The sequence below is a fragment of the Rhodococcus sp. WWJCD1 genome, from assembly GCF_002258735.1.
In the GTDB taxonomy this organism is placed as follows: domain Bacteria; phylum Actinomycetota; class Actinomycetes; order Mycobacteriales; family Mycobacteriaceae; genus Rhodococcoides.
This window is the reverse complement of the sequence record NZ_NOXY01000031.1, coordinates 345,133-402,803: the sequence shown is the minus strand read 5'-3', so window position 1 is coordinate 402,803 and position 57,671 is coordinate 345,133. Positions and strand designations below refer to the sequence as shown.

General features: G+C 65.2%; 55 protein-coding genes (2 of these 55 only partly in view). 32 read left to right on the top strand and 23 right to left on the bottom strand.

The window, feature by feature from the left end:
* The 4 genes from CH286_RS24960 to CH286_RS24945 form a co-directional block, all read left to right on the top strand.
* On the top strand, positions 1-339 hold the 3' portion of the coding sequence (locus CH286_RS24960) for a DUF6912 family protein (RefSeq protein ID WP_032376904.1). Its footprint begins 186 nt before the window's first position; only the last 339 of its 525 coding nucleotides appear in the window; its start codon lies beyond the left edge, outside the window; it ends in the stop codon at positions 337-339.
* Positions 340-459: 120 nt separating this feature from the next.
* The gene (locus CH286_RS24955; protein ID WP_037156208.1) at positions 460-1,575 is read left to right on the top strand and encodes a ferredoxin reductase; all 1,116 of its coding nucleotides are present in this window, start codon (positions 460-462) and stop codon (positions 1,573-1,575) included.
* Positions 1,576-1,683: 108 nt separating this feature from the next.
* Positions 1,684-2,985 carry a fatty acid desaturase family protein gene (locus CH286_RS24950; RefSeq protein WP_094610671.1) on the top strand — a complete coding sequence of 434 codons (1,302 nt, stop codon included), beginning with the start codon at positions 1,684-1,686 and terminating at the stop codon, positions 2,983-2,985.
* A gap of 122 nt (positions 2,986-3,107) precedes the next feature.
* Positions 3,108-4,358 carry a fatty acid desaturase family protein gene (locus tag CH286_RS24945; protein ID WP_032403078.1) on the top strand — a complete coding sequence of 417 codons (1,251 nt, stop codon included), beginning with the start codon at positions 3,108-3,110 and terminating at the stop codon, positions 4,356-4,358.
* Between the two features lie 45 nt (positions 4,359-4,403).
* Here the strand turns inward: CH286_RS24945 and rsgA are convergent, their stop codons facing one another.
* Genes rsgA through ybaK form a run of 3 tightly spaced genes read right to left on the bottom strand, consistent with a single transcriptional unit; the run spans position 4,404 to position 7,204 of the window.
* On the bottom strand, positions 4,404-5,438 hold the full coding sequence (rsgA, locus tag CH286_RS24940; RefSeq protein ID WP_052077613.1) for a ribosome small subunit-dependent GTPase A: 1,035 nt from the start codon (positions 5,436-5,438) through the stop codon (positions 4,404-4,406).
* Complete coding sequence (gene aroA, locus CH286_RS24935) at positions 5,390-6,706, bottom strand: 3-phosphoshikimate 1-carboxyvinyltransferase (protein WP_094610607.1); 1,317 nt, start codon at positions 6,704-6,706, stop codon at positions 5,390-5,392. Before aroA ends, rsgA begins: the two co-directional genes overlap by 49 nt.
* Before the next feature lie 6 nt (positions 6,707-6,712).
* Complete coding sequence (ybaK, locus tag CH286_RS24930; protein ID WP_094610606.1) at positions 6,713-7,204, bottom strand: Cys-tRNA(Pro) deacylase; 492 nt, start codon at positions 7,202-7,204, stop codon at positions 6,713-6,715.
* A gap of 90 nt (positions 7,205-7,294) precedes the next feature.
* On the opposite strand from ybaK, the gene CH286_RS24925 reads away from it, so the two are divergent.
* Both CH286_RS24925 and rsrA read left to right on the top strand, forming a co-directional pair.
* Positions 7,295-8,077 (top strand): sigma-70 family RNA polymerase sigma factor, encoded by a 783-nt coding sequence (locus tag CH286_RS24925; RefSeq protein ID WP_094610605.1) that lies wholly within the window; start codon positions 7,295-7,297, stop codon positions 8,075-8,077.
* Entirely contained in the window at positions 8,074-8,370 is a 297-nt protein-coding gene (gene rsrA, locus CH286_RS24920; protein WP_032376909.1) for a mycothiol system anti-sigma-R factor, read from the top strand. The genes CH286_RS24925 and rsrA overlap by 4 nt, the downstream gene beginning before the upstream one ends.
* A gap of 87 nt (positions 8,371-8,457) precedes the next feature.
* Here rsrA and CH286_RS28475 read toward each other — a convergent pair whose 3' ends face one another.
* Positions 8,458-8,532 carry a 50S ribosomal protein bL37 gene (locus CH286_RS28475; protein WP_370878772.1) on the bottom strand — a complete coding sequence of 25 codons (75 nt, stop codon included), beginning with the start codon at positions 8,530-8,532 and terminating at the stop codon, positions 8,458-8,460.
* Positions 8,533-8,651: 119 nt separating this feature from the next.
* Here CH286_RS28475 and CH286_RS24915 point away from each other — a divergent pair, with 119 nt between their 5' ends.
* On the top strand, positions 8,652-8,867 hold the full coding sequence (locus CH286_RS24915; protein ID WP_008717734.1) for a biotin/lipoyl-binding carrier protein: 216 nt from the start codon (positions 8,652-8,654) through the stop codon (positions 8,865-8,867).
* Between the two features lie 21 nt (positions 8,868-8,888).
* Entirely contained in the window at positions 8,889-10,367 is a 1,479-nt protein-coding gene (locus tag CH286_RS24910) for a sensor histidine kinase (protein ID WP_032403081.1), read from the top strand.
* A 108-nt stretch (positions 10,368-10,475) separates the two neighbouring features.
* Here the strand turns inward: CH286_RS24910 and CH286_RS24905 are convergent, their stop codons facing one another.
* Both CH286_RS24905 and CH286_RS24900 read right to left on the bottom strand, forming a co-directional pair.
* On the bottom strand, positions 10,476-10,730 hold the full coding sequence (locus CH286_RS24905) for a WhiB family transcriptional regulator (RefSeq protein ID WP_032366305.1): 255 nt from the start codon (positions 10,728-10,730) through the stop codon (positions 10,476-10,478).
* Positions 10,731-10,996: 266 nt separating this feature from the next.
* Complete coding sequence (locus CH286_RS24900) at positions 10,997-11,950, bottom strand: diacylglycerol/lipid kinase family protein (RefSeq protein WP_094610670.1); 954 nt, start codon at positions 11,948-11,950, stop codon at positions 10,997-10,999.
* A gap of 162 nt (positions 11,951-12,112) precedes the next feature.
* On the opposite strand from CH286_RS24900, the gene CH286_RS24895 reads away from it, so the two are divergent.
* Entirely contained in the window at positions 12,113-12,544 is a 432-nt protein-coding gene (locus CH286_RS24895) for a hypothetical protein (RefSeq protein ID WP_094610604.1), read from the top strand.
* A gap of 9 nt (positions 12,545-12,553) precedes the next feature.
* Here the strand turns inward: CH286_RS24895 and CH286_RS24890 are convergent, their stop codons facing one another.
* Both CH286_RS24890 and CH286_RS24885 read right to left on the bottom strand, forming a co-directional pair.
* Positions 12,554-13,030 (bottom strand): GNAT family N-acetyltransferase, encoded by a 477-nt coding sequence (locus CH286_RS24890; RefSeq protein ID WP_032403083.1) that lies wholly within the window; start codon positions 13,028-13,030, stop codon positions 12,554-12,556.
* Entirely contained in the window at positions 13,027-13,668 is a 642-nt protein-coding gene (locus CH286_RS24885; RefSeq protein WP_094610669.1) for an acid phosphatase, read from the bottom strand. Before CH286_RS24885 ends, CH286_RS24890 begins: the two co-directional genes overlap by 4 nt.
* Positions 13,669-13,860: 192 nt before the next feature.
* Here CH286_RS24885 and CH286_RS24880 point away from each other — a divergent pair, with 192 nt between their 5' ends.
* Entirely contained in the window at positions 13,861-15,327 is a 1,467-nt protein-coding gene (locus CH286_RS24880) for a DHA2 family efflux MFS transporter permease subunit (RefSeq protein ID WP_052058842.1), read from the top strand.
* A gap of 59 nt (positions 15,328-15,386) precedes the next feature.
* On the top strand, positions 15,387-16,181 hold the full coding sequence (locus CH286_RS24875) for a ParA family protein (RefSeq protein WP_032376913.1): 795 nt from the start codon (positions 15,387-15,389) through the stop codon (positions 16,179-16,181).
* A 22-nt stretch (positions 16,182-16,203) separates the two neighbouring features.
* On the opposite strand, the gene CH286_RS24870 is transcribed toward CH286_RS24875, so the two are convergent.
* Together CH286_RS24870 and CH286_RS24865 are read right to left on the bottom strand one after the other, a co-directional pair.
* Complete coding sequence (locus CH286_RS24870; RefSeq protein ID WP_094610603.1) at positions 16,204-17,457, bottom strand: Rv3212 family protein; 1,254 nt, start codon at positions 17,455-17,457, stop codon at positions 16,204-16,206.
* Between the two features lie 9 nt (positions 17,458-17,466).
* The gene (locus tag CH286_RS24865) at positions 17,467-19,128 is read right to left on the bottom strand and encodes a DEAD/DEAH box helicase (RefSeq protein ID WP_094610602.1); all 1,662 of its coding nucleotides are present in this window, start codon (positions 19,126-19,128) and stop codon (positions 17,467-17,469) included.
* A 303-nt stretch (positions 19,129-19,431) separates the two neighbouring features.
* On the opposite strand from CH286_RS24865, the gene CH286_RS24860 reads away from it, so the two are divergent.
* Together CH286_RS24860 and CH286_RS24855 are read left to right on the top strand one after the other, a co-directional pair.
* A complete protein-coding gene (locus tag CH286_RS24860) occupies positions 19,432-20,151 on the top strand; it encodes a ferritin-like fold-containing protein (RefSeq protein ID WP_032376916.1) in 720 nt (239 codons plus the stop codon).
* 131 nt (positions 20,152-20,282) lie between these two features.
* A complete protein-coding gene (locus tag CH286_RS24855) occupies positions 20,283-20,510 on the top strand; it encodes a DUF3107 domain-containing protein (protein WP_170944847.1) in 228 nt (75 codons plus the stop codon).
* 75 nt (positions 20,511-20,585) lie between these two features.
* On the opposite strand, the gene CH286_RS24850 is transcribed toward CH286_RS24855, so the two are convergent.
* Positions 20,586-21,239: a TetR/AcrR family transcriptional regulator gene (locus CH286_RS24850; protein WP_032378141.1), complete on the bottom strand. Its 654-nt coding sequence runs from the start codon at positions 21,237-21,239 to the stop codon at positions 20,586-20,588.
* Between the two features lie 299 nt (positions 21,240-21,538).
* Between CH286_RS24850 and CH286_RS24840 the strand changes: the two genes are divergently transcribed.
* The 3 genes from CH286_RS24840 (at position 21,539) to CH286_RS24830 (ending at position 24,793) form a co-directional block, all read left to right on the top strand.
* Complete coding sequence (locus CH286_RS24840; protein WP_032403086.1) at positions 21,539-22,618, top strand: DUF3152 domain-containing protein; 1,080 nt, start codon at positions 21,539-21,541, stop codon at positions 22,616-22,618.
* Between the two features lie 93 nt (positions 22,619-22,711).
* Positions 22,712-23,878, top strand: a complete 1,167-nt coding sequence (moeZ, locus tag CH286_RS24835; protein ID WP_094610599.1) for an adenylyltransferase/sulfurtransferase MoeZ — start codon at positions 22,712-22,714, stop codon at positions 23,876-23,878.
* Positions 23,879-23,938: 60 nt separating this feature from the next.
* Positions 23,939-24,793, top strand: a complete 855-nt coding sequence (locus tag CH286_RS24830) for a TIGR02569 family protein (protein WP_032403554.1) — start codon at positions 23,939-23,941, stop codon at positions 24,791-24,793.
* Here the strand turns inward: CH286_RS24830 and CH286_RS24825 are convergent.
* The gene (locus CH286_RS24825) at positions 24,783-25,472 is read right to left on the bottom strand and encodes a FadR/GntR family transcriptional regulator (protein ID WP_032376920.1); all 690 of its coding nucleotides are present in this window, start codon (positions 25,470-25,472) and stop codon (positions 24,783-24,785) included. The genes CH286_RS24830 and CH286_RS24825 overlap by 11 nt on opposite strands.
* A gap of 81 nt (positions 25,473-25,553) precedes the next feature.
* On the opposite strand from CH286_RS24825, the gene CH286_RS24820 reads away from it, so the two are divergent.
* The 6 genes from CH286_RS24820 to CH286_RS24795 all read left to right on the top strand — a co-directional run bounded on the left by CH286_RS24820 (position 25,554) and on the right by CH286_RS24795 (position 33,414).
* On the top strand, positions 25,554-26,795 hold the full coding sequence (locus CH286_RS24820) for an MFS transporter (protein WP_052077656.1): 1,242 nt from the start codon (positions 25,554-25,556) through the stop codon (positions 26,793-26,795).
* Between the two features lie 214 nt (positions 26,796-27,009).
* The gene (locus tag CH286_RS24815; RefSeq protein WP_032403556.1) at positions 27,010-28,419 is read left to right on the top strand and encodes a nitrate/nitrite transporter; all 1,410 of its coding nucleotides are present in this window, start codon (positions 27,010-27,012) and stop codon (positions 28,417-28,419) included.
* Positions 28,420-28,480: 61 nt separating this feature from the next.
* A complete protein-coding gene (gene nirB, locus CH286_RS24810; protein ID WP_094610598.1) occupies positions 28,481-30,976 on the top strand; it encodes a nitrite reductase large subunit NirB in 2,496 nt (831 codons plus the stop codon).
* A 121-nt stretch (positions 30,977-31,097) separates the two neighbouring features.
* Positions 31,098-31,475 carry a nitrite reductase small subunit NirD gene (nirD, locus tag CH286_RS24805; protein ID WP_032376922.1) on the top strand — a complete coding sequence of 126 codons (378 nt, stop codon included), beginning with the start codon at positions 31,098-31,100 and terminating at the stop codon, positions 31,473-31,475.
* Entirely contained in the window at positions 31,472-32,683 is a 1,212-nt protein-coding gene (locus CH286_RS24800) for a uroporphyrinogen-III synthase (protein ID WP_032403089.1), read from the top strand. The genes nirD and CH286_RS24800 overlap by 4 nt, the downstream gene beginning before the upstream one ends.
* Complete coding sequence (locus tag CH286_RS24795; protein WP_094610597.1) at positions 32,683-33,414, top strand: sirohydrochlorin chelatase; 732 nt, start codon at positions 32,683-32,685, stop codon at positions 33,412-33,414. Before CH286_RS24800 ends, CH286_RS24795 begins: the two co-directional genes overlap by 1 nt.
* On the opposite strand, the gene CH286_RS24790 is transcribed toward CH286_RS24795, so the two are convergent.
* Genes CH286_RS24790 through CH286_RS24765 form a run of 6 tightly spaced genes read right to left on the bottom strand, consistent with a single transcriptional unit; the run spans position 33,371 to position 38,255 of the window.
* Positions 33,371-35,152 carry an NTP transferase domain-containing protein gene (locus CH286_RS24790; protein ID WP_255182760.1) on the bottom strand — a complete coding sequence of 594 codons (1,782 nt, stop codon included), beginning with the start codon at positions 35,150-35,152 and terminating at the stop codon, positions 33,371-33,373. The genes CH286_RS24795 and CH286_RS24790 overlap by 44 nt on opposite strands.
* A 13-nt stretch (positions 35,153-35,165) precedes the next feature.
* Positions 35,166-35,612, bottom strand: coding sequence for a PaaI family thioesterase (locus tag CH286_RS24785; RefSeq protein ID WP_230592471.1), 447 nt, complete (start codon positions 35,610-35,612; stop codon positions 35,166-35,168).
* Positions 35,609-35,950 carry an MGMT family protein gene (locus CH286_RS24780; protein ID WP_032403092.1) on the bottom strand — a complete coding sequence of 114 codons (342 nt, stop codon included), beginning with the start codon at positions 35,948-35,950 and terminating at the stop codon, positions 35,609-35,611. The genes CH286_RS24785 and CH286_RS24780 overlap by 4 nt, the downstream gene beginning before the upstream one ends.
* Positions 35,951-36,727, bottom strand: coding sequence for an alpha/beta hydrolase (locus CH286_RS24775; protein ID WP_094610666.1), 777 nt, complete (start codon positions 36,725-36,727; stop codon positions 35,951-35,953).
* 23 nt (positions 36,728-36,750) lie between these two features.
* Positions 36,751-37,527: an ABC transporter permease gene (locus CH286_RS24770; protein WP_037155741.1), complete on the bottom strand. Its 777-nt coding sequence runs from the start codon at positions 37,525-37,527 to the stop codon at positions 36,751-36,753.
* Positions 37,524-38,255, bottom strand: coding sequence for an ABC transporter ATP-binding protein (locus tag CH286_RS24765; RefSeq protein WP_037155739.1), 732 nt, complete (start codon positions 38,253-38,255; stop codon positions 37,524-37,526). Before CH286_RS24765 ends, CH286_RS24770 begins: the two co-directional genes overlap by 4 nt.
* Before the next feature lie 136 nt (positions 38,256-38,391).
* Here CH286_RS24765 and CH286_RS24760 point away from each other — a divergent pair, with 136 nt between their 5' ends.
* From CH286_RS24760 to CH286_RS24745, 4 genes are all read left to right on the top strand, one after another.
* On the top strand, positions 38,392-39,513 hold the full coding sequence (locus CH286_RS24760; protein WP_176458336.1) for a sensor histidine kinase: 1,122 nt from the start codon (positions 38,392-38,394) through the stop codon (positions 39,511-39,513).
* Positions 39,510-40,154: a response regulator gene (locus CH286_RS24755; RefSeq protein WP_037155735.1), complete on the top strand. Its 645-nt coding sequence runs from the start codon at positions 39,510-39,512 to the stop codon at positions 40,152-40,154. The genes CH286_RS24760 and CH286_RS24755 overlap by 4 nt, the downstream gene beginning before the upstream one ends.
* Before the next feature lie 65 nt (positions 40,155-40,219).
* Positions 40,220-43,531: an ATP-dependent helicase gene (locus CH286_RS24750; RefSeq protein ID WP_094610595.1), complete on the top strand. Its 3,312-nt coding sequence runs from the start codon at positions 40,220-40,222 to the stop codon at positions 43,529-43,531.
* The gene (locus CH286_RS24745; RefSeq protein WP_094610665.1) at positions 43,528-46,947 is read left to right on the top strand and encodes an ATP-dependent helicase; all 3,420 of its coding nucleotides are present in this window, start codon (positions 43,528-43,530) and stop codon (positions 46,945-46,947) included. Before CH286_RS24750 ends, CH286_RS24745 begins: the two co-directional genes overlap by 4 nt.
* Here CH286_RS24745 and CH286_RS24740 read toward each other — a convergent pair.
* Positions 46,910-47,296 carry a DoxX family protein gene (locus CH286_RS24740; protein WP_032403559.1) on the bottom strand — a complete coding sequence of 129 codons (387 nt, stop codon included), beginning with the start codon at positions 47,294-47,296 and terminating at the stop codon, positions 46,910-46,912. The genes CH286_RS24745 and CH286_RS24740 overlap by 38 nt on opposite strands.
* 105 nt (positions 47,297-47,401) lie before the next feature.
* Between CH286_RS24740 and CH286_RS24735 the strand changes: the two genes are divergently transcribed.
* Together CH286_RS24735 and nudC are read left to right on the top strand one after the other, a co-directional pair.
* Positions 47,402-48,469 (top strand): potassium channel family protein, encoded by a 1,068-nt coding sequence (locus tag CH286_RS24735; protein ID WP_032378149.1) that lies wholly within the window; start codon positions 47,402-47,404, stop codon positions 48,467-48,469.
* A gap of 24 nt (positions 48,470-48,493) precedes the next feature.
* Positions 48,494-49,396: an NAD(+) diphosphatase gene (gene nudC / locus CH286_RS24730; protein WP_037155730.1), complete on the top strand. Its 903-nt coding sequence runs from the start codon at positions 48,494-48,496 to the stop codon at positions 49,394-49,396.
* Between the two features lie 7 nt (positions 49,397-49,403).
* Here nudC and CH286_RS24725 read toward each other — a convergent pair whose 3' ends face one another.
* On the bottom strand, positions 49,404-49,703 hold the full coding sequence (locus CH286_RS24725; RefSeq protein WP_052058841.1) for a mycoredoxin: 300 nt from the start codon (positions 49,701-49,703) through the stop codon (positions 49,404-49,406).
* Between the two features lie 59 nt (positions 49,704-49,762).
* Between CH286_RS24725 and CH286_RS24720 the strand changes: the two genes are divergently transcribed.
* From CH286_RS24720 to CH286_RS24710, 3 genes are all read left to right on the top strand, one after another.
* Positions 49,763-51,877 (top strand): ATP-dependent DNA helicase UvrD2, encoded by a 2,115-nt coding sequence (locus CH286_RS24720; RefSeq protein WP_371828256.1) that lies wholly within the window; start codon positions 49,763-49,765, stop codon positions 51,875-51,877.
* A gap of 143 nt (positions 51,878-52,020) precedes the next feature.
* Positions 52,021-52,326 carry a hypothetical protein gene (locus tag CH286_RS24715; RefSeq protein WP_094610594.1) on the top strand — a complete coding sequence of 102 codons (306 nt, stop codon included), beginning with the start codon at positions 52,021-52,023 and terminating at the stop codon, positions 52,324-52,326.
* A 228-nt stretch (positions 52,327-52,554) separates the two neighbouring features.
* Complete coding sequence (locus CH286_RS24710; protein WP_170944861.1) at positions 52,555-52,815, top strand: WhiB family transcriptional regulator; 261 nt, start codon at positions 52,555-52,557, stop codon at positions 52,813-52,815.
* Between the two features lie 34 nt (positions 52,816-52,849).
* Here the strand turns inward: CH286_RS24710 and CH286_RS24705 are convergent, their stop codons facing one another.
* The 3 genes from CH286_RS24705 to CH286_RS24695 form a co-directional block, all read right to left on the bottom strand.
* Entirely contained in the window at positions 52,850-54,160 is a 1,311-nt protein-coding gene (locus CH286_RS24705; protein ID WP_032376930.1) for an ABC1 kinase family protein, read from the bottom strand.
* A 71-nt stretch (positions 54,161-54,231) separates the two neighbouring features.
* A complete protein-coding gene (locus CH286_RS24700; protein WP_032403097.1) occupies positions 54,232-55,116 on the bottom strand; it encodes a hypothetical protein in 885 nt (294 codons plus the stop codon).
* Positions 55,117-55,238: 122 nt separating this feature from the next.
* Entirely contained in the window at positions 55,239-56,654 is a 1,416-nt protein-coding gene (locus tag CH286_RS24695) for a zinc-dependent metalloprotease (RefSeq protein ID WP_032403098.1), read from the bottom strand.
* 167 nt (positions 56,655-56,821) lie between these two features.
* On the opposite strand from CH286_RS24695, the gene CH286_RS24690 reads away from it, so the two are divergent.
* On the top strand, positions 56,822-57,671 hold the 5' portion of the coding sequence (locus CH286_RS24690; protein WP_032403099.1) for a YlbL family protein. 176 nt of this gene lie beyond the right edge of the window; 850 of the gene's 1,026 nt are visible here — the first part of the coding sequence; it begins with the start codon at positions 56,822-56,824; the stop codon falls past the right edge of the window.

The window sequence follows — 57,671 nt, the reverse complement described above, 5'->3', positions numbered from 1 at the left end:
ATCGCAGCGGCCGTCGACGACGAAGCCGACTCCGGCACGGTCGCCGAGGGTGTGGTGTATCGACGAGCGGTGATCGCAGCCGATGTGGACGACCCCACCCTGCGACCCGATCTCGACGATGCCGTCGTTCGGTTGAAAGAGCCCCTGCGGATGGATCAGGTCGCGTCGGTGCACGTCGACCTCGAAGGGGCCGAATCGGCAGTCGCGAAGGCTGCGGCGGCCGTCGATGCTGCCGACATGGGTGACGCCGACGCGGAGTTCGTGCTCGGAGACGCCGAGGATCACACGTTGGCGTGGTACGCCCCGCAGGAGTTGTCGTTTCTCCTCGAACTGCTGTGAGTACGCTGTGATCGTCCCCGCACCGTCGTGGCAAAGGTGACCCTGACCGCGAACCTACGGTAGCGTAACCTCGATGGCCGGATGCGGCTCGGAGTCTCGATCGAGGGGATGGAACACCCGATGGATCTGAAGAAATGGCTGGAAGCTCCTGCGGCCGGCGTCTCGGCACCCAGGCGTCCCAGACTGAACATGGTGCGCGGTGCATTCACCCGCATCACCACTCCCTTGTTGCCGGACGACTACCTTCATCTGGCGAACCCACTGTGGTCGGCGCGTGAGTTGCGAGGCCGCATCGTGCGAGTGGAGCAGGAGACCGCGACCGCGGTGACGCTGGTGATCAGGCCTGGTTGGGGTTTCAATTTCGATTACCAGCCGGGTCAGTACATCGGAATCGGTTTGCACCTCGGCGGACGGTGGCACTGGCGGTCGTACTCGCTGACCTCGCCGCCGAACTGGGAAGACAAGCTGATTTCCATCACGGTCAAGGCGATGCCCGAGGGCTTCCTGTCCTCGCACCTCGTCGGCGGCGTGCCGCAGGGAACAATCGTTCGGCTGGCCGCGCCGAAGGGAAATTTCGCGCTGCCGGTTCCGCCGCCGAACAAGATCCTGTTCGTCACTGCGGGCAGTGGAATCACTCCGATCATCTCGATGCTGCGGGCACTCGATCGACACGGGGACATGCCCGACACGGTGCACATCCACTCGGCTCCCACCGAGGACGAGGTCATGTTCGCCGCCGAGCTCTCCGCGTTGGAGAAATCTCATCCCAACTTCACCTCCCACGTGCAGCTGACGCGGTCCGACGGCAAGTTCGCGCTGGCCTCGCTGGACGAGCTGTACCCCGATTGGCGGACGCGCGACACCTGGGCCTGTGGCCCCGCGGCTCTCCTCGAAGAGATCGAGAAGACCTGGAAGCGCGAGGGCATCGAGGACAGGCTTCACCTCGAGAGGTTCGAGATCTCCCGAGCCGACACTTCCGGTGCCGGCGGCACCGTGACGTTCTCCAAATCCGACAGGAACATTGCTGTCGACGGGGCTACGAGCCTTCTCGAAGCCGGCGAGAGTCTGGGAGTTCAGATGCCGTTCGGCTGCCGGATGGGTATCTGCCAGACGTGTGTGGTCCCGTTGACCGCAGGGCACGTCATCGACCTTCGTTCCGGCAAGGAGCACAGCGAGGGCGATCGTGTGCAAACGTGCATTTCCGCTGCTGCGGGCGACTGCACATTGGAACTGTAGGTCTGTTTTTCGCACACTGCCTTCTCAGGCTGTTCGGTTACGCTTACGTAGGTTGCCCATGCCGAACCACGATATTTCGGGCACTGCACTCAACTGTTGGAGGACCCGGTGGCCATCACCGATATCAAAGAATTCGCGCACCTGAGCGAAGAAGACATGGAAGCATTCGGTCGCGAACTGGATGCGATCCGCCGCGACGTCGAAGACAGCCGCGGCGAGCGCGATGCCGCCTACATTCGCCGAACGATCAGACTGCAGCGACTACTGGAACTCGGTGGGCGCGCGGTGTTGCTCGGTAGCAAGTATCGACCGGCATGGCTTGCCGGGACCGCGATGCTCAGCGTCGCCAAGATCATCGAGAACATGGAACTCGGTCACAACGTCATGCACGGCCAGTGGGACTGGATGAACGATCCGGAGATCCACTCCACCTCGTGGGAGTGGGATCAGACCGGACCGTCTGAGCAGTGGAAACGCGCCCACAACTACTCGCACCACACGTACACCAACATCGTCGGCATGGATGACGACATCGGCTTCGGCATCCTGCGCATGACCCGCGACGAGCCGTGGAAGCCGATCAATCTCATTCAGCCGCTCGCCAACATCGTGCTGGCCACCACCTTCGAGTGGGGCATCGCACTGCACGATTACGACGCTCAGAAGCAGTTGGACGGCGAGGGCGAGAAAGGTCTGTTGAAGTCTCCGGCGAGCCGCGCGTTCGCGCGCAAGATCGCCAAGCAGGTCGGTAAGGATTTCGTCCTGTTTCCCGCACTGTCCGGCCCGGCGTGGAAGTCCACGCTGACCGCCAACGCCACCGCCAATCTGGTCCGGAATCTGTGGGCGTACGCGGTTATCTTCTGTGGCCACTTCCCGGACGGTGCGGAGAAGTTCACGATCGGCCAGTTCGAGACCGAGACGCGCCCAGAGTGGTACCTGCGTCAGATGCTGGGAAGCGCCAACTTCGAGGCCGGTCCCGTCATGGCCTTCATGAGCGGCAACCTCTGCTACCAGATCGAGCACCACATGTTCCCGGACCTTCCGAGCAACCGGTACTCGGAGATCGCGGAGAAGGTGCACGCACTGTGCGAGAAGTACGACTTGCCTTACACCACAGGGTCGCTCGGCAAGCAGTACCTGCTTGCGCTGCGGACCATCCACAAGCTGTCACTGCCCGACTCGTGGTTGCGAGCCACGTCCGACAACGCTCCCGAGACGTCGTCCGAGCGGCGTTGGCGGGTCGGCGATTCGCCCGCAGTTCATGCGCTCCGAATCGATCCGCTCACCGGGCAGCGTCGCGGCCTGCGTTCGGCCATGCAAGAGGCGCGCGTGAGCTTGCGCAACGCCAAGAGGGAAGCCAAGCGTCAGGCCAAGGCTCTTCGCCGTTCGGGCGACCGCGTTTCATTGTGAATCGTCACACAGATTTCCGACCGTAACCTACGGAACCGTAAGTTACGGTACGGTAGGGACGGAATTGCACATAGCGCATACATGCGTGCTGTGTGTTCACGACTGCCAGGAGGTTGTTTGCCATGGCGATTACGGACGTCAAAGAATACGCGCATCTGACCGATGCCGACATCGAAACGTTGGGCCACGAACTCGACGCGATTCGGCGGGACATCGAGGCGTCTCGCGGCGAACGCGACGCCCGGTACGTCAAGAACACGATCCGCTTGCAGCGCTCCCTCGACATCGGCGGTAGGGCCGTGCTGTTCGCCAGCCGCCGTCGTCCGGCGTGGCTGGTCGGCACTGCCATGCTCGGGGTCGCCAAGATCATCGAGAACATGGAACTCGGTCACAACGTCATGCACGGACAGTGGGACTGGATGAACGATCCGGAGATCCACTCCACCTCGTGGGAGTGGGACAACACGGGTCCGTCGGCGCACTGGAAGCAGACGCACAACTACATCCACCACAAGTACACCAACGTGTTGGGTATGGACGACGACGTGGGCTACGGCCTGCTTCGGGTCACCCGCGATCAGCGGTGGAAGCCCTTCAATATCGGCAATCCCGTCTACAACCTGCTGCTGCAGTTGTTCTTCGAGTACGGAGTGGCGCTTCAGCACCTCGAACTGGGCAAGGTGGCCAAGGGCCGAGTCCCGCGAGAGGAATTCGAGCAGAAGCGGCGCGAAGTACTGGAGAAGGTCGGCAAGCAGATCGGCAAGGACTACGTCCTCCATCCGTTGCTCACCGGTCCCGCCTGGAAGAGCACGTTGACGGCGAACATCGTCGCCAACATGATGCGCAACGTGTGGACCAACACCGTCATTTTCTGCGGTCACTTCCCGGACGGTGCGGAGAAGTTCACCAAGTCCGACATGGAAGGCGAGACGCAGGGGCAGTGGTACCTGCGTCAGATGCTCGGCAGCGCGAATTTCAATGCCGGTCCCGTCATGGAGTTCATGAGCGGCAACCTGTGCTATCAGATCGAGCACCACCTGTTCCCCGACCTCCCCAGCAACCGACTGCGGGAGATCAAGGTTCGGGTTCTCGAGCTCGCAGAGAAGTACGACCTGCCGTACACGACCGGTTCGATCGTGCACCAGTACTTCCTGTCGTGGCGCACCATCGCGAAGCTGTCGCTGCCCAACAAGTACTTGAAGGCAACGAGCGACGATGCTCCCGAGACCGCGTCGGAGCGCAAGTGGGCCGATGCTCCCGCCGGCCTGTTCACCGTCGACCCTGAGACCGGCAAGCGTCGCGGTCTGCGCACTGCAATCGCGGAAACCAAGAAGCGCAAGGGAATTCGCAGATTGGTCGGCAAGGCAGCCTGACCGCCGCCGTTTCAGTAGCGAAGCCTGGTAGAGACCCGTGGGTCTCTACCAGGCTTCGTTCGTTCGAACGGCTTCGAGAAGTAGACGAACGGCAGCGACGCGTCGTGCCGCGTCCCCGGTGAGGGAGTCGAGGGCACATTCGGGGTCGGCCGGAGGGCCGAGGTGGGTGCACCCACGCGGGCAGTCTTCGATCGTGTCGGCCAGATCGGAGAACGCGGCGACGACGTTCTCGGGGGAGATGTGCGCGAGTCCGAACGACCGGATACCCGGCGTATCGACCACCCAGCCGCCGCCCGGCAGCGGTAGCGCCACCGACTGCGTCGAGGTGTGACGGCCTTTTCCGACGCCCGAGACCACCCCGGTGGCCCGATAGGCATCGGGCACCAATCTGTTGACAAGAGTGGATTTTCCGACGCCCGAGTGGCCGATGAGGGCGGTCACGTCGTTAGTCAGCATCGCGGTCAGTTCAGTGAGGTCCTCGGACTGACCTGCCAACACCACGGGAACGTCGAGATCGGCGAATGCCGCGGTGAATTCCTCGGGGGCGGCCAGGTCGCTCTTCGTCAGGCACAGCACGGGTTCGAGGCCACCGACGTACGCGGCGACCAGAGCTCGTTCGACGAAACCGGTGCGCGGCGGCGGGTCTGCGAGTGCCGCCACGATGAGCAACCTGTCTGCATTGGCCACCACGACGCGCTCGAACGGGTCGGTGTCGTCCGCGGTGCGCCGCAGGACCGTGCGGCGCTCGGCCACGCGCACGATACGAGCCAGGGTGTCGACCTTGCCCGACAGGTCTCCCACTATGTCGACTTCGTCGCCCACCACGATCGGGGTCCGGCCCAGCTCGCGGGCGCGCATCGTCACGACCGGTCTGGTCGGGTCGCCGCCGAGCACACAGCCCCATCGGCCTCGGTCGACCGAGACGACCATTCCTGCTTCGGCGTCGTTGTGTTCGGGTCGCGTCTTGGTGCGGGGGCGAGAACTCTTACCCGGTCGAATGCGGACGTCGGATTCGTCGTATCGACGGGCGGTCAGGAGCCGACCTCGCTCGATGTGGTGGTGGACAGCATTGCGTCCCAGAGCTTCTCGAAGCCCGGAAGGGTCTTGGCGGTGGTGCCGATGTCGTCGACCTCGACGCCGGGGACACGCAATCCGACGATGGCGCCGGCCGTGGCCATCCGGTGGTCGGCGTAGGCGCGCCAGCTGCCGCCGTGCAGCGGTACCGGATCGATCCTGATGCCGTCGTCGGTTTCCACTGCACGCCCACCGAGCCGGACGATTTCGGTGGTGAGCGCCGCGAGTCGGTCGGTCTCGTGACCGCGCAGGTGGGCGATGCCGCGGAGAATCGACGGTCCCTCGGCGAGGGCTGCGAGCGCCGCGACCGTCGGTGTCAGCTCGCCGACGTCATGGAGATCGAAGTCTATGCCGCGCAACGTATCCGGACCCTCCACCGTCAGGGTGCCCGCAGTCAGGTCGACCCGAGCGCCCATCAGCGCGAGGATCTCGCGGATCGCGTCACCGGGCTGGGTGGTCGACTGTGGCCAATTCGGAACGCGCACTCTGCCTCTCGTGACGGCTGCGGCGGCCAGGAACGGGGTGGCATTGGACAGATCCGGCTCGATGATCCACTCGATCGGTGTGATCGGACCCGGGTACACACGCCAGGTGTTCGCGTCGCCACCGGTTTCGGGAGTGTCCACGCGCACTCCGGCTCGCCTCAGCATCTCCACGGTCATGTCGATGTGCGGCATGGACGGAACGGGCTTACCGATGTGGTGGATCTCGATTCCGTCGTCGAACGACGCCGCCGACAGCATCAGACCGGAGACGAACTGCGAGGATCCCGAGGCGTCGATCTCGACGGTCCCGCCGCGCAGCGAGCCCGTACCGCGCATCGTGAACGGAAGCGCGCCGCCTTCGATCTCGGCACCCACGGCGCGCAGTGCATCGAGGATCGTGTCGAGAGGGCGGATGCGTGCTTGCTCGTCGCCGTCGAACGATACTTCGCCGTCGGCGAGTGCAGCGAGAGGCGGCACGAAGCGCATGACGGTACCTGCCAGCCCGCACTCCACCGATCCGCCGTGCAGCGGTGCCGGAGTGACTCGCAGTGTCGTCCTGTCGTCGTCTGCGGCGGTGATGTCGATCCCCAGAGTCGTCAGAGCGTCGATCATGAGGTCGGTGTCACGGCTGCGGAGGGCACCGACGATCGTCGACGGGCCGGATGCGAGGGCGGCGATGATCAGTGCGCGATTGGTGATGGATTTCGATCCGGGCAGTGTGACTGTCGCATCGACGGGTGCGGCCGCGGCGGGTGCTGTCCAATTGCTCACGCGTCCATCTTCGCTCATTCGCGATCAGCGCGCGGCGATGGGAGCGGTTGTGGCGCGGGTGAGCCGGACGAGGTCGGCCGGGGCGAGTTCGATTTCCAGGCCACGGCGGCCTGCACTGCACAGAATCGTCTCGAACTTCAGAGCGGAGTCGTCGATGGCTGTGGGGAGGGACTTGCGTTGGCCGAGAGGTGAAATTCCACCGAAGACGTAGCCGGAGGAACGTTCGGCGGCAGCCCTGTCGGCCATTGCGATCTTTCTGGTGGCCAGAGCGGTCGCCGCGGACTTGAGCGAGAGCATCGTCGTGACGGGAACGATCGCGACGGCCAGCGACCGGTCCGCCCGTTCGACGATCAGGGTCTTGAAGACTTGTTCCGGTCGAACCCCGAGTCGGTCGACGAGCACCCGAGCCGCCTCCTCGCCGTAGGACTGCGCCTGCGGATCGTGCTCGTAGGAATGCACGGTGTGCGCCACCTTGTGTGCCGTGAGCAGCGCAAGAGCGGGGGTCGACGCAGCCATCCGCTGAACTTTAGTTCCAGCGCGGGAACAGGGCGGTGCCAACCCGTGTTGTGTAACCACAGATACGGATGCAGGCGGAAGGAAAGACGAATGGCAGTGCTGACCGCGGGACGTCCCCTCGTGTTGAAGGGGGTGATCTCTTCGCAGAAGTCGACTTCGGGCGCGGTAGCCTGGGCGGTGGAAGCTATCGAAGGGATCAGCGTGACAGAAGCCAGCAATCCCGTCGCTCCAGTAGACGACGAGAAGGCGATCGCGGAGCAGAGGGCAGCCGAGACCGGTGTGCAGTTGACCGAGCGCTTCGAGCGCGACGCGCTGCCGATGCTCGATCAGCTCTACGGCGCGGCATTGCGGATGACGCGCAACCCCGCCGACGCCGAGGACCTGGTTCAGGAAACGTTCGTGAAGGCCTACTCGGCTTTCCGGTCGTTTCGTGAGGGTACAAATCTGAAGGCCTGGCTGTACCGGATTCTCACCAACACCTACATCAACTCCTACCGCAAGAAGCAGCGTCAGCCCGCTCAGTACCCCACCGACGAGATCAGCGACTGGCAGCTCGCTGCGACCGCCGAGCACACGTCGACAGGCCTGCGCTCCGCCGAGGTGGAGGCGCTGGACGCGTTGCCGGACGACGACATCAAAGCGGCGTTGCAGTCCCTTCCCGAAGAGTTTCGAATGGCCGTCTACTACGCCGATGTCGAGGGCTTTCCGTACAAGGAGATCGCCGAGATCATGGGAACGCCCATCGGAACGGTGATGTCGCGTCTGCATCGCGGACGCAAACAACTCCGAGGACTGCTGGCCGACGTGGCACGCGAGCGTGGATTCAACCGGGACGGCGCAGTCGACCGGCACGAGCAGGAGGTAGTCCAATGACGGGCACCGGCAACACCGACGGAGACGAGCAGTTCGAGCGACTCGACTGCTCGGCAGTCATCGCGGACGTGTGGATCATGCTCGACAACGAGTGCGACGAGGCCAGCCGAACGCGCCTGCAGAAGCACATAGACGAGTGTGGGTCGTGCTTCGAGGCCTACGGAATCGAAGAGAAGGTCAAGCGACTGATCTCGCGCAAGTGCGGAGGTGACCAGGCACCGGCCGGTCTCCGTGAACGGCTGAGTATCGAGATCCGCCGGACCGTGCTCACTCGGCAGGTCGACTCCGAGTAGCCGAAGACGGGTCGAACGACGACTCACCGAACGACGAGGGGCCGAGAAGCATCTGCTTCTCGGCCCCTCGCGGCTTGTGGCAAACCGTCAGCTGTTCGGACGTTTGCCGTGGTTGGCCTTGTTGCCCTTACGAGCACGCTTCTTACGTCCACGCTTTCCCATGATGGGCTCCTCTCGTTTGTTCAGTACAGTCTCCCACGTGTGATTGGCTTACTGTGACGGGCCTGGTCTCCGGTGGGTGTCCAGCGCGGTTCGTGGTGATGTGAGAGAGGGGTTCGCCGATGTCCGAGGACGTTCGCGCGGAGATGGTGTCCACAGTGTTTCAGGTGGTCGTGGCTCGAGGTGACGCGGTCGAGGTGGGTGACACCCTGGTCATCCTGGAGTCGATGAAGATGGAAATTCCGGTGCTGGCCGAGACGGCGGGCACGGTCACGTCCGTGGATGTGGCCGTCGGCGATGTCATTCAACAGGGCGACCTCATCGCCGTCGTGTCCTGAGCCACGGCCGACCGATATCTCGTGTCGACCCTCAGTGACCTGTTGGCCGAGCACACCGACCTCCCGGGCGTTGCGGTCGACCACCTGCAACGTGTTGTGGGGGAGTGGCAGCTGTTGGCCGACCTCTCGTTCGCGGACGTGTTGTTGTGGGTCGGTACCGACGACGTGTCCACCGGAACCGCCGACGTGCTGTGTGTTGCCCAGTGTCGGCCGACCACTGCGCCGACGGTGTTCACACACGACATCGTGGGCACCACGATTTCCGAGTCCGAGCATCCGGATGTGATGGTCGCTCTGCAGCAACGTGAGATCGTCCAGGGCGGCGTCCTGACGCGAAGCGAGAGCATTCCGGTGCGCTGCGGAGAGCACGTGATCGCGGTGCTCACGCGTGACACCAACCCGGCTCAGCTTCGACCGCCCAGTGCGCTCGAGGTGGCCTACCGTGAATGCGCCGACGATCTGTGTCTGATGATCAGCGAAGGAACGTTTCCCACACCGGAGGAGCGCACCGACGTGAACTCGTCTCCCCGAGCAGGCGACGGCTTCATTCGCGTGGACACCGAGGGCCGGGTGGACTACGCGAGCCCCAATGCGCTGTCGGCCTACCACCGGATGGGACTGACGACGGAACTGTCCGGCCGAGATCTCGCGTCGGTCACTCGATCGCTGGTCACCGATCCGTTCGACTCACAAGAGGTTGCGGACCACATTCGGTCGTCCCTCAGCGGCAACGTGGGCCATCGAATGGAGGTCGATGCCCGCGGGGCCACCGTCCTCGTGCGCACCCTCGCGCTTCAGCCCCGTGGGCGGTCGGCAGGTGCTGCGGTGCTCGTCCGTGATGTCACCGAGGTGAAACGACGCGATCGCGCCCTGCTCAGCAAGGACGCGACCATCCGGGAGATCCATCATCGGGTGAAGAACAACCTGCAGACCGTCGCGGCCCTGCTCCGGCTGCAGTCCCGTCGCCTGGAGAACGAGGAAGCACGTACAGCGCTGGCGGAATCGGTCCGTCGGGTGACGTCCATTGCCGTGGTGCACGAAATGTTGTCGATGTCGGTGGACGAGGAGGTCGACCTCGACGAGATCGTCGACCGCTTGGTGCCGATCATGCTCGACATCGCGACGGTGAATCCGCGGGTCCGGGTGGCACGAGAAGGCAAGCTCGGAGTCTTCTCGGCAGAGCGAGCAACACCGCTGGTGATGGTGCTGACCGAATTGGTACAGAACGCGATGGAGCACGGTTTCGACGCCGGATCTGCCGGAGTGGTGAGAATCAGCGCCGATCGCTCCGCGAAATGGTTGGACGTCGTCATCCATGACGATGGGCGCGGGTTACCGAGCGGGTTCTCCCTCGAACGCTCGGACGGTCTCGGACTGCAGATCGTGCGCACTCTGGTCTCGGTCGAGTTGAATGGTTCGCTCGGCCTGCATCCGGCATCGGGTGGCGGAACCGACGCGATGCTGAGAGTCCCTCTGGGGCGTCGCGCACCGCGTGCCTGACGCCTCGTCGGTGAACATTGCGTTACGCAGTCGGTGGCCCGTGGCATGGAAAAGGCCCGGTATCCGCTTGCGCGGGTACCGGGCCCTCCGAGTTGCTGCGTATACGTCCTAGACGGAGCTGCGTGCGCGCGTACGTGCGTTGCGTCGCTTGAGTGCACGGCGCTCGTCTTCACTCATTGCGCCCCATACTCCTGCGTCCTGGCCGGATTCGAGTGCCCAGGACAGGCATTCAGCGGTGACGGGGCACCGAGTACAGACGACTTTGGCATCGGCGATCTGCGCGAGCGCCGGGCCACTGTTTCCCACCGGGAAAAATAGTTCCGGATCTTCATCGCGACAAATTGCCTTGTGGCGCCAGTCCATCCTCTGCTCCTTACCGGGCACCGAAGCGCCGTTTCGTTTCTCTTCTGTTCACGAGTGGGTAACCAATGTTTCCGCACTGTTGCTTGTGAATGCTTTCACGAACTCAGGTGAAGTCAAGGGATACGCGCGTGACCGTGGTCAAGCTCACTCTGTTAGGCTCGCTTTAGCCTTCTGCGCTCCTTTGTACCCCGAGCTGCCGGATTTCGCTCGTCTTTTCGCAGGAAACTGCCCTTCTGACATCCCTGTGCGCGAGGAACGACCGCGTATCACCTGGTCGGAGCGACGACTTCCAACGCATCGGGAGTGGCGAAGAACTCGGCTTCGGTACGTTCGCCCAAGTAGTCCCCATCCATTTGCAACCCCACCGGCTCGGTGGAAGAAATGCGGACACTGGGGAGGTCGTCGATTCGAATCAGCTTGCGCGACTTGGGTTCCGCGCCCTTGGCCAACAACTGTCGCGACACCCGAAGCGTAGGGAACAGGGCAGTCGAACGCATCCCGAACACACCGAGACCCGAATCGAAACCCGTGCCGGGATTGGTGTGCACAGGCCGCTCGTTCAGATAGGTCCACGGACTCGAATTCGACACGAACGCGTAGTGCACCCCGTCGAAGGGATCCTGCCCGGGAACCTCCACCGTCAACCGGGCCGGCCGACGCTTGTGCTTGAAGAATTCCTGCACAGCCGACCGCAGATACCGCGTCGCGGACACCGGCTTGCCGTCCTTGCGACCGGCATCGATCGCCCGGCACACATCGGCATCCAAACCCATACCCGCATTGAACGTGAACCAGCGATTGTCACAGTGGCCCAAGCCGATCGTTCGCCGAGCTCGCGCATCGAGCAGGCCGATCAACTGATTCGTCGCCGCCACCGGATCTGCCGCGATACCGAGTGATCGCGCGAACACGTTTGCACTGCCGCCGGGAACGACGGCGATCGGCGGAATGGCGCCGATCGTCACCGCCTGCATCGACGTCGGCAACGGCACCCCGAGCAAACCGTTGATCACCTCGTTGACCGTCCCGTCACCACCGTGAACGATCACCAGACCCATGCCGTCCTCTCGGGCACTGCGCGCGAGTTCCGACGCATGGTCACGATGAGTCGTCTGCGCAACAGTGACTCGAACACGACTCGACAACGCATGGGCCAGCAGATCCCGAGCCGCAGCCGTCGTAGAAGTCGCATTGGGGTTGACGATCAACAGCGCACGCACGAGATCCAACACTATCGGGGCCGTTCCGCAGGCTCCACTTGCCTGGTTCCTGGGTCGTTCCGCAGGCTCCACTTGCCTGGTTCCTGGGTCGTTCCGCAGGCTCCAGTTGCCCTCTTCCTGGGTCGTTCCGCAGGCTCCACTCCCGGGTTCTAGGCTGGTCGCGTGCCCACCCCAACACCCGAGAACATCGCTCCTCCGGCCACCTTCCGATCCGCCGGGGTCCTCGTCGCAGCACAGGGCGCGGCCTCGTTGATTGCCGCGTTCGTTCTACTCGTTCGGGCGGTCTCCGGCGAAGGAGACAACGCTGTCGCCAATGGCTACGGCACCGCCGGGTGGTTCGGGGTCCTCGGTGTCGGAGTCGGGGCTGCGGGCGTCGCACTCATCCTCGGCAAACGCTGGGGCAGGGCCATTGCCACCGTCGTGCAGCTGCTGCTGCTGCCCGTCGTCTGGTCGCTGTTGACCGGGTCGCACCAGACCGTCTACGGCGTCGTTCTCGGCATCGTGGTGATCGGTGTGCTCGTTCTGCTGTTCAGCCCGCCCTCGTCGCGGTGGATGGCAGCCGAATACAGCGACGTCGACGACGAGCTCGGCTGAACCGAACCGTCACCGCGCCGTCGCGGCCAACTCGGCCAACGCATCCTCGGTCAACCGGTACGTGGTCCACTCGTCCTGCGGCTGCGCACCCAACGATCGGTAGAAGCCGATCGACGGGGTGTTCCAGTCCAGAACCGACCACGTCAACCGCGTGTAGTCGTGGGCGACGCACTCGGCGGCCAACGCGGCGAGCAACCCTCGTCCGAAGCCTCCTCCGCGCGCGGCGGGCTGCACGTAGAGGTCCTCCAGATAGATACCGTTGACGCCGTCCCACGTGGAGAAGTTCAGGAACCAGAGTGCGCACCCCACCACGACCCCCTCCTGCTCGGCGACGTGTGCGAACACCGATGGCTGGGCACCGAACAGCGCACGACGAAGGTGCTCGTCTCGAACGGTGCACAGTGACGACGACTTCTCGTACGCAGCGAGCTCGTGGACCAAACCGGTGATGGCGGGAACATCGGCCTCGGTGGCGCGGCGGATCATCGACTGTCTTCCTTTCGAGCGGACGCTGCGGTCAGAATCGAGGGGTGCACGTTGTGCGCGACGAGCTGGCGGAACGAATGCTCGAACCCGAGTAGCGAATACGCGGCAGGCGAGAGCGCGAACCGCTTGCCCTCGGTGATCGGAGCCTCGGTCCAGCCGGCGATGAGTGCGCGGGAGAAGTGGCCGTGACCGACCAATACGACGTCACGGTCGGTGAGCAGCGGTAGGACGACCGAGAGGACCAGCTCCACCCGCACCGCGATGTCGCCGATCGACTCACCGCCGGGGCACGGATGCGTCCACACGGTCCAGTGCGGAACCGTCTCGTGGATCTGCGTCGACGTGATGCCCTCGTAGTCTCCATAGTCCCACTCCGACAACGCATCCCACGTTCGGTCGACATGAAGGCCTGCCAGGTCGGCGGTTCTACGGGCGCGCTCCCGCGGACTCGAGATCACCAGCGGATCGCGCAACTTCAGCAGCTGCAACAGTGAGCCGGCGTCGACAGCCTGTTGCTCGCCGACGCTCGTGAGAGGGACGTCGGTGCTTCCGGTGTGTTTGCCCGCCAGGGCCCATTCGGTCTCCCCGTGCCGTAGGAGGACAACTCTGCCGGCCTCGACGCCGCCGTGTGTGGTCATGAAGACGATCATGCCTGTAACTGCGATGTGGCCTTTGTCATAGTCACCCCGGATATGTGTCCGAAAATTCCATTGAGCACAGACCTACCGGCCGGTTACTCTCACTTGAATCTTCGCCGTCGTGCGACTCGGCTCCGAGCCCTGCGTGGCCTCGGGACGCCTCGTAGCTTTCGATCACCGATCTGGAGAACCATGACCGACCTGAGCAAGCCCGAGGCGACCGACGCACCGCAGAAGCTCGACGGAGCGCTGTTGAAAATTGCCGGCGTCGTCGTACTCGGCGCGATCATGTCCATCCTCGACGTCACCGTCGTCAGCGTTGCTCTCCGGACATTCACCGACGTGTTCGATACGACGTACGCCAACGCCGCGTGGACGATGACCGGCTACACGCTCGCGCTGGCAACCGTCATACCCCTGACCGGGTGGGCCGCCGATCGTTTCGGAACCAAACGCCTCTACATCACCGCGCTCGTGCTGTTCGTACTCGGTTCGGTGCTGTGCAGCTTCGCCTGGGACATCACCTCGCTCATCGTGTTCCGAGTGTTGCAAGGGCTCGGGGGCGGCATGCTGATGCCGCTGGGCATGACGATCATGACCCGCGCTGCCGGTCCCGAGCGCATCGGCCGAGTGATGGCCGTGCTGGGTGTTCCCATGCTCATCGGCCCCATCGCAGGCCCCATTCTCGGCGGCTGGCTGATCGAGGCAGCAAGCTGGCACTGGATCTTCCTGATCAACCTGCCGATCGGCATCGTTGCGCTTGTTGCCGCTGTGGCCATCTTCCCCAAGGACAACCCGACTCCGTCCGAATCCTTCGACTTCCGCGGCATGCTGATGCTCTCGCCCGGTCTGGCACTGTTTCTCTACGGCGCGTCCTCGGTCGTCGAAACCGAAACCGTCCTTGCCGTGAAGGTGCTGGCTCCGGTTCTCGTCGGCCTGGTACTGATCGTCCTGTTCGTCTTCCACGCGCTCCGTGTGGAGCACCCGCTGATCGACTTGCGACTGTTCAAAAACCGGTCGCTGTCCGTAGCGGTCATCACCACGACGCTGTTCATGGTGGCCTTCATGGGCGCGGGCCTGCTGTTCCCCAGTTACTTCCTGCTGCGCGGCGAATCGACTCTGTCCGCGGGGCTCCTGCTCGCCCCGCAGGGCATCGGCGCGATGATCGCGATGCCGATCGCGGGGGTGATCGCCGACAAGACCGGCCCCGGCAGAATCGTGCTCGTGGGCATGGTGCTCATCACCGCGGGTATGGCGGTGTTCACGCAGGTGGGCACCAGCACGTCCTACACGCTGCTGATCGGTGCCCTGTTCGTGATGGGCCTCGGCCTCGGATCGACGATGATGCCGATCATGACGGCGGCCCTGCAGACACTGACCGACGAAACCGTCGCTCGCGGCTCCACTTTGATGAACATCGTTCAGCAGGCCGCCGGCTCGATCGGTACCGCCTTGATGTCGGTGGTGCTGACAGCTCAGCAGAAGCCCGCGCTGACCGCCACCAATCAGGCCGATGCGTTCGACATCTCGGCCAGAGCCTTCGGTACCACCTTCATGGTTGCCTTGGTTCTCATCGTCGCCACGTTCGTTCCCGCGTTCTTCCTGCCCCGAACCAAGCACGTGAGCGAGGGGGCGGCGGCACCGATCGTCCTGCACTGACGCGCCCGAGAGGTGCCGAACTCTCGCTCATCCGCAGAATGTAGGCAAGGATCAAAGCCGTGACGACAATTCTTGCGGTAGCGAATCAGAAGGGCGGCGTGGCCAAGACCACCACGGTGGCCTCGCTCGCAGCAGCGCTGCACGCGCTCGACCGACGCGTCCTGGTGGTCGACCTCGACCCGCAGGGTTGCCTGACGTTCTCTCTGGGGCACAACCCCGACAAGCTCGATTCCTCCGTACACGAGGTGTTGACCGGGGACGCCAAGGTGGAGGACGTGCTGATCGAAACGGCGGAAGGAATCGTCCTGTTGCCGGCCACGATCGATCTCGCCGGTGCCGAAGCCCTACTGCTGATGCGGGCGGGTCGCGAATTCGCACTCAAGCGCGCGCTCGCTCCCATACTCGACGACTTCGATGTCGTCGTCATCGATTGCCCGCCGTCTTTGGGGGTACTGACCCTCAACGGGCTCACCGCTGCGCAGTCGGTGTTGGTACCTCTGCAGTGCGAAACCCTCGCCCATCGGGGAGTGGGGCAGCTGTTGCGAACGGTGTCCGAGGTGCAGCAGATCACCAACCCCGACCTGACGCTGCTCGGTGCGCTCCCCACCTTGTTCGATGCTCGAACCACCCACAGCAGGGACGTGCTCGGCGATGTCTCCGACCGATATTCGCTCCCGGTCCTCGCGCCGCCGATCCCGCGGACCGTTCGCTTCGCCGAGGCCAGCGCATCGGGCGCGACGGTACTGTCGGGGCGAAAGAACAAGGGCGCGCAGGCGTATCGAGAACTTGCCGAGAACCTGCTGGCGCACTGGAACGACGGAGCCGAGCTGAAGACTTACGATCCGGCTGTGTAGCACCGGGCGAACGACGGCCTGATCAGCCCAGAGCGACCACGTCGTCACCGCGCTGCTCGACGATCACATCGCCGATGACCGACGTCTGAACCGGACCGATGTAGTCGCCTCGGTCCACGGGTATCTCGTCGATCGACGCGCCGGTGGTGAGATCGACCACCGCGATACCGTCGGGCACGGGGACGAGAAGCCGGCCTGCCATGACGGCTCCGCTTCCGAGGGCTCCGGGGATGGACCACACGGGGGACAGGCCGGTGGAATCGAGCGCCTGCACCCCGGTACCGGTGAACCAGGTGAACACCGAGCCTGCCTTCGTCGCAGGCGAATTCGGTGAGTCCTGCTCGGGGGACAGGGTGGAAGCGAGGTCGAATTCGGATATCCGCGAAGCCGTGTTGTCGTAGAGTCCGATCCGATCGGGCGCGCCGTTCTCGGCTGGAAGGTACAGCGCGACAACGCTTCCGGTGACGGCAATGACGCGTCCGGCAGTAGGGGAGTCGGGCCCGGGAACGAGTTCGGGCACCACCGTCGACCCGTACTCCTCGGGTTCACTCGCGTCCTTGGGAGCAGGGTTGATCAGAGACAAGCGCGCAGCAGCCTCGCCCGGGCACTGCTCCAGCACGGCTGTCCGCGAGTTCGTCGACGCCGAGGACAGCAGGGTGCACCCGGTTCTCGGCTGACTACCAGGATTGACCGGAGCATCCACGCGACCGTACTCGAGGGTGCGCACCATGTCCGATCGCCACAGCTCCATGCGGGTGTCGCCCCTCGACGTCACATAAGTGCCGTCGGACGACAGGCGAACCGCATCGTCGGCGTCGGACGTGCGTTGTGCCTTGCGCTGCCCGGTGGATCCGTCGAGTTCGGTCACCTGGGAGCAACCGCGATCGTCGCGGTAGACCGCGACTGCCGTGTTCCAAGCTGCGACCACCGAGCACAGCGGGAGATCGCGTGTGTACGACCAGGACTGCTCTCCCGACCGCGGATCACGGCCGAGGACGGAGCCGCCATCGGCAGTGACCACCGTGGATCCGGCGACGACGGGAGCCGGGGTACGCGCGGGATCCGTTGCTGCGCTCGGCGCACGCCACAATTCGGTGAGAGCTGTGGGCACCGACGCTGCCGGCTCGGGCTGAGGCAGCGGCTCCGCGGCGGAAATCGACGTGGTACCGCGGGCATCGCCGGTCAACCAGGCGATGCTCGCGGCCACGACCACCACAACTGCGATGACGGCGGCGACGACGAGGTCGGTTCTCGTCCGACGTTCTGGAGCCAACACGAAGGGAGACTACTCCGTAGCGCTCGCAGTCGACGGTCCGGCATCGGCAGAGGATCCACTGGAGCGACGGCGCCTGCGGCGGCGCGGGGCAGTCTTCGTGGCCGCGTCGGCGGACGCCGTATCGGTCGTATCCGACTGTTCGCCAACCGAAGTCGCGGCAGATGGGGAATCGTTCGACGCCGCGGCCGAGCCTGCGGTGTCGCCGCCCTGCCCTGCACGAGTGCGACGGCGACTGCGCGAGCGGCGGGGCTTGGTCGCTGCCGACGATGCGTCCGCGGCTGGCGCTGCCGCGTCGGTCTCGTTGTCTTCCTCCGCCTTCTCCGGGGCGCGCGAGGGCGCCTTGCGCACAGTGCCGGTGGCGTCCGTGGCGATACCGAGGTCGGTGAACAGGTGCGGTGAGCTCGAATAGGTCTCGACCGGATCCGGCATACCGAGATCGAGCGCCTTGTCGATCAGCTGCCAGCGGGGGATGTCGTCCCAGTCGACCAGGGTGACTGCGATGCCGGTGCGTCCGGCGCGGCCGGTGCGACCGATGCGGTGCACATAGGTCTTCTCGTCCTCGGGGCACTGGTAGTTGATGACGTGGGTGACGTCGTCGATGTCGATACCGCGTGCTGCGACATCGGTGGCCACCAGAACGTCGATCTTCCCGGTGCGGAACGCCTTGAGAGCCTTCTCGCGTTGGACCTGACCGAGGTCACCGTGCACGGCACCGACCGAGTAGCCACGCTCGGCCAGCTCGTCGGCGACCTTCTGAGCGGTGCGCTTGGTGCGAGTGAACACCATCGTCGCGCCGCGGCCCTCGGCCTTGAGGACCTTGGCCACCATCTCGACCTTGTCGAGTGCGTGCGCCCGGTACACGTGCTGGGCGGTGCGGTCGTGGACGGCGGAGGACTCCGCTTCTTCGGCCCGAATGTGCGTCGGTTGCGTCAGGAAGGTGCGCGCCAGCGTGATGATCGGGCCGGGCATCGTGGCTGAGAACAGCATCGTTTGACGCTTGTCGGGCACCATGCCGAGGATGCGTTCGATGTCGGGAAGGAACCCGAGGTCGAGCATCTCGTCGGCTTCGTCGAGAACGAGTACGCCGACCTTGCCCAGAATCAGGTGGTTCTGCTTGGCGAGGTCGAGCAGACGGCCGGGAGTTCCGACGACGACGTCGACCCCGTTCTGCAGCGCGCTGATCTGAGCCTCGTACGGGCGGCCACCGTAGATGGAGAGCACCTTGACGGGTCCGTTGGCACCGCTGAGGTACTTGGAGGCGTTCTCGAGATCGGAGCTGACCTGGACGCACAGTTCACGGGTCGGCACGATGATCAGGGCACGCGGAGTGCCGTCGAGCGGGGTGGTGCCGGAGTTGTCCGTGGCGAGCCGGTGCAGAAGTGGAACACCGAAGCCGAACGTCTTGCCCATGCCGGTACGTGCCTGACCGATGAGGTCGTCGCCCGCGATGGCGAGCGGCAGCGTCAGCTCCTGGATGGCGAAGGTGCGCTCGATTCCCATCTCGGAGAGAGCGCGAACGATGGCCGCGTCGACGTTCAGTTCCGCGAACGTGGGAGGTACGTGGGTGTCGTCGAGTTGCGCCGACAACGTCGTGTCGCCGGTCTCGGATTCTTGGTCGATGACTATCTTGCTCAGGGGACTGGCCTTCCTCGTGTTCGAACGCGCGCACAAGGAAGGGCACAGGCCTATTGCCGGCCGAAGTCGATGCCCTCAATCCGATGTGATGTCGCCGTCAGCCTCAGCGCGGCCACGGACTGCGATGTCCGCTGCGGCGAAGCTGTCGAGGCGACCCGGATCAGGTGCGCGCACATTATCGATGACCATCACATGTTCTTCGGTCCGTTCCATCGGTCCGCGAGCGACGATCGAGCACCATGGTAGCTTGCCGAGCCGAATTCACCATTGTCGGCCGGTCACGGCAGGTACGACGCGCGCTGCGGCGGGGCGTCGCGCACGGGACTACGATTGCCACCCATGGGAGCCCACTCGCCGGAGTCGTCGTCGTCCATAGATGCATCCACCACGCTCGTCGAGCCGGCCGAGCCGGCCATCGCGCACGATCACCCGGGAGTTCCGGACCTGTTCGCGGTACTCGCCTACGGTGAGATCTCGGCCTTCTATCGGCTGGCCGAAGATGCGCGAATGGCGCCGTCGATGGAGGGGCGCGTGGCCCTGGCCAGCATGGCGGCGGCGGAGATGAGCCACTTCGAGACGCTGGAGCGAGCGTTGTCCGTTCGGGGTCTCGACGTCTATGCCTCGATGGCTCCGTTTGTGCGTGCTCTGGACGAATACCACGCATCGACCACTCCGTCGACGTGGTTGGAGTCCCTGGTCAAGGCCTACGTGGGCGACGGGATCGCAGCGGACTTCTACCGGCAGATCGCGCACAGCCTCGATCCCGACGTCGCGGAGATCGTGCGAGACGTGCTGGCCGAGACCGGGCATTCGGAGTTCGTGGTCCACGAAGTATCCGAGCGGGTTCGGGCGAGCTCGCAGGACAAGGCGCGGCTGATGCTGTGGGGTCGCCGTCTGCTCGGCGAAGCCATCACCCAGGCGCAGTTCGTGCTCGCGCAGCGAGAGTCGCTGACCGATCTCGTCATCACCGCCTCGGGCGACCTCAACGGAGTGGTCGCACTGTTCGATCGGATGCAGGAACAGCACTCGGAGCGGATGTCCTCGCTCGGCCTGGACTGACCCGTCCGACGCCGGTGTTCGCCGACAACACACGGCGGTGTTCGCTGACAGCACAGGGCGTCGGACGTCTGGGCCGACCCCGCTGCACTAGCCTGGCGTTAGCAGAGTTGTCGAGAGTTCGGAGGTTGACCGTGGAGGTCAAGATCGGTGTTTCGGAGAGTTCCCGTGAGCTCGTCGTGAACAGCACGCAGTCCCCGGCCGAGGTCGAAGCGCTCGTGTCGACCGCCTTCGCCGGTAAGGATGGAGTGCTGTCGTTGGAGGACGAGAAGGGACGCAAGTTCTTGATCCAGGCCGCCAAGGTGTCGTACGTCGAGATCGGTCCGTCCGATGCTCGGAAGGTCGGATTCGCGACCTCCTGACACGGCCGGGAAACGCACCACACGCCCCTCACTCGACGTCGAGTGAGGGGCGTGTGGCGTTGACGGGAGAGGTTCCTACGGGGCTTGCAGCGGAACGTGCGACAGACCGCCCCAGGCCAGCGACACGGTGGTGTCCACCGCGTCTTCCTTGGATATGGGCCGGTCGGCTTCCAGCCAGTATCGGGCGGTGAACTGGCTCGCTCCGACCAGACCGACGGCGAGTACGCGGGCTCGATACGGGTCGAGTCCCGAGTCGTGCGCGACCAGATCGAAAACGGCGTCGACGCACGCTTCGGTCGCCTGCTCCACGCGCGAGTTGACCTGAGGATCGCCCATCAGATCGGACTCGAAAACCAGGCGGAAGCCCTGAGTATCGGTGTCGACGAAATCGTAGAACGCCAGTACCGCAGCGCGTACGCGCTGTCGGTTGTCGGTGGTCGAGCGAAGAGCCTGGCGAACGCCCGCGATCAACGTATCGACGTAGCTCTGCAGCACCGCCAGATACAGCTCGAGCTTCCCGGGGAAGTGCTGGTAGAGGACCGGTTTGCTGACGCCTGCGCATTCGGCGATCTCGTCCATTCCGGACGCGTGATAGCCGCGGGTCACGAATATTTCGCTCGCAGCGGCGAGCAGCTGCGCCCGACGGGCATCGCGCGGCAGCCGTGCGCTGCGTCGATTGCCGGTGGTGGCCGGCCGGTCCGAGGACCTCCGGTCGTCGAGATCTGTCATCAATTCCGTTCCCATCCGCGTCGACAACTGCGCTCGTCTTGGTTCGACAGCGAGCGATCCGCCGTGAACTTCCGGCGGGTAGCCATCGGTTCGGATCACTCGTAGCGCAGATCACGGGCAACGATACTCGTGGCGTCCGGCACGGTCGGGATCCTGGGGGACCAGGAACGAATTGCTCGAAGCCGGATCACGTCGAACGGTTTGTTTGTAGGATGTTTCCGTACCGAGAACCCGATAGTTCCGGTCTCGTTGTCGGCGTGCCGAGCAGCGGGCGGTGAGGATTGTGAGATCGTGATCGAGTGACTGACCGAGGCGGGCCGCGTATCCGCGGTGGTGTGCAGTCGGGCGGCGTCGACGACGAGTACGACGATCGGTCGGACGAGTTTCCACGCACGGTGGGTAGTCGCGGTTCTCATCAACCATTGCGCGCGCAGTGGGATCCGACGCAGCGCGAGGTCAAGCAACGCAATCGTCGACCCGACCGCGATGTCCGCAAGCAGAGCAAGATCGGAAAGTTCGCCTCGACCTACGGCTGGCGGGCATACGCGGTTCCAGTTCTGATCGTGGTCACTGCGCTCGTGGTATTCGATGCCGTGCGCACCGGCGACCCGGTCACCGGCACCGCGGCGCAGTCCACCAACGCCGATCCCGGTTTCGGCGCTCTGAGCTCCGATACGACCTCGGGCACCGGAATCATCGGTGTACCGCCACAGGCGGACGGCAATTTCGCGTCGTCGATCTCCTCGGGTGAACTGCCGGATGGGGGCCCCTTCGCGGTCCAGGGTGCCGGCACGTGGCACACCGTGGCCGGTTCCACCGAGCAGGTGGGACAGGGGACCGAGCGGGTGTTCACGTACACGGTCGAGGTGGAGGACGGTGTCGACACGGTCGGATTCGGCGGCGACGAGTCGTTCGGCCGTCTGGTGGACCAGACACTCGCCAATCCCAAGAGCTGGACGAACGACCCGCGTTTCGCGTTTCGGCGAATCGACCAGGGGGACCCCGACTTCAGGATCTCGCTGACGTCGCAGATGTCCATCCGGCAGGCGTGCGGCTACGACATTCAGCTCGAAGTCTCCTGCTACAACCCGGGCATCGAGCGAGTCGTCCTGAACGAGCCGAGGTGGGTCCGCGGGGCGATCTCGTTCCAAGGAGACATCGGCTCGTACCGCCAGTATCAGATCAACCACGAGGTGGGCCACGCAATCGGCTACCAGCAGCACCAGCCGTGCGAGGCCGACGGCGGCCTGGCACCGGTGATGATGCAACAGACGTTCGGCACGTCCAACGACGACATCGCACGACTGGATCCGGAGGGCGTAGTCCCCATGGACGGCAAGACATGTCGATTCAATCCGTGGCCGTACCCGCGAGCGTGACCGGCTGGGTTTCGGACCAGCTGGGGGATTAGATTCGAACGTGGCGATCGGGGTCACCGGCCGCCGTGTCGAGTCGAGGAGCGTCGCTGCATCGTGGTCCACCTACCTCCGCTGGTCGAACCCGCGGGCGAACTGACGCCCGAGGACGTAGCGCGATACAGCCGTCATCTGATCATTCCCAGCGTGGGAACGGACGGCCAGAAGCGCCTGCGCAACGCCCGTGTACTCGTCGTCGGTGCCGGGGGGTTGGGTTCACCTGCATTGCTCTATCTCGCAGCCGCAGGTGTCGGGACCTTGGGAATCGTGGAATTCGACGATGTCGAACTGTCCAATCTGCAACGGCAGATCATCCACGGTCGTTCCGATGTGGGCCGGGCGAAAGCCGACAGTGCCAGAGATTCGATTCTCGAACTCAACGACGGCGTCGAGGTGACGTTGCACAAGGTTCGACTGGATTCCTCGAACGCGCTCGAACTCTTCGCACACTACGATCTCGTTCTCGACGGCACCGACAATTTCGCAACCCGGTACCTCGTCAACGACGCAGCTGCCCTGGTCGGCATTCCGTACGTGTGGGGTTCGATCTATCGATTCGAGGGCCAGGTTTCGGTGTTCTGGGATGCGGCACCCGGGGGAGTGGGCATCAACTATCGCGACCTGTACCCCGAGGCTCCCCCGCCGGGAATGGTGCCGTCGTGTGCCGAAGGTGGCGTGCTGGGAGTGTTGTGCGCTTCGATCGGTTCGGTCATGGTGACCGAGGCCATCAAGTTGATCACCGGCATCGGCGAGACGCTGTTGGGCAGATTGATGATCTACGACGCACTGGCGATGAGCTATCGAACGGTGCGGTTGACCCGCGATCCGCATCGGACCCCGATCACCGAGTTGATCGACTACGAGGCATTCTGTGGAGTTGTTCCGGCAGTCGAATCCGTCGGCGAGGAAGTTACCCCGGTTCAGCTCCGGGCAATGATGGAGTCCGGGCGCGAGGTTGCTCTGATCGATGTGCGTGAGCCGGTCGAGTGGGACATCGTTCGCATCGACGGCGCACGCCTGATTCCCAAGGATCGGATCCTCTCCGGTGCGGCCATGGCCGAGTTGCCGCAGCACGTGCCGATCGTGCTCTACTGCAAAACCGGCATCAGGTCCGCGGAAGTGCTCAGCGCGGTCGTCGGTGCCGGTTTTGCCGACGCGTCCCATCTGCGGGGCGGAATAGTGGAGTGGGCCAAGCAAATAGACCCTGGTTTGCCCATCTACTGAAGCCGTGCGTGTGTGCGCGTCGTCCGCAGTGATGCAGCGATCGGCGGTAGCGTGGCGAGCGTGAGCTCTGTCGAACCCCCTCAGCACGTGATCTCTACGTTCGGGCTGCGCGATGTCGAGCCGGCACCCCTCGGCGCAGACTGGGACGGAGGGTGGCGTCTGGGTGACGTCGTGCTGTCTCCGGTGGCCGACCACGCCCGCGCGGCCTGGTCGGCCAAGGTACGCGAGACGTTGACGGTGGACGGAGTTCGACTCGCTCGCCCTGTGCGCTCCACCGACGGTCGGTACGTCGTGTCGGGCTGGCGCGCAGACACGTTCGTGGCCGGCGAACCCGAGCCCCGGCACGACGAGGTGGTCTCGTTGTCGTTGCGTCTGCACTCTGCGACGGCGCAACTGGAGCGTCCCCGATTCTTGGTTCAGCCGCCCGTTGCGCCGTGGGCAGATGTGGACGTGTTCGTCGCAGCCGACAGAGCGGCGTGGGAGGCCGTCCCCCTCCGATCGGCGCGCGGAGCAGGCGCACCCGAGCCGTCCTCCAGTGACGGAAAAAGCAGTCTCGAGTTGGTCAAACAGCTTGCGACACTGCGTAAACCCGTCGAGTCACCGGATCAACTGGTGCACGGCGACCTGTTCGGAACGGTGCTGTTCTCGGGCAGCGACGCACCCGGAATCAGCGACATCACGCCGTATTGGCGTCCCGCGCCGTGGGCCGCCGGAGTAGCGGTGGTGGATGCCCTGTCCTGGGGTGACGCCGACGACGGTCTGGTGGGTCGCTGGGACGATCTACCCGAGTGGCCACAGATGTTGCTGCGCGCGTTGATGTTTCGTCTCGCTGTTCACGCGCTCCATCCGCGTTCGACGTCCGAGGCCTTTCCGGGTCTCGCACGAACAGCAGACCTGGTGCGCCTCATTCTGTAGATTCCGTTGCGCGAGCGAGTGGTTCGGACAGTTCGTGGAACAGTGATCGAGCTGCATCCGACGCACGATCGGCGTCTCCGTCGATGACGGCATGGACGAGTGCGGTGTGCTCGGCGACGTAGTCGTCGTCGTGTTCGATGGCATGGTGGCGCATGGCGTCATGGATCACCGGCAGCAGTGAGTCGTAGAACTCCAGATAGATCGCGTTATGGCTGGCTGCGACGATGGCGCGGTGGAGGCGCGCGTCGATCCGGACGGCGTCCGCCAGTGGGGTCTCGTTCGACCACGCCGCGTTGCGATCCTTCAGCGCGCCCAGCATGACTCGGATGTCCTCGTCGTCGCGTCGGTCGGCGGCGAGCGCAGCTGCAGTGACCTCCAGGGTCTGGCGGAGTTCGGTGACGTCGCGGTGCCGGGCGTCCGAGAAGTACTTGCCAAGGGTGCCGCCGAGGTCGGAGCAGGTCATGACGAAGGTGCCCGAACCCTGCCTGCGCTCGACCATGCCGGCGTGCACGAGAGCTTGGACCGCTTCGCGAACAGTGTTGCGACCGGTCCCGGTGATTTCACACAATTCCGGCTCGGTGGGGATGCGGGTGCCCACCGGCCATCTCTGCGACGTGATCTCGTCACGCAACTGTGCGGTGACCTGGGTTATCAGGCTCGATCGCTGGACCTGCCGCACGTGGGCTCCTCGGACTGTGAACGTTTCGCCGTCGATAGTAATGCTTTGCACCCGATGATCCGGTCATCCTATGATTACGCGGTGAGTGCGCCTACCGTTCCCGATACCCGCCTCCGCAGTACCTCGCTCGTGCGCGGTCGAATTCTCGTCTTCTCTGCGATCGTGCTGTCTGCGCTGACACTGCGCGCCGCCGTGACCTCGATCAGCCCGCTGTTCGGCAGGATCGGCACCGACCTCCAGTTCGGCTCCACGGTGATCGGCCTCGTCGGTATGTTGCCGCCGGCGATGTTCGCCGTGTTCGGTCTGGCGACGCCGTTTCTCGCCAAGCGCACCGGACTCGAGCGAGCTGCACTGCTCGCCATGACTCTCACCACCATCGGTATGGCCACTCGGGCGTTCGCACCGAACACCGCGTCGTTGCTCGCGTTGTCCGCAATAGCCCTTGCAGGCATGGGTATCGGAAACGTCGTCATCCCGCCGTTGGTCAAGCGGTACTTCTCCGACCGCCTGGCGGTGGTGAGCACCATCTACATCTGTGCCTTGCAGGTCAGCACCATGGTCCCGCCTCTACTGGCCGTTCCCGTCGCCGACGCCCACGGTTGGCGCGTGTCCATCGGTGTCTGGGCCGTCGTCGGAGTGGCCGCCGCCGTGCCGTGGCTCGGTGTGGTGGTGGCCCGTCGCGGCCATGACGAGAGGGATGTCTCGGCCGAGGCCGGATCCTCGGCGGTGCACGCGCCGCCGAGCGGCCGAATTCATCGATCGTCGCTGGCGTGGGGAATGGTGATGATGTTCGCGATGACGTCGCTGATCACCTACGCGATGCTGACGTGGCTGCCGACGCTCCTGATCGACGCAGGCATCGGCGAAGCCTTGGCCGGTGCATCCGTTGCCGCGTTCGGTGCAATGGGATTGATCACCTCGCTGGCCGCTCCGACTCTCTGCGCGCGCGTGAAGAATCCGTACGGCATCGTGGTCGTCGCGGCCGCGTGCTACCTCGGTGGCTTCGCAGGACTGCACTGGTCTCCGGCTGCCGGAACCGTGGTGTGGGTGTGCCTCGTCGGGCTCGGCACCATGACCTTCCCGATGTCGCTGACGCTGATCAACCTCAGGACGCGCACCCCGGTCGGATCGTCCTCGCTGTCGGGGTTCACCCAGGGGCTGGGTTATGTGGTGTCCTCGACCGGTCCGATCCTGTTCGGGCAGCTGCACACGCTGTCCGGTGGATGGGGACTGCCGCTCGTGCTGCTGACCGGGTGCGTAGCGGTTCTGCTCGTCGGAGGATTCCTGTGCTGTCGACCGAGGATGCTCGAAGACACCTGGTGACGTTCGGCGAACGTCGACGCTTCAGCTCACGTCGGTGCTCGACGGCGCGTGAGACCAAGTTAATCAACGAGTCATCGCGCGCAGCGCCGCGGCAACATGGCTTTCCTATGTTCGGTTCACACACCGATCAGGAGGCCACAACGTGACCAGCCTTTCTCGCAGCGCTTCGGCAGACGCCGGCTCAGCCACCACCACGACGGTTCCGCCCGGAACAGTGCCCGTTTCCGTGAACCATCACATTGCGCACTGGAATTCCGAGGACGTCGAGGCCTGGGAGGCCGGTGGCAAGCAGATCGCCAAGCGCAATTTGATCTGGTCGGTGGTCGCCGAGCACGTCGGATTCTCGATCTGGTCGATCTGGTCGGTGATGGTGCTGTTCATGCCGTTGTCGGTCTACGGCATCGACGCGGCGGGCAAATTCTTCCTCGTCGCCGTCCCCACTCTCGTCGGCGCAATCCTTCGGATCCCGTACACCTTCGCCACGGCCAAGTTCGGTGGGCGGAACTGGACCATCTTCAGCGCCTTGGTGCTGCTGATCCCGACCGTACTGACGATGTACTTCATGCTGAATCCGGCGTCGTACACCACGTACATCATCGTGGCGGCGTTCGCCGGCGTGGGCGGTGGCAACTTCGCATCCTCCATGACGAACATCAATGCGTTCTATCCCCAGCGCGAAAAAGGTTGGGCGCTCGGCCTGAATGCAGGCGGTGGCAACATCGGCGTGCCCGTCATCCAGCTCATCGGGTTGCTCGTCATCGCCACCATCGGCAACACCGCGCCCGAGATCGTCTGCGCCGTGTATCTCGTGTTCATCGCGATCGCCGCCGTCGGTGCCGCGTTGTACATGGACAATCTCGACAACCAGAAGACCAACGGCCGCTCCATGATCGACGTGCTGAAGTTCTCCGATGCGTGGTGGATCGCCTTCCTCTACATCGGTACCTTCGGCTCGTTCATCGGCTTCAGTTTCGCGTTCGGTCAGGTGCTGCAGATCAACTTCCTCGCCGGACTCACCGACGGGGCCCCTGCAACCCCCGCGCTGCAGGCGCAGGCTTCGCTGCACGCTGCTCAGATCGCGTTCCTCGGTCCATTGCTGGGATCGCTGTCGCGGCCCTTCGGAGGCAAGCTCGCAGACAAGATCGGCGGCGGCAAGATCACCCTGTACACGTTCGTGGCCATGACCTTCTCGACAGGAATTCTGGTAGCGGCCAGCACTTGGGACGACTCGACGCCCGGAGCGGCCAGCGGCACGGTCATGGTGCTCTTCGTCATCGGATTCATTGCACTCTTCTTGCTCTCGGGTCTGGGCAACGGATCGGTCTACAAGATGATCCCCGCGATCTTCGCCGCGAAGTCGGTTCAGCTTCAGGGCATGACGGTCGACGAGCAGCAGCACTGGTCGCGCAAGATGTCCGGCGCTCTCATCGGTATCGCCGGTGCGATCGGCGCGCTGGGCGGCGTCGGAATCAATCTGGTTCTGCGAGCGTCGTACTCGGGCACTGCGAAGTCCGCGACCACTGCGTTCTGGGTGTTCCTCGGCTTCTACATCGTGTGCGCGATCGTCACCTGGGCGATCTACCTGCGCAAGACCAGCTCCGCCGACGCTTCGGTAGCCGTCTGACGCGCTCTGGTTGAACGGACGAAAAGCTCTGCACGACAACGCAAATTCGGAAGGACCCGCAATGAAGAACGCGGTAGTGGTAGGTCATGGAATGGTCGGGCACCGGTTCGTCGAAGCGTTGCGCGCGCGCGACGAGGCGGCAGAGTGGAAGGTCACGGTCCTCTGCGAGGAAGCGTTGCCGGCGTACGACCGAGTGGGCCTGTCGTCCTACGTCGGTGCCTGGGACCACAAGGAACTGGCGCTGGCGGGTAACGACTACCCCGGTGACCTTCTCGTCGAGATGCGCACCGGAGTGCGTGCCGATCGCATCGACCGTGATCACCGGACCGTCGAGACCTCCGCGGGCGACTCGGTGGAGTACGACGCGCTCGTGCTCGCCACCGGGTCCTATCCGTTCGTGCCGCCGATCCCCGGGCACGATCTACCTGGCTGCTTCGTCTACCGGACCCTCGACGACCTGGACAAGATCCGGGCCCGAGCGGACGCAGCGGGCCCCGGTGCCGTGGGGGTCGTCGTCGGCGGAGGTCTACTCGGTCTCGAAGCGGCCAATGCACTGCAGAAGATGGGCATGACCCCGCACGTCATCGAGTTCGCTCCACGATTGATGCCGCTGCAGGTCGACGAGGGCGGAGGCGCGCTGTTGGCTCGTCTCGTCACCGAACTCGGGCTGAACGTCCATGTGGGAGTCGGTACATCGTCGATCTCCGAGAACGACAGCGCCGGCCTGACGGTCGAGCTGAGCGACGGCAGCACGATCGACGCCGCTCTGTTGGTGTTCTCCGCCGGTGTGCGTCCCCAGGATCGGCTGGCCCGCGAGAGTGGCCTCGAGGTCGGCGAGCGCGGCGGCATCATGGTCGACATCGGTTGCACTACATCCGATCCCGCCGTATTCGCGATCGGCGAGTGTGCCGCGGTCGAGGGCCGATGCTACGGCCTCGTTGCCCCCGGGTACTCGACGGCAGAGGTGGTGGCCGACCGATTGCTCGGCGGCGCAGCGCAATTCCCTGGTGCCGACATGTCCACCAAACTCAAGCTCATGGGCGTCGATGTCGCGAGCTTCGGCGACGCGATGGCGGCCACTCCGGGTGCTCTCGAGGTGGTATTCAGCGATGCGCCCAAGGGAACGTACGCCAAGCTCGTCGTGACCGACGACGCGAAGACCCTCCTCGGCGGCATCCTCGTCGGCGACGCCTCCGCGTATTCGCTGCTGCGTCCGCTCGTCGGACGAGAATTGCCCGGCGACCCCGGAGCCCTGATCTCACCGGCAGCCGAACAGGTCGGTATCGGTGCGCTGCCCGACGACGCCGAGATCTGCTCCTGCAACGGCGTGAGCAAGGGTGCCATCTGCTCGGCCATCGCCGACGGAGCGTGCGATCTGGCGGCCGTGAAGAGTTGCACCACCGCGGGCACCACCTGCGGCGGATGTCTGCCGTCCATCAAGTCGTTGCTGGCCGCATCCGGGGTGGTGCTCTCGAAGTCCTTGTGCGAGCACTTCTCTCAATCCAGGGCCGAGCTGTTCGAGATCGTTCGGGCAACGAACACACGCACCTTCTCGTCGCTGATCGCCAAGTACGGCAGCGGAACCGGCTGCGACATCTGCAAGCCCGTCGTCGCGTCGATCCTCGCATCGACGTCTTCGGATCACATTCTGGACGGCGAGCAGGCCTCGCTGCAGGACACCAACGATCACTTCCTGGCCAATATCCAGAAGAACGGCACGTACTCGGTGGTGCCGCGGATGCCCGGCGGCGAATGCACCCCCGAGCAGCTGATCGTCATCGGCGAGGTCGCTCGCGATTTCGGGCTCTACACCAAGGTGACGGGCGGACAGCGCATCGATATGTTCGGTGCCCGCGTCGAGCAGTTGCCTGCTATCTGGAAGCGCCTCGTCGACGCAGGCATGGAATCGGGCCAGGCATACGGGAAGTCGCTGCGCACGGTCAAGAGCTGCGTCGGTTCCAGTTGGTGCCGGTACGGTGTCCAGGATTCGGTGGGGATGGCCGTCGACCTGGAGAACCGCTATCGAGGGCTGAGGTCCCCGCACAAGATCAAGTTCGGGGTATCGGGCTGTGCGCGTGAGTGCGCCGAGGCCCGCGGCAAGGACGTCGGAATCATCGCGACCGAGGGTGGCTGGAACCTCTACGTCGGCGGAAACGGCGGGCAGTCACCCAAGCACGCTCAGCTGCTCGCCTCCAACCTCGACGATGCCACGTTGGTCAGTTTCATCGACCGCTACTTGATGTTCTACGTCCGCACCGCGGATCGACTGCAGCGGACCGCGCCGTGGCTCGAGTCGCTCGACGGAGGACTCGAGCATCTCAAGGCCGTCGTGTGCGACGACAGCCTCGGCATCGGCGCGGAACTCGAAGCCGACATGGAGCGCCACGTCGCCGGCTACAAGGACGAGTGGGCCGGCGTGCTCGAGGACGACGAGAAGCTCGGTCGATTCGTCTCGTTCGTCAACGCACCGGCCGAGGCCGATCCCACCATTGCGTTCGACGACTCCGGAGCACGCAAGATTCCCGTGCTGATGGGAATGCCGCGCGTCGGTGCCTAGGACCGACCCCGGCCTGACATACGCCAGGTCACGAAACTGAGTGCATGTGCACAGGTGAGTAATCGCGACTTAACGGCCCAGAAACACTGACAACGTGGAATAGCTGACCAGGAGGTACGCCATGACTGTCATCGACTCACGTACAGCGGTACCGAACGACATTGCTCGTAGTTGGACCCCGGCCTGCACGCTGGACACGCTGATTCCGGGGCGCGGGGTAGCGGTGCTCCTGCGCGGAGGCACGCAGGCGGCGTTGTTTCTGCTCGACGACGGACGACTGTTCGCGGTGGGCAACATCGATCCGTACGGACGCGCAGCGGTGATGTCGCGCGGCCTCGTGGGTGACCGCGGTGGCGAGCCCACGGTCGCATCACCGTTGCTCAAGCAGGTCTTCTCCTTGGTCGACGGGCGCTGCCTCGACGATGCGGAGGTCGGTCTCGGATCCTTCGAGGTCTCCTGCGTCGAGGGTGTCGTGCTCGTCCGCGGCGGCTCTACGTGAGCGAAATCGCGGGGGCAGGAACGCCTCTGGCCGGGTTCACCGTCGGGATCACGGCGTCGCGTCGGGCCGAGGAATTCGCAACTCTGCTCGAGCGGCGGGGAGCAACCGTGATGCATGCCCCCGCGATCCGCATCATCCCGCTCGCGGACGATGCCGAGCTGGAACGCGTGACCGCGGCGATCATCGCGCATCCACCCGAAATTACCGTCGCCACAACAGGCATCGGATTCCGAGGCTGGGTCGAGGCCGCAGACGGATGGGGGCGGGCAGAAGAACTCGGGTCTGCGCTCGGGGCGTCCCGGTTGCTGGCCCGCGGTCCCAAGGCAACGGGTGCGATCAGGGCCGCCGATCTCCGCGAGGACTGGTCGCCCGCCTCCGAATCCTCCGCGGAGGTACTCGAGCATCTACTCGCCGAAGGGGTCGAGGGCAAACGTATCGCCGTGCAACTGCACGGCGCGACGACCGAATGGGAGCCGATCCCGGACTTCTGCGAGGTACTGCGCTGTGCCGGAGCCGAAGTGGTTCCGGTGCCGGTGTATCGCTGGACGGCCCCCGACGACCAGGGTCCGATGGACCGCATGATCGAAGCCGTCGTCGTCGGCGATCTCGACGCACTCAGCTTCACCTCCGCGCCTGCGGTGGCCTCGATGCTGATGCGCGCCGACGAGAACGGGGTGCTCGAACCCCTGTTGCAATCGATGCGTACGCGGGTGCTTCCGGTGTGCGTCGGGCCGGTGACGGCAGCACCCCTCGAACAACTGAACGTGGCCACCACGCAGCCGGCGAGAGCGCGTTTGGGCGCTTTGGCGCGGCATATCGCCGAGGAATTGCCGAGGCGGACCGGTCGTCTTCATGCAGGCGGACACGTGGTGAGTGTGCGCGGCCGGTGCGTCGTGGTCGACGGTGAAGTGCGACCGGTGTCGCCGGCCGGAATGGCGTTGATGAAGACACTCGCTCGCAATCCTGGACGCGTCGTCTCCCGGGAAGACTTGCTTGCGTCCTTGCCCGGTGGTGGAGGTGACACCCACGCGGTGGAAACAGCGATGACCAGACTCCGGTCCTCTCTCGGCGCGCCGAAGGCGATCCAGACCGTGGTCAAGCGTGGGTATCGGATCGCACTCGATCACGTCGAAACCGAATCGGACTGCGATTCCGAGGAGCCTGCCGTGCACGCGCGTGTGGCCGTCGTCGAAGGAGGGAAGTACTGATGACTGCGACTCCGGTGTTGGTGGCACACGGCACCCGAAACCCCCGTGGTGTCGAGATGATCGCCGCACTTGCCGATGCCGTGTCGACGCAGATCGGTGCCACTCGCGTGGCATTCGTCGACGTACTCGGACCGTCCCCGGCCGAAGTGCTGCGCGACACCCCCGGGTCGGCGGTCGTGGTTCCGGCATTCCTGGCGTCGGGCTATCACGTCCACTCCGACGTACCGCGAGAAATTGCCGAAAGCGCTCATAGCTCGGTCGCGGTCACCCGTGCTCTGGGACCGGACCCCGTACTCGCGGAGGTCATGCTCGATCGGCTACGCGACACCGGTTGGCGCACAGGCGATTCGATCGTGCTCGCCGCCGCAGGGTCGTCCGACCCCCGAGCGCTGGCAGAACACGTTCGAGCAGCAGCGATGCTGGCCGACGTCGCGGGGGTCCCGGTACGCATCGGGTACGTCGCCACCGCTGTCCCCACCGTGTCCGAGGCGGTGTCGGCTCTCCGAGAGGAGGGACATACTCGAATCTTCGTTGCATCGTATCTGTTGGCGCGCGGGCTCTTTCACAATCGATTGGCCGACGCAGGTGCAGACGGCGTCGGTGAGCCGCTGGGGGTCCATCCAGCAATCGTGGATCTGGTGGTGGCCCGCTACTTCGAGGGCGTCCGATCGCTGGAGAGCGGATCGCTCAGTACGGCAACGGAAGGATGGTCACCGGTTCGTCGGCGCTGATCTCGGCCGGAACCAGTGCGAGCGCATCCCGGCCGACCAGGTGAGCCAGATGTGCAGTGCGTACCTCGGTATCTGCCCGCCAACGCGTGCCGTCGACGTTGACGGGGACGAGGCGAGGGACTGCAGATCGAACGTCCGCGGCATTGGACAACAGACCCATTCGTGGTGGACGCACCGTTCTGCCGGTCAATGCGTCGACGATCGCCGGAGCCGTCAGCAGTGCCGTTCCGACGGCCGCCAGGGGGTTGCCGGGTAATCCGAGTACCACTGTGCCGTCGGGCAGCGCCGCAGTGATCTGGGAACCACCGGGTCGGACACGCATCCGGCCGACGATGGGCTTCGCGTCGAGTGTCGCCAGGGTCGAGCGCAGTTGATCGGCGGCACCGCCTCCGGTGGCTCCGACCACGACGACGACGTCCAGGTCCTGCGTGCGAGTCAGGACGTCTCGAAATTCCGTCGCCGAGTCGTCGAGCAGTGTCACATCGACGACCGCGATGCCGCAGTGCGACAGGTACTCCGGCAACACCGATCCGAGAACGTCTCGGGTCTCGCCGGGGGCCAGCGGTCCACTCGATCGAATCTCGTTGCCGCTGATCACTATTCGACCACGAACTGGACCGCGCACCGTCACGTCGAACACTTCCGCGCTGGCGGCGAGAGACCGTACCGCCGCATCGATCGGAGTTCCCGCGGCGACCAGCTCGGTGCCCGGCAGCCAGTCCTCGCCGCGCCGACGTGTGTCGTCGGACTCGGCTGCGGTCGACGGTCGACGCACCGACCCGTCCGGATCGTGTGTCACGTGCTCGTCGCGCACCACCGACGTCGCTCCGGGCGGAAGCGCAGCACCGGTCGCGATGCGCACCGCTGTTCCGGCGGTGAGTCCGGCGATGTCGACACTTCCTGCGTACGCGATGTCGGGCCGCAGCGTCCACGGCCCGGAGCCGCAGACGGCGTAACCGTCCATCGCGGAGATGTCGACTGCCGGCAACGCGGTCTGGGACACGAGGGGTTCCGCGAGGACGGTTCCGGCACTGTCCTGCAGCGGAATACGACGGACAGGTAGGGGAGTGAGGCTGCTTCGAATGCGCTCCAATGCGTCGGCGACCTCGAGCGTCTGCGACGGCTGCGCGGCGAGGCGAGCGGCCAGAAGGTCGGCAGGGGTGTCGCAGTCCTCGATATCGGGAAGTGCGATGACCTGATGATCGATCGGAACGATCCGGCGCATCGGTGCACCTTCTACCGAATCCAGCTGTGCCACAGCGGAACGCAGCGCGGCGTGCTGCCACACTCCCAGCAGGAACTGTGTGCGCCCCGCGCTGTCGCGAGCGAATACTGCATGTGCTGCGGAGTGTGCGATGGAATCGATCAGGGATCCTATCGCGGCGGAATCGAGAAGTGGAATGTCCGCCGCGACGACGGCCACCAGATCTGCAGTGTGTTCCGAGTCTGCACTGTCATCGAGGGATCGGAGTCCCGCGGCGAGGGCCGAAACGGGCCCACCGCCGGCAGGCGACTCACGGGTCTGGACAACGTGGTCCGCCACCCCGGCGCGTGGTGGACCCACCAGAACCGTTCTGCGGCAGTTCGATACGGCGTCCACCGCGATGTCGACCATTCGACGGCCGCCGACGGTCAAGGCCGGCTTGTCGACCTCCTGCGGCGACGTCGAATGCTCGGGATCGGCCATCCTCGATCCGCGACCGCCGGCGAGGACGATCGCATCGCAGACCGGCGTCACGGTGCGAGCGCTGTCATGTCGGCAAAGGCACGTTCTGTAGCCGAACCTGCCCGCGTGCAATGATCTTTCCGCTGTCGGAGGCGGTGATCGTGACCAGCCACAATTGCTGAACACGGCCCTGCTGCAACGGTTCTGCGAGAACGTCGACGCGTCCGCCCTTGCTCGCGCGGAGAAAGTCGGTGCCGTTGTGCACTCCGACGGCGAACTCACCGCGATCCTTCACCGCCTCGCTGGCACCGATGCTGGCGGCGCTCTCGACAGCGGTCGTGTAGACCCCGCCGTGTACGACGCCCCACGGGGTGAGGTGCTCGTCCGTCAAATCGATGTGACCCGCCACCCGGGTGCCCGAGACCTCGTCGACGACAAGTCCGGCAGAGGCGACGAAGGTGCTCGCCTTCGACAGGGCGAACTTCGCCGTGGGGCGTGGATCGAATTGCCCGAGCCCGTCTCTGATGTTCATCCTCCGAGGTTAGTGGTCGGCTCGAGCGGCGATGGGAGCGCCCCGAAGTCGAATCGAATCGACTTCAGCGGCACTCTGCCGTCGTGGACTGCCACTCCTTCGCTGCGCAGCGTCTCGAGCTGCCGGGTGGCGAGGTGCGGGGCGGGCCTGCCACTGGCTCCGAGGACGCGATGCCACGGGAGGTCGGCGGAGTCGGTGCGCATGATCCATCCCACGATGCGTGGACTCGACAGGTCGGCAGCGGCCGCGATGTCTCCGTACGTGGCGACGAATCCCGAGGGAATGGACGCGACCAATGCGCGCACTCGCTCGACCTGTTCTTCGGTGATCGGGGCCATCTAGAGCACGGATCGCACCAGCTCGGCCACCTCGACCGGCTTGGCCTGGCCGACCATGTGATCGCAGTCCAGTTCGACGGTGCGCAGGTTCTCACCGAGTTTCTCTCGCAGTACAGCAAGGAATTCGTCGGTGACATAGGGAGGTTCGACGCGCATGGCCCGAACCACGATGGTCGGGACGCTCTCGGCGGGTACCACGATCGGACGAGCGAGCTCGCCCCACGTCGCAACGATCGCCGGAATCGACATGCGCCACGCCACCTTTCCGCCGTCGGCGGGAACCAGGTGGTCGGCGACCTCGCGGTCGAGCAACTCTGTGGGTACGTCCGCCCACGCCCCGTGGATCTTCTCCGATCGCGCCTCGTCGGCGTCGGTGTAATCGGGTGACTTCGCGGTGGCCTCGGCCACCTCGAGCAGCTCCTCCGGTGGCAGAGCGATCGCGGGATCGAGCAGCACCAGCGCCCGCACCGCGTCCGGGAATCTCTGCGCGAGATGGACGGCCAACGCGCCGCCGTACGAATGTCCGAGCACCACTACCGGGCCGCGCGCGTGGGCGTCCAGTACGGCTTTGAGAGCCGTGACCTGCGCGTCGATGTCCCAGGGCGGCGTGGCCGGGGAATAGCCGTGGCCGATCAGATCAGGAGCCAGAATTCGAGCTTCGGGCAGGTGATTCTCGGCGAGATCCCACCAGCGGGCACCATGACCGGTCACACCGTGAACGGCGAGGATTTCAGGACCGTCTGCGGGTCCGAACGTATGCAGATTCAACTCGGGCACGTCGACCACTATGCCGCATCTGCTCAAGACCAACGAAACAACCGGATTGCACACGCGGATCCGAGGACCACGGTGGCTCCCAGCCCTATCGGTCCGGCCACGTCGACCGAGGTTCCGGCCCAGGCAGCTCCGAGAGCCGTGACGGTGGCACCGAAGGGAAGGACCTCACCGACGATCTCGACAGGACCCGGTAGATCCGCGACCGGTCCGAACAGACCGCCGGTGGCACCGAGAACCAGGAACAGAGTCAGGCCGATCGCGACGGCCGAGTTCGCTGTGGGTGCGACGGCAGCGACCACGATCCCCAGCGAGTACATTGCCGCGGCACCCAGCATCAGAATGGCCGCAACCAGGATCGGGTTGTGTGGGGGCGTAATTCCGAAGAACAGAGCAGCTGTGGACAGAGCAATGCCGGTTCCGAGTGTCGCTTGGACGGCGCTGGTGATCACCTGTGCAGCAAGCACCTGCGTCGGTCCGATCGGTGTCGTGGACAGGCGCTTCAGCACGCCGGACTTGCGATAGAGCGCAAGAAAGCTCGGCATGTTCACGATTCCGATGACGGCGATGATCATGGTCAGGGCAAGCGGCAGTACGAACCGATCGAATGCTGTGATTGCGCCCGGCCCGACGATTTCCGCCGAGGTAGCGGATCCGTTCATCAGAAGTACCAGAACCGGGAGGGCGATCGGGACGATCAGGCCGGCTGTGTCCCGGGTGACCATACGCATTTCGGCCCCGACGAGTGCGCCGGTGGCGCGCAGGCCCGGACGCGGCGCAGCGCGGATGTCGTGTGTGGTCATGCCGAGCTCCGTTCGGTGAGCGTCAGGAATGCGTCCTCGAGGGTGGCCCGGTGGTCGCCTCCGAGGCCGGCGTCGGCGATCAGAGACTCCGGTGTGCCGGTGGCCACGACGACCCCTCGATCGAGGACGGTGATGCGATCGCACAAGCGGTGTACTTCGTCCATGTGATGGCTGACCAGCAGGATGGTGACACCGGCTGCGCGGAGATCCTCGATCAGTCGCCACACGGTGCGTCGCGCATCCGGGTCGAGTCCGGTGGTGAGCTCGTCGAGCATGACAACCCGAGGGGAGCCGATCAGTGCGAGGACCACCGACAACCGTTGTTGCTGGCCTCCGGACAACCGCTCGTACCGCACGCGGCGGTGCTCGTGCAGACCCACCGCACGGACGAGAGCGTCTCGATCGGCAGGTCGACGGTAGAAGGAGGCGAACAGATCGACCAGTTCGGTAACGGTGAGCGCGGTGTGAAGGTCGTTGGACTGCAGCTGCACTCCCAGAACGGCGCGTACTCGATTGCGGTCGGTGAAGGGGTCGAGTCCCAGAACCCGCACGGCACCGGAGGTCGGCCTACGAAGGCCTGCAACGGTTTCGACCAGGGTCGTCTTACCGGCACCGTTGCGCCCGAGCAGGCCGTGCGTCTCGCCTTCGACGACCGAGAGGCTGACGCCTGCCACGGCGGTGCGCTCTCGATAACGCTGGGTGATGTCTCGAACGTCTATCGCTGCCATCCGATGTTCCCTTCTCGATTGTGTCGATCTCGACGCTAGATCCGCCGTGGCTTGCGCGCAGGTGCCGATCGTCACCGAAGGTGATCGTGACTTTCGGCAGGGGTGTGCGGGTGGAGCGGGCGATAGGGTCGACAGAATGAGGTGCCTCGGACCCGACGTTCTGGCCGGTGCGTTCGTGTCCGCGCTCGCGGTCGCGATGGGCGCTCTCGTCGTCCTCGATCGGTCGATCGCCGACAGTATCTTGGTTCCGCGTTGGGTCTGGGCCACGCTGTTCGCGGCCTTCCTGCTCGTGCAGACCACGGGCATGTGGTGGGAAGACCGGCTCCCGAATCGCCTTGTCCGCGCGAGCTTCGCCGCGCAGGTGATGCTGGCACCGGTTCTCGTGCTGACCGCCCCGACTGCAGGTTGGTTGCCCATTCTGCTGGTCTTCACCTCGACGTTCGCCGTGTATCGGGTGTCCGGCTCGTCGGTGGCGGTCATCGTTGCGGTCTACACCTGCTGTGTTGGGGTGTCGGTTGCGATCCGGGATGGACGGATCTCCGAAATCGCGCTGATCATGTCGATCTACGGTGCCCTGCAGGTGGCCAGTGCGTTGTCGGTGACCGCACAGCTACGACAGGCTCGGTTGCGCCGGGAACTTGCGGTCGCGCACGCCGAACTGCGCACCGCCAGTGCGTTGTTGGACGATTCCTCCCGGGCCGACGAGCGATTGCGAATCGCGCGCGAGTTGCACGATGTGCTCGGTCACCAGCTCACCGCCCTGAGCCTCGAGCTCGAGGTGGCGTCCCATCAGGTCTCCGAGCCTGGGCGCGAGCATGTCGTTCGGGCCCGATCCATTGCGCGTGACCTGCTCGGCGACGTTCGGTCGGCCGTCGGCGAGGTGCGCAGCAGGACTCCGGTGCTGGGGGAGTCGCTCGATCGTCTGGTTGCCCGGCTACCCGAACCGGTCGTGCATCTGACGGTCGACCCCGAGATCAGGGTCGACGACACTCGCGCGGTGGCGGTGGTCCGCTGCGTGCAGGAGATGATCACCAACACCATTCGCCATGCGAATGCCGATGAGATGTGGATCGAGGTACGCGCGGATCCGACGGGTGCGCTGTCGGTCTCGGTGCGCGACGACGGCCGGGCGTCGGCCGATTTCGAGCCGGGGCACGGTCTGCAGGGAATTCGAGAGCGCATCGAAGGACTGGGCGGCACGGTCACGTTCTCGGTCGATCGCGGATTCACGGTGTACGCGTCGGTGCCCGCACCGTGATCACGGTTTTGATCGTCGACGACCACACTCTGGTCCGGCAGGGTATCCGCAGCCTGCTCGAGCTGGATCCCGACATCGAGGTGACCGGCGAGGCGGACGACGGCGCCGCTGCGATCGCGTCGATCGAATTCGACCCTCCCGATGTGGTGTTGCTCGATCTACGGATGCCGCGGTTCGACGGCCTGTGGACGCTTCGGGCAATGCAGGAGAAAGGAATTCGGGTGCCGGTCCTGGTGCTGACAACGTTCGACGACGACGAGTTGGTGCTCGGGGCGCTGCAGGCGGGGGCGAAGGGCTACCTACTCAAGGACGTGACCTTCGAGCGGCTCGGCGGTGCTGTCCGTGAACTCGCGGCCGGGCGCACCTTGGCGCAACCTGCCATCACCGAGAGACTGCTGGACGCTTTTCGGACCGGCAAGCACGGCCCGAGTGACGTCGTGATCGCCGAAACACTCACGGCGAGAGAGATCGACGTCCTGCGGCTCGTCGCAAGCGGGTACACCAACAGATCGATCGCCGTTGCACTGCATCTGGCCGAAGGAACCGTCAAGAACCATATGTCGTCGGTCATTCTCAAACTCGGTGCGAACGACAGAACAAGCGCTGTTCTGCGTGCGCTGCGGGACGGGCTGCTCGACTGACCGGGCCCACCGTTCGGTCCGGGCGGCGGCCGATGTGTCGGTGGTCCGTGATTGCATCTGTACTCATGAGCACGGACGGCAGGCACGGCGCGACGGTCACCCTCGTCCGTGCACCCAAGGTGGCTCGGCCCGCCCGCACGTGGGTCGGCGCGGCTGCTCGGCTGTTGTCGTCACGACCGGATTCGGCGGCCGAGGCTGCGCAGGGCGCACCCCGGTGGAATCCGTGGCAGGTACTCGGTGGCCCCGGAACGGGAAAGACATCGCTCGTCGCCGACTACGCGGTCTCGCGCATCGTCTCCGGGGACCCGGAATCGGTTCTGGTGCTGACACAGTCCAAACGGGCGGCAACCGCGGTGCGCGAGGTGATCACCTCCGGCCTCTTCAGTGGAGACCACGCGCTGAGAGCGACACGTGAACCGTTGGTACGTACGGTGCACTCCTATGCCTTCGCGGTGCTCAGGCTCCAGGCGTCTCTCTACGGCAACCCGCCACCGCGGCTGCTGACCGGTGCCGAACAGGACGCCGTGGTGCGCGAGATGCTGCGCGGCGACCTCGAGGACGGTGCCGCGGAATGGCCGGATCGGTTGCGTCCGGCGCTCGGCACCTCGGGGTTCGTGACGGCGGTGCGGGACATGATGCTCAGGTCCGCCGAACGCGGAATCGGGCCGGAAGACCTCGTCAAACTCGGTCGCAAGCACGGCAAACCCGAGTGGGTTGCGGTCGGGCGGTTCGCCGCTCGGTACGAGCAAGCCATGTTGCTGCGCGGAGCAGTGGGCGTCGAAGCTGCGGGAGCCACGGCACCTGGTCTGGATGCCGCCGAGCTCATCGGTGCCGCGCTGATGGCGTTCGCCACCGACCCGGAACTGCTTCGCAGTGAACGTGCCCGCATCCGCCACCTCGTCGTCGACGATGCTCAGCACCTCGATCCGCAAGCAGCACAATTGGTTCGGCTGATCGGTACCGACACCGAATCGACCGTCGTCGCGGGGGACCCCGATCAGTCCGTGTTCACTTTTCGTGGTGCCGATCCCACATTCGTGGCCGACCTGGTCGAGGTGAATTCGCCACGGCGAGTGGTGCTGACGCGCAATCACCGGTCCGTGCCGGAGGTTGCCGAGTTGACCGACATCGTGGCGAGGCGTCTGCCCGGGCTGGGTCGGCACCGGTGTCCCGAGCCGGTGGCCGTTGCCCGATTCGGCAACCCTGCGGGGCGGGTGCATGTCGCGTCCTCGCCGGCCAAGGAAGCCGCGATCATCGCCGACGCCATGCGGCGAGCCCATCTGATCGACGGTATGCCGTGGTCCGAGATGGCCATCGTGGTGCGGTCGGTGCCGAGGACCGTTGCACCGTTGCGCCGGGCACTGCACGCAGCAGGTGTTCCGATGGTCACGCCCACTTCCGAGCTTCCGCTGCATCGCCAGCACGGGGCGGTGGGTCTACTGCTGGTACTGCGTGCGATCTCAGATCCGACCTTCGACGGTGAAGATGCACTGGCATTGCTGTCCGGGCCGATCGGCGGAGCCGATCCGGTTGGTCTTCGTCGACTGCGTAGGGGCATGAGAAGACTCGAGCTCGCGTCGGGCGGTGAACGCGACTCGGCCGAACTTCTCAGGGGCGTCCTCACCGACGATTCTCGTGGAAAGAGCGGTTGGATCGGCGGACTGTCGGATGTGGAGTCCGCGCCACTGCGCAAAGCCCTCGGCGTGATCCGAAAGGCGAGGGCGGTTGCCCGGACGGGTCGCGGTGTCGAGGACGTGTTGTGGGCAGCCTGGCAGGCATCGGGTCTCGAACGTCGGTGGGCCGGCGCGTCCGCGTGGGGTGGCTCGGCCGGTGCCCAGGCGGACCGTGACCTCGATGCAGTGGTTGCGTTGTTCGATGCGGCGGCAGCCTATGTCGACAGACTGCCGCGGGCACAGATCGGCGGGTTTCTCGATTACATTGCGCAGCAGGAGATTCCGACTCTGAACTCGCATCGCGCCACGGTTCGGGCCGACGCCGTCACCCTGCTCAGTGCGCACTCTGCTGCGGGTCGGGAATGGGAGCTCGTTGCGGTGGCCGGGGTTCAGGAAGGTCTGTGGCCGGGGCTCCGAGCGCGCGGAAGCCTCCTCGGAACCGACACACTGGTCGACCTCGTGTCCGGAACGTTCGACGCCGGAGCAGCACTCGACGGGCGTCTGTCGAAATCGGCACCCCTTCTCGCCGAGGAGCGCACGCTGTTTCTGGTGGCGTGCAGCCGCGCTCGATCGACTCTGCTCGTCACTGCCGTCGATTCCAGTACCGGCGATGCCGACCTCGTTCGTTCCCGCTTCGTCGACGAACTGCGCGGGGTGGACGTCGACGGCGAGTCCCTCCTTCCGCTCGAAGCGCCCGAGTCCGCACATCGGGTGTTGGCGCTGCCGATGCTGGTTGCCGAGCTGCGCAGTGTCGTGTGCGATCCAGTCGTTGCCGAACACGATCCGGACAAGCGAGCCCGAGCTGCTCGCCATCTGGCCACTCTCGCCGACGCCGGTGTCCGAGGCGCGCATCCGGACGAGTGGTTCGGCGTGGCGGGGCTCAGCACCGACGCGCCGTTGTGGCAGCTCGGCGACGGTCCGGTGCCGTTGTCGCCGTCGACGGTGGAACAACTCACCACCTGTCCGCTGCGGTGGATGCTCGAACGTCACGGCGGCAACGACGGCACCAACACCCATGCGGTCACCGGCACTCTCGTGCACACTCTCGTCCAGGCAGTGGCCGGTCGGATGCCACCGGAGCAACTTCGTCGTGCTCTCGAAACAGCATGGGATGCAGTTGATCTCGGTTCGCAGTGGTACTCGCGGCATGAGCTGGATCGAACCGGGGCCATGCTGGAGACATTCGAGAGTTGGCTGCACGGCAGTCGAGGCGAGCTCACCGAGGCCGGAGTGGAAGTACAGGTCGACGGCGTCCTCGAAGCGCGGTCCGAGAACGAGCCGGCGGTCGCGTTGCGTGGACGTATCGATCGACTCGAACACGACCCGGACGGTCGGCCGGTGATCATCGACGTCAAGACGGCGAAGACCGTCATGTCGAAGGAGGACGCACGTAACCACCATCAGCTGGCCACCTACCAAGTTGCAGCTGCAGCCGGTGCGATCGAGGGCGAGCCCGCGAGCGAACCCGGCGGAGCCCGGCTGGTGTTCGTTGCCAAACCGCACAACAAGGACGGGGCGACTCAGCGCGTACAGGAAGTTCCGACACCGGAGAAACTCGAGGAGTGGCGGGACACCGTGCACCAGGCAGCGTCGGCCACGCAGGGGCCGACATTCGAGGCGCGCGTGAACGACGGCTGCAGGCACTGCCCGGTCAAGTCCAGTTGCCCGGCACACGAGACCGGCAGGCAGGTGACCGAGCAGTGACGACACCGACCAAGAAGCGGACCGGTTCGGTGCGGGTGTCGCCGGTCGAGCTCGCCCGGGCACTGGGACAGAAGCATCCGCCGACCGACGAGCAGGCTGCGGTGATCGCGGCCCCGCCCGGCCCCATGCTCGTGGTGGCAGGAGCGGGGGCGGGCAAGACCGAGACGATGGCCGCCCGTGTGGTGTGGATGGTGGCCAACGGTTTCGTTGACCCGGACCAGGTGCTCGGCCTGACCTTCACGCGAAAGGCCGCGCAGCAGTTGACGTCTCGGATCAGGGCGCGGCTGGCTCGGCTGGCCGGATCCGATCTGGTGCGCGCACTCGATCCCAGTCTGGCACTGCGTGAACGGATTCTCGGTGCCGAGCCCGAAGTGAGCACGTATCACTCCTACGCAGGCCGACTGCTCACCGAGCACGGATTGCTGCTGCCTATCGAACCGTCCGCGACACTGCTCTCGGAAACCGAACTGTGGCAGCTGGCGCACCGCGTCGTCAGCACCTGGGACGGCGACCTGGACACCGACCGAAACCCCACGTCGGTGACCGAGGCGGTATTGGCGCTCTCGGGCCAGTTGGCCGAGCATCTCGTCGATCCCGATGAGCTGCGCCAAGCACACGTGGAGTTGGAGAAACTGGTACACACGCTCGGGCCGGGCCCGCGACAACGCGGCGGCCCCACCAAAGAGTTGCTGAACATCCTCGACGCGCAGCATCAACGAATCGGGTTGCTGCCTTTGGTGGAACGGCTGGGCCAGACTCTGCGCCGAGAGGGCGCTCTGGATTTCGGCTCGCAGATGTCGATGGCGGCGCGGGTCGCGGCCGAGCATGCGGAGGTGGGTATAGCCGAACGGCAACGTTTTCGGCTGGTACTGCTCGACGAATACCAGGACACCGGGCACGCTCAACGCGTCCTGCTGTCGTCACTGTTCGGATCGGGCGGCGACCCCACGTTGGCGCTGACGGCGGTGGGCGATCCGATGCAATCGATCTACGGCTGGCGCGGTGCGTCGGCAGCGAACCTGCCGCGGTTCGCCACCGACTTTCCGCAGGCCGACGGTGGTCCAGCCCCTCGACTGGAACTACTCACCAGTTGGCGAAATCCGCCCGAGGCGCTGACTCTGGCGAACCTGATCACCGATCCACTGCGCCGCGTCGGTGTTCCGGTGCCGACTCTGCGGGCCCGTCCCGGAGCTGTTCCCGGAGACGTCCGAATTGCCGTCACCGAGACCGTTCTGGGCGAACGCGAGTGGATTGCCGACCGGATTGCGGGGGAGTACCGCTCGGCCCTCGAGCAGGATCGGCCGCCGCCCACCGCTGCAGTTCTGGTGCGACGCAACGCCGATGCCGAACCCATCGCCGAGGTACTGCGCAGCCGTGGGTTACCCGTGGAGGTCGTCGGGCTAGGCGGATTGCTGCACGTTCCCGAGGTGGCAGACATCATCGCGATGCTGCGACTGGTCGCCGACCCGACTGCCGGCAGTTCCGCGATGCGCATCCTCACCGGTTCTCGGTGGCAGATCGGCCCGACGGATCTTCGGGCACTCTCCCAGCGCGCCCGAGAACTCGAGATCCGCAGCGGGTACGGCACCGCGGGTCGGGTCGACGACCCCGAGACGTTGGACGCCGCACTCGGCAGCGCACTTCCCGGCGAGCAGTCCGAGCAGGCGGGACTGGCAGACGCGATTGCCGATCCTGGTTCGACCGAGCGGTACTCGGAGGTCGGCTACCGGCGGATCGTCGCCCTCGCGGGTGAACTACACCTGCTGCGCGATCGAATCGGGCAACCGCTGGCGGAGTTGGTCGGCGACATCGAGCGGATCATGAACATCGGCGTCGAAGCGCAAGCCCGCACGCCGATCGGGACCGACGGGGCAGTCGGCCGCGAACATCTGGATGCATTCGCCCACGTGGTGGCCGACTACGCCGATAATCCCACCGCCACGGTGACCGGATTCCTGTCGTTCCTCGCTGCTGCGGAGACGGTCGAGGACGGCCTCGCACCAGGCGAGGTCGACGTCGCCCCACATCGAGTTCAGGTGCTCACTGTCCACTCTGCGAAGGGCCTCGAATGGGAGGTCGTGGCCGTGCCGCACGTAGCGAAAGGCGTGTTCCCGTCCTCGAACGCGTCCTCGACGTGGCTCGGAGCCATGGCCGAACTACCGCCGTCGCTGCGCGGTGATCGCGCGCTGGACGGCGAGGGCTCCGAGGGCGTTCCGGTTCTCGAGCTCGACCAGCTGTACAACCGAAAGGACCTGGAGGATGCAGTAAAGAACCACAAGGATGCGCTCGCCCGCCGCCGGCTCGCGGAGGACCGGCGGCTGTTCTACGTGGCGCTGACCCGAACCGAACGGGTGCTGTTGGTGTCCGCGCACCACTGGGACCAGACGTCGACGAAGTCGCGTGGGCCATCGGAGTTTCTCGACGAATTGCACAGGCAGGTCAGCGGATCCGATGACGCCGCGGCTGTGATCGAGCAGTGGGCCCCGGCTCCGGAGGACGGAGTGCAGAACCCACTCGGGGCTGTGCCGCACACGGCGTCCTGGCCGCGAGACCCGCTCGGATCCAGACGTGGTGCGGTCGAGAGCGGTGCGCGGGAGGTGCTACGCGCACTGGCAGATGGCGATGCGGCGCAGCGCAATTCGAGTGAGAACACGGACGACCCAACCCTGACCGACCCGGAGAACTGGGCTGCCGATGTCGAGACCCTGCTGGCGGAGCGGGCAGCGAGGTCGGTCGCGGGAGTCGACGTGGCATTACCGGGCAACCTGTCGGTGACGCAGTTGGTGGACCTGGCCGCAGATCCCGATGGCCTGGCATCGCGACTGCGCAGGCCGTTGCCGTTTCCTCCGAACCCATTGGCGCGCAGAGGAACTGCATTTCACGCCTGGGTCGAGCGGCGGTTCGGTGCAACCCGGTTGCTCGACCTCGACGAGTTGCCGGGCTCGGCCGATACCGGTGCGTCGGCCGACGTCGACCTGGAAACGTTGCAGCAGGCGTTCCTGGACTCGGAATGGTCGCTGCGCAGCCCCGTCGAGGTGGAGGTCCCGTTCGAGACGTCCGTGGCGGGCACGGTGCTGCGCGGTCGAATCGACGCCGTGTTCGCGGACCCCGACGGCGGCTGGACCGTCGTCGACTGGAAAACCGGTGCAGAGCCGACGGCGTCGGAACAGCAGGCAGTGGCGATGCAACTCGCGGCCTACCGATTGGCGTGGGCCGAGCTGATGTCGATCGGGCAGGCCGAACCGGTTTCGCTGGACCGCGTTCGCGCGGCGTTCCACTATGTCCGTAGCGGCCACACCATCTCGCCCGAGAACCTGCCGGACGCAGCAGCTTTGGCCGAACTTCTGGAGGGTCCGGCCGTGTCGACGCCGATCGACGCTACTGCGCGTTCCGTCGAGCCTTCAGAGCCTCGGTGACCAGTGGGATCTGCAGCGGCAGACGGGCGATCATGGCTGCTTTGAGCGCCGGTGAAGTCCTGGAGCTCTGCACGTACTTCCATGCGAGGTTGATGTTGGCGGGGAAGACGGCAACGAACAGCGCGGCCGCGAGTGCGCCGCCGAGTCGGCGGGTGCGCGGCGTGGCAAGTGTTGCGGCCACCGCGAGCTCTGCGACTCCCGATACCTGGGTGTACGTGCGAGCCGAACCCGGCAGTGCCGTCGGAACCTGCGCGTCGAAGAACGTCGGGGTGACGAAATGGAGAATGCCGGCTCCGGTGAGCAGTCCGGCGAGGCGCAGTGCGGCTGCCTGACTTGGTCGCTGTGTCATGCACTTACCGTGCCACATCCCGAGTCGTCGGCACAGATTCGTTGTGTGGGGTTACGCTGCGTGCCGTGAATGATCTCGACTTCTGCGCACACTTCGGTGGGCGACGTGGCAGGTAGGTTGCGTGCGCGCCTGAGCGACAGTGGCGCGCTGACCGACAAGCCCGACTTCGCGCTCGTCGGAGTGCTCCGAGTCCCGGAGCTGGAATCGAGTCCGTGGAGCGCGATCTACAAGCGGGTGCTGATGGCGCTCGGCATCCTGTTTCTCGCTGCGTTCGTCGTGTACCTCGACCGTGACGGTTACAGCGACAACCAGAACGGCGAGCTGTCCTTCCTGGACGCGTTCTACTACGCGACGGTATCGCTGTCGACAACGGGATACGGTGACATCGCGCCGATGAGCCCGTCGGCGCGGCTGGTCAATATTCTTGTCATCACACCACTTCGGGTCCTGTTCCTCATTCTGCTGGTCGGAACGACGCTGTCGGTTCTCACCGAGCGGTCCAGGCAAGCATTCAAAATTCAGCGATGGAGACGCAGCGTGCGCAATCACACCGTGGTCATCGGTTTCGGCACCAAGGGCCGAACCGCAGTCGACGCGATGCTCGGAGACGGCGTACCGGCGTCCGACATCGTCGTTGTCGACACCGATCAGACGGTGCTCGATGCCGCGTCGGCTCTGGGCTTGGTCACCGTTCACGGCTCGGCGACCAAGTCCGACGTGCTCAGACTCACCGGGGCCCAGCATGCGTCGGCCATCATCGTGGCGACCAACCGAGACGACACCGCCGTGCTGGTGACTCTGACCGCCCGCGAGATCGCTCCCAAGGCCAAGATCGTCGCGGCCATCAGGGAAGCGGAGAACACCCACCTGCTGCGTCAGTCCGGTGCAGATTCGGTGGTCGTTTCCTCCGAGACCGCGGGCCGGTTGCTCGGCATCGCCACCTCCACACCGTCCGTGGTGGAGATGATCGAGGACTTGTTGACGCCGGAGGCGGGCTTCGCGATCGCCGAGCGCGAAGTCGAGCGCGACGAGGTGGGCGGCTCGCCGCGGCACCTCACCGACATCGTGCTCGGAGTCGTGCGGGGCGGCAAACTCTTCCGGGTCGGCACCCCGGAAGTCGATGCCGTCGAGGCGTCCGATCGCCTGCTGTACATCCGTCGTGTGGGTGAGTAACGAAGTCCGAGTAGGGTTCCGAGCGTGCCGAAATTCCACCTCGCTCACCCACCTCGCCTCTCCCGGTCACCGCTGAACAGGGCCGAGGAATTACGCCGAGACACCGCCGCACTCGCAGCAGGCTGGTCGACCGGCCGACTACTGAACGTGGACGGCAGAGGCAGATTCGGCGTGGACGAGGACGGCTTGATCCTCACTCCCGCCGTCGATGTTGCACCGGAACCCACCGCTGATGCGGTCTTTCTCGGAATCCACGGGGACCGGCACGTATGGACCAGGCGGGTGGAGGTCCTGGAGGGCACGCTCGGCGACCTGCGTACCGACGGTGATCGCCTGGACAGCACTGCACTGTCGATGGTGACCGGTGCGCTGGCGATCCTCAATTGGCATGCGAGCGCGCAGTTCAGCTCGCTCGACGGCGCTCCGTCGGTTCCGTCGAACGCGGGGTGGTCTCGCACCAGTACGTCCACCGGCCACGAGGAATTTCCCCGCACCGATCCCGCAGTGATCTGTCTGGTCCACGACGGCGGCGACAGAGTGCTGCTGGCACGCGCACCGGCCTGGCCCGAGCGGCGATTCTCGGTTCTGGCGGGTTTCGTCGAGGCCGGCGAATCCCTGGAAACGTGTGTGGCACGGGAGATCAAGGAAGAAGTGGGCCTCGACGTCTCCGATATCGACTACCTGGGTAGCCAGCCGTGGCCGTTCCCGCGGTCGGTGATGATCGGGTTCTCGGCTGTCGCCGACCCGGAGCAGCCGTTGCTTTTCCAGGACGGCGAGATCGCCGAAGCCCACTGGTTCGATCGAGCCGAGGTTGTCGCGGCGCTGGAGCTGGGCGACTGGGGATCGGACTCGACCTCCCGATTGCTGCTCCCCGGTTCGATCTCGATCGCGCGCGGAATGCTCGAAGCGTGGGCGGCCACGGTCTGACGCTCGATCAGAGTGACAGCGCGCGCTTGACTTCGGCCAGACCGGGATTGGTTGCAGTCGAGCCGTCGGCGAAGAGGACGGTCGGCACCACATGGTTGCCGTTGTTGACGCTTCCGACGAAGTCGGCGGCTTCCGGGTTCTGCTCGATGTCGATCTCGGCGTATGTGATTCCCGCCTCGTCGAGCTGGGTCTTGAGTCGGCGGCAGTAACCGCACCACGTGGTGGAGTAGACGGTGAGTGCGGCTGGGGTCTGCGGAGTGTTCTCGGTAGTGGTCACGACAAGAGTCAACAGGAGCACCGACCCCATTGTTCCGGCAGGTTCAGGCCCGGGCGGAACTGTCGGTGCGCACTGACACAATGGACCACATGGCTGACGACGCGATGACCACCGGACTGGATCCGGAGCAATCCGCGGCCGTACTGGCTCCTCGTGGCCCGGTGTGCGTTCTCGCCGGTGCAGGCACGGGCAAGACCCGCACGATCACTCGACGCATCGCGCACCTCGTCTCGGCGGGGCATGTGTCCTCGGGGCAGGTACTGGCGGTGACGTTCACCGCTCGCGCTGCCGGCGAGATGCGCGGCCGCCTGCGCGAGCTCGGGGTCGGGGGAGACGGACCTCCCGTGCAGGCCCGTACGTTCCACGCCGCGGCGATGCGGCAGCTCAAATACTTCTGGCCGCAGGTCGTCGGAGACACCGGATGGCAGCTACTCGATCGCAAGTTCGCCGTTGTTTCGCAGGCGGCCAATCGCGCCGGAGTGTCGACCTCGACCGACGCGATCCGCGATCTCGCAGGTGAGATCGAGTGGGCCAAAGGATCGTTGATCGCGCCCGAGGATTATCCGCGTATCGCGGCCAGCAATCGCCGCGACGTGCCGATGGATGCCGCCAAGGTCGCGGCCGTCTACGCCGGGTACGAGGAGCTCAAGTCCCGAGGCGGGGACGGAATGTTGCTCGATTTCGACGACCTCCTCCTGCACACGGCCGCAGCTCTGGAAGAGCACTCGTCGGTGGCGGACGAATTCCGCGAGCGGTACCGCTGCTTCGTCGTCGACGAATATCAGGACGTGACACCACTGCAGCAACGGGTGCTCGACGCCTGGGTGGGCGACCGCGACGATCTCACCGTCGTCGGCGACGCGAACCAGACAATCTATTCGTTCACCGGCGCGTCTCCTCGATATCTGCTGGACTTCTCTCGCAAGTACCCCGAGGCCACCGTGGTTCGGCTCGAACGTGACTACCGGTCGACGCCGGAGGTGGTGTCGCTGGCGAATCGTGTCATCGGAGCCGCTCGCGGGCGTATCGCCGGCACCCGTCTGCAATTGATCGGTCAGCGGGAGTCAGGGCCCGAGCCGGAGTTCTTCGAGTACGACGACGAGCCGGCGGAGGCCGACGGCGTGGCGCGGGCGGTCAAGAGGTTGATCTCCAAAGGGGTCGAGCCGGCCGAGATCGCGATTCTGTACCGCATCAACGCTCAGTCCGAGGCACACGAGCAGGCGTTGACCGAAATGAAGATTCCGTATCAGGTTCGCGGTGGGGAGGGGTTCTTCACCAGACCGGAGGTGCGGCAGGGAGTCAACGCGCTGCGGCAGGCGGCCGGGCGGGACGATCTACCCGACGGCGCGCAGTCCGGCGACGGTCTGACGGCTCTGGTGCGGGCCGTGCTCGCGCCGCTGGGCCTGACGGCAACCGAGCCGACCGGTGCGCAGGCCCGCGAGAAGTGGGCCTCGTTGGGCGGCCTGGTGCAACTCACCGAAGAACTTCTCGTGCACGAGCCGGACCTGACCCTGGAGAAATTGCTGGGGGAGCTCGCTGCACGTGCCGAAGCGCGGCATCCTCCGACGGTGCAGGGTGTGACGCTGGCGTCCTTGCACGCGGCGAAGGGGCTGGAATGGGACGCGGTGTTCATCGTCGGCCTCGCCGACGGAACTCTGCCGATCTCGCACGCGATCGGCAACGACCCCAGCGCCAACAACGAGGCCGCGATCGAGGAGGAGCGCAGACTGCTCTACGTCGGTGTTACACGCGCCCGGGTCCACCTCCATCTGTCCTGGGCGCTCGCCCGCAACGAGGGTGGGCGCAAGTCCCGCCGGCGGTCCAGGTTTCTCATCGGTCTCGTGCCCGAGGATTCGCCCGCCTCGCGTATCGCGGCCCCCGCTGCCAAGAAGTCCGGACCCAAGTGCCGGTTGTGCGGAAAGCCGTTGATCGGGACGTCTGCGACCATGCTCGGTCGATGCGAGAGCTGCCCGTCGAACGTCGACATCGCCCTGCTGGACGCCCTGAAGTCATGGCGACTGGACAAATCTCGTGAATTGAAAGTGCCGGCATACGTGGTGTTCAGCGACAACACGCTCACTGCCATCGCCGAGCAGCAGCCGCAGGACGAGCGGGGACTCGTCGCCATCCCCGGAATCGGAGCCAAGAAGTTGGAGCGGTTCGGCGAAGACGTACTCGCAGTCGTGCGCGCAACGGACAGCTGACCGGGCGGGTATAAAACGCCGAGAAACTGCTGGTCAAAAATAACTTGTGCAGATATCGGCAGGGGGCTTAGTCTGTTTCACGTGCCGCGGGAGATCGCGCACTGTCCAATCCGCCAACGAGACCAGAACAGGAGCTGAAAGAAATGATCAACACATTCCACGCCGCCGTTGCCGATGCAACCGTCGCGTTCAGCCCTGTCCTCGGCACGGCAGCTTTCGGAGTTGCCCCCCTCGGCACTCATGCCGCCGCCGCAGGCTCTGTTGCGCAGACGTGGATTCGTTCCTCCGCTTTCGGCCCCATGCACGAGTCCGCCTACGCGGCCTCGGGGTCGAATTCCGCCCAGGTTGCCCTGGCACCAGGAGCGAAAGCCGTTGCTCAGGCAGCCCGACGTCACCGCGCACCAGGCGCGTCCGTGCTCGACAGCAGACACCGACTTCACAGTAGGTAGACGCTTCGAAAGCCCACCAGGCCACGGACCCGCACAACGCGGACCGTGGCCTTTGTCGTTCAGGTAGTACCTCTATCCGAACGTGAGGCCGACATGGTTCGCATCACCCCTCGAACCGACAACGACGCCGCACGAAAAGTAGAGGAGACCGACGTGTCAACCGCCACGATCCGGACGACATGCCGAACAGAGTCCGAAAGTGCCTACGCTGCAAGGTGTTCCACCGAGCTGGGCTCGACCGAATTGGCCGAGTTGCAGCTGTCCGTACCCTGCCGAGCGGCGAACCCCGACATGTGGTTCGCCGACACCCCTGCCGAACTCGAGCAGGCAAAGGCGCTGTGCGCTCAATGCCCCATCAGGCGTACCTGCCTGGATGCGGCATTGGACCGTGCCGAGCCCTGGGGCGTATGGGGCGGGGAGATCCTCGATCAAGGAGTGGTCATCGCCCGCAAGCGTCCTCGCGGACGACCACGTAAGAACGCAGCATGATCTCCGGAACGGATGCCCGGCGTCACCGAATCGTTCAGTCGGTGAAGCCGGGCATCCACTCGGTGAGGATTGCCATGTACGGCGCGTAGGCGTCGAGCTGAGCGCAGATTCCCACCAGTCCACCGAGAACGCGGAAGATCATCACGTATTCGGCAGGCATGTTCAATGCTCGAACAGTGCGAAACTGAGCACTGTTGAAATCTGCGGCAGTACCCGCGGCCTTCTGCAGCCACGCGCGGGTGAAGTGGAACGACTCGGTATGGATCGGGTCGGTGAAGGGACGCAGGTAGTCCGCGATTTCTTTCTCTGTCACCGTTCGGCCCGGCACCACGAAACCGCTCTCGGTGAACAACACCACGAGTTCGTCGAATTTCTCGTCGCGCGCGAGGGAGACCATCCGGCCGAGAACCGGTGGAAGACCGTCGGGCATCGGAGCGCACGCACCGAAATCGATGACGCCCATGCGCCCGTCCTCGAGCATCATGAAGTTTCCTGGATGCGGGTCGGCGTGCAGCAACTTCGCCCGAGCGGGTGACACGAACGCGAACAGGGCAAGTAGCTCGCCTGCCCGGTTACGTTCCTCGGCCGTTCCGTTTGCAATGACGTCGGCCAACGGTCGACCCGTCATCCATTCGCTGACAACGACTTTGGGCGCACTGGCAACAATCTTGGGTATCGCGAATTGCGGATCGCCCGCGAACTCCTTGCTGAACACCCGCTGATTCGAGGCCTCGATACGGTAGTCGAGCTCGTCCTCGGTGCGCGCAGTGAGCTCCTCGAGTACCGGCTTGACGTCGGTGCCCGCGAGCACAGTGCTGAACAGGTTCGCGAAACGCGACAAAGTCTTGAGGTCGGAGCGCAATGCATCGTCCGCACCCGGGTACTGAATTTTTACTGCGACGTCCCGTCCGTCCGACCACGTGGCCCGGTGCACCTGGCCGATGCTCGCCGAGGCGATCGCAGTGTCGTCGAAATCGAGAAAGCGTGATCGCCACGCCGTTCCGAGTTGTTGATCCAACACTCTGTGGACTGTCTTTGCCGGCATGGGCGGACCCTGCGCCTGGAGCTTGGTCAGCGCTTCCCGGTACGGCTCGGAATACTCCTCGGGAACGGCGGCTTCCATCACCGAGAGCATCTGCCCCAGCTTCATGGCACCGCCCTTGAGCTCCCCGAGAACGGAGAAGAGCTGTTCTGCAGCTTTGGCGGCCATGTCCGCATCGATCTCGTCGCGATTTCCGCCGGCAAGCTTCTTGCCGAAGCCCACAGCGGCACGGCCCGCCATTCCCAGTGGAATGCTGGCCAGTTTTGCAGTACGAGTCGATCCACGGCGCGGTATGTCAGACACAACTCCATCATGGCTGAACCTTCCGACAATTGCTCGGACCGGCCCGTATCGGTCGAGGTGACCGCGTCCGGTCAATGCCAGCAATCACAGTGCGGATGCTTGGACCACAGTCTTTTGTGCACCGTGGTTGCACGTGCTGCGAGATCCAGCTCCATCGTGCAGTCGGCGGTCTCGGGCATCGACGCGTCGGAACGGCCGATGAGGGGTTCGAGCTGAGCGAACGCAAACGCGGCCGTGGCCAGCACCGTCGCGCTGCTGGCCTGGCCGACAGTGCCGAGGAGCTGAGCCGACAGATGCGGCCACTCGGGATCGAGGTCGCAGCGAGTCAGATCTGCGCAGCGCAGGCAACTCGTTCGGCCGGGCAGTACGAAGGGGCCGACCACACCCTTCCCGTCCCGCAGCCGCACCTGAAGATGTGGGATGCGGATACGCACCAGATCGGTCACCAACCGAGGCTCGGCGACCAGATCGTCGGCGAGTACGACGATGTCGTAGGTCCACGAATTCACCGCCGACTGTGGGTAACGCGTGGGCGTCAGGCTCGACCGGCTCACCTCGGCGGCGGTCCTACTCAGGCCCGAGGCCAATGCGTCCGACAGCGGACCCCGCCCGACGAGGTGGATGGTCCGTACCGTCCCCGGCCGGTCCGGCGTAGAGTGCTGCGACCCGGCGGGCCCGCTCGTGCCGTGCATCAGCAACCCGGACTCTTCCAACTCGCCCAGCATCGCCGATGTTCGATTGGCGGACAGACCCAATGTCATTGCATGACAGACGATATGAGGCCTCGAACGGCCTGCGGCGAGGAGCCGGAGCAGCTCGAGTATCGAACCCGGCTCGGCACCGGGAGGCGGAGTGACGACAACGCTGGTCTCGGGGCTCCAGCCCAGTTGAACGGTGCCGTCCCGTCGAGGCAGTATTGCCACCGCAGGATCGAGTCGAACGGTCGGTGTGATCATGGAACACACTCTGACAGCGAACACTCCCGTGAACGCCCGCCCGAGGCACGTTATCCACAGGGTGGCTGTGCCTCCGAGCAGGCGTTCGACAGAGAAGTGGAACTCGTCCGAAATCTACTGGGTCAGCTTGTGGATGAACCCTTTTCGGGATCACCGTCGGTGCTCTCGTCGCCCTTGCTCTCGTCGTCCTTGCCCGCGGCCTGTTCGGCTTCCGCGCGTTCTTTGGCCTCCATCGCCTCGAGCTGTGCGATCGGGTCGTCGAAGTTCGAGGTTCCACCACCGACGACGCGGTCGATGAACGCCGCAGGGTTGTCCAGGTCCGAGGAGTCGGGCAGCAGGTCGGGGTGGGCCCACACTCCGTCGCGTCCCTCGATGTCGGCTGCGGCGAGGAGTTGGCGCCACAGCTCGGCTGCCTCGCGAACCTTGCGTGGTCGCAGTTCGAGGCCGACCAACGTGGCGAAGGTCTGCTCGGCCGGGCCGCCCGACGCCCGACGTCGGCGGATGGTCTCGCCGAGTGCCACAGCCCCGGGCAGCCGGTCGCCCAGCGCAGCCGCGACCACGGTCTCGACCCATCCTTCGACCAGGGCCAGGAGTGTCTCCAGACGCTCGAGCGCATGCTTCTGCTCCGGCGTCGTCTGTGGCTCGAAGGCACCCTGCTGCAGAATTGCTTCGATTTTCGACGGATCGGTCAGCGCGGACGGGTCGAGGCCCGCTGCTGCCTCCTCGATAGCCGAGAAGTCCATCCGGATACCGCGCGCGTATTCTTCGACTGTGGCCAGAACCCGTTGCCGCAACCACGGAATGTGGCTGTATAGCCGCTGGTGTGCAGCCTCCCTCGCCGCGAGGAACACCAGAACCTCACGCTCGGGCTGCTCGAGACCCTCACTGAACGACGCGATGGCCGACGGCAACAACGCCGCTGTGCCCGACGGTCCGAGCGGTAGGCCGATGTCGGTCGAGGTGAGTACTTCCTTCGAGAGTTGCCCGAGGGCCTGACCGAGCTGCGAGCCGAAGGCCATTCCGCCCATCTGCGTCAGCATGCCCATCATGGGCCCGGCCATCTGCTGGGCCTCGGCGGGGAGGCCGGATGTCCACATACCCGAAATCTGCTCGGCGACCGGGTCGCACAGTCGCTTCCACGTGTCGATCGTGTTGTCGAGCCAGTCGACCGGCGTCCATGCAACGGTCTTCGTAGCACCGGCAGGCAGGGTCGTCGCCCCGTCCAGCCAGAGCTCGGCCAGGTGCGCGGCGTCGGTGATCGCTTCTCGCTCGCCCGCCGACACCGGGCTGAAATCACCCATTTGCTGACGAGCCAGCTGCTTGGCCAAGTCGTAGTTCACCGGTCCGGAACCGGCCCCACCGGCACCGGCAGCGCCCATGCCGCTGAGCATCTGACCGAACTGGGTGAGCATCTGGCCCAGCTGGGCAGGGTCGAAGCCCTCTGCACCGAAGCCGAAACCGGCGGGGTTGCCCGAACCGTCCGGATCCTTCTTCTTGTCCGGGTCGTCGTCGGAAGCACCGAAACCAAAATTGCTCATGTCTCAACGGTACAAGCCATGTGCACGGGGAGCGCGGAAGATCGTCACGCTGACGGCGAACAGAAGAAGCTCGACGCTGCGCGCAGAACGAACTCGGCGCTGCGCGTAACGGGCTCCGGCAGGGGCGGTATCCACAGCGCCGCGCGTTCGGATCTAGTGTCTACCGAGTGAACCGAAGGATCGCCACTCTTGTCGCTGCGCTGGTACCGGTGGTGGTGCTGGGCGTCACCGGATCGGTCGTCACCGTTCCGTTCGCCGCCCTCGGCCCCGGCCCCACATACAACACCCTCGGTGATGTCGACGGAGTGCCCGTGGTGCAGATCGACGGAACCGACGTCGATCCGACGGCAGGTCATCTGAACATGACGACCGTGGCCGTGCGTGACCAGCTGAATCTGTTCGAGGCCATCGGCTTCTGGGCGAGCGGTCGTCAGGGCCTCGTGCCGCGCGAAGAGGTCTATCCGCCGGACAAGTCGAAGGAAGAAGTGCAGGAGGGCAACCAAGCGGATTTCGAGGAGTCCGAGTCCAGCGCCGAACTTGCCGCCCTGCACCACCTGGATCTGCCTGTGTCGCTGGCTGTGGCGAGTGTGGCCGAGGATGGACCCGCCGCCGGGGTGCTGAACGTGGGGGACACGCTCGTCTCGGTCGGCGGCAGCCCGGTGGCCACCGCGGCGGCAGTGCGTGAGGCCGTCAGCGCCCGAGCGCCGGGCGATTCGCTGGACATCGAGTACGTGCGAGACGGTACGACGCAGACGAGTGCGGTGGTACTGGGCGCGCGGCCCGACGACGCATCCAAGGGCTACCTCGGCGTCACTCCCGAAGAGCAGCCCGGGGTCCCGTTCGAGGTCAAGTTCAACCTCGCCGACGTCGGCGGACCCTCGGCCGGACTGATGTTCAGCCTCGCCGTGGTGGACAAACTCAGTCCCGGCGAATTGAGCAACGGAGAGTTCGTCGCAGGCACCGGAACCATCGATGCCGACGGAACGGTCGGCCCGATCGGCGGCATTCCGTACAAGC

Excerpts from the sequence above, each read along its gene's own strand:
- aroA (WP_094610607.1), bottom strand. The coding sequence starts at position 6,706 with ATGAGCGAAGATGGACGCGTGAGCAATTGGACAGCACCCGCCGCGGCC.
- CH286_RS24700 (WP_032403097.1), bottom strand. The coding sequence starts at position 55,116 with ATGATCACACCGACCGTTCGACTCGATCCTGCGGTGGCAATACTGCCT.
- ybaK (WP_094610606.1), bottom strand. The coding sequence starts at position 7,204 with ATGGCTGCGTCGACCCCCGCTCTTGCGCTGCTCACGGCACACAAGGTG.
- CH286_RS24885 (WP_094610669.1), bottom strand. The coding sequence starts at position 13,668 with ATGACCACACACGGCGGCGTCGAGGCCGGCAGAGTTGTCCTCCTACGG.
- CH286_RS24715 (WP_094610594.1), top strand. The coding sequence starts at position 52,021 with ATGATCAACACATTCCACGCCGCCGTTGCCGATGCAACCGTCGCGTTC.
- CH286_RS24770 (WP_037155741.1), bottom strand. The coding sequence starts at position 37,527 with ATGACCACACACGACATCCGCGCTGCGCCGCGTCCGGGCCTGCGCGCC.
- CH286_RS24740 (WP_032403559.1), bottom strand. The coding sequence starts at position 47,296 with ATGACACAGCGACCAAGTCAGGCAGCCGCACTGCGCCTCGCCGGACTG.
- nirB (WP_094610598.1), top strand. The coding sequence starts at position 28,481 with ATGAAGAACGCGGTAGTGGTAGGTCATGGAATGGTCGGGCACCGGTTC.
- CH286_RS24785 (WP_230592471.1), bottom strand. The coding sequence starts at position 35,612 with ATGAACATCAGAGACGGGCTCGGGCAATTCGATCCACGCCCCACGGCG.
- CH286_RS24955 (WP_037156208.1), top strand. The coding sequence starts at position 460 with ATGGATCTGAAGAAATGGCTGGAAGCTCCTGCGGCCGGCGTCTCGGCA.
- CH286_RS24760 (WP_176458336.1), top strand. The coding sequence starts at position 38,392 with ATGAGGTGCCTCGGACCCGACGTTCTGGCCGGTGCGTTCGTGTCCGCG.
- rsrA (WP_032376909.1), top strand. The coding sequence starts at position 8,074 with ATGACGGGCACCGGCAACACCGACGGAGACGAGCAGTTCGAGCGACTC.
- CH286_RS24695 (WP_032403098.1), bottom strand. The coding sequence starts at position 56,654 with ATGAGCAATTTTGGTTTCGGTGCTTCCGACGACGACCCGGACAAGAAG.
- CH286_RS24945 (WP_032403078.1), top strand. The coding sequence starts at position 3,108 with ATGGCGATTACGGACGTCAAAGAATACGCGCATCTGACCGATGCCGAC.
- CH286_RS24925 (WP_094610605.1), top strand. The coding sequence starts at position 7,295 with ATGGCAGTGCTGACCGCGGGACGTCCCCTCGTGTTGAAGGGGGTGATC.
- CH286_RS24915 (WP_008717734.1), top strand. The coding sequence starts at position 8,652 with ATGTCCGAGGACGTTCGCGCGGAGATGGTGTCCACAGTGTTTCAGGTG.
- CH286_RS24860 (WP_032376916.1), top strand. The coding sequence starts at position 19,432 with ATGGGAGCCCACTCGCCGGAGTCGTCGTCGTCCATAGATGCATCCACC.
- CH286_RS24880 (WP_052058842.1), top strand. The coding sequence starts at position 13,861 with ATGACCGACCTGAGCAAGCCCGAGGCGACCGACGCACCGCAGAAGCTC.
- CH286_RS24780 (WP_032403092.1), bottom strand. The coding sequence starts at position 35,950 with ATGGCCCCGATCACCGAAGAACAGGTCGAGCGAGTGCGCGCATTGGTC.
- CH286_RS24750 (WP_094610595.1), top strand. The coding sequence starts at position 40,220 with ATGAGCACGGACGGCAGGCACGGCGCGACGGTCACCCTCGTCCGTGCA.
- CH286_RS24890 (WP_032403083.1), bottom strand. The coding sequence starts at position 13,030 with ATGATCCGCCGCGCCACCGAGGCCGATGTTCCCGCCATCACCGGTTTG.
- nirD (WP_032376922.1), top strand. The coding sequence starts at position 31,098 with ATGACTGTCATCGACTCACGTACAGCGGTACCGAACGACATTGCTCGT.
- CH286_RS24720 (WP_371828256.1), top strand. The coding sequence starts at position 49,763 with ATGGCTGACGACGCGATGACCACCGGACTGGATCCGGAGCAATCCGCG.
- CH286_RS24795 (WP_094610597.1), top strand. The coding sequence starts at position 32,683 with ATGACTGCGACTCCGGTGTTGGTGGCACACGGCACCCGAAACCCCCGT.
- CH286_RS24850 (WP_032378141.1), bottom strand. The coding sequence starts at position 21,239 with ATGACAGATCTCGACGACCGGAGGTCCTCGGACCGGCCGGCCACCACC.
- CH286_RS24905 (WP_032366305.1), bottom strand. The coding sequence starts at position 10,730 with ATGGACTGGCGCCACAAGGCAATTTGTCGCGATGAAGATCCGGAACTA.
- CH286_RS24765 (WP_037155739.1), bottom strand. The coding sequence starts at position 38,255 with ATGGCAGCGATAGACGTTCGAGACATCACCCAGCGTTATCGAGAGCGC.
- CH286_RS24725 (WP_052058841.1), bottom strand. The coding sequence starts at position 49,703 with ATGGGGTCGGTGCTCCTGTTGACTCTTGTCGTGACCACTACCGAGAAC.